We start from the raw sequence: 56,926 nt of genomic DNA on the forward strand, positions 1-56,926 counted from the left end.
GCGGACCGACTCGGTGGCCCGGCTCGGCGAGGAGGCCATGCGGCTCGGCGCGAACGCCGTGATCGGCATGCGCTTCGACAGCCGGGACTGCGGCGGCCAGCGGCAGGGTGGCGTCGCGGTTCCGTCCGGCCGGCGGCGCCCACTCGCTCCGGCGCGCGGCCCGGCTCCACTCGCGGGCGGCGGCGGCCGGCGGCATCACGTCCGGGTAGCTGCGCTCCGGCGGTGGCACCCCGGTCGCGTCGGTGCTGTCCCAGTCCGGCCCACCGGCCGCGCGGGCGGTGCCGCCGCTGTCCCGGCCCGACCCGGTGGCGGGTGCTGCGGGTGTCGTGCCCGCGACCGGCCAGCCGGGCACGTCGACGGTCGGCGCCGTGGCGGCGGCCAGCAGCCGGGCCGCGTCGTCGTGGCCGAGCCGGTGGCGCGGGTCGCGGCGCAGCAGCCCGACCAGCACCGGCGCCAGCGGGCCGGCGTGCGGCGCCGGGTCCGGCGGCTGGCTGGCCAGCGCGGCCAGCGTGGCCATGGCGGTGCTGCGGGCGTACGGGGACCGGCCCTCCACGGCCGCGTGCAGGGTGGCGCCCAACGACCAGAGGTCGGCCTCGACGCTGGACACCCCTTCGGCGGCCCGCTCCGGGGCCACGTACTGGGGGGAGCCGAGGACCAGGCCGGGGCGGGTCATCATGCCGTCGCCGCCGTCGAAGACGGCCAACCCGAAGTCGGTCAGCAGCACCCGGCCGTCCCGGGCCAGCAGCACGTTGGCGGGCTTCACGTCCCGGTGCAGCACGCCCGCCTCGTGCGCGGCGCGCAGCGCGGCCAGGACCGCCAGCCCGATCCCGGCGGCCCGGCGCGGGTCCACCGGCCCGTCCGACTCGATGATCTCCTGCAACGACCGGGACGGGACGTACTCCATCACGAGCCACGGGTCGCCGTCGACCCGGACCACGTCGTAGACCCGGACCACGTTGGGGTGGCTGAGCCGGGCGGACGCGCGCGCCTCGCGGAGCGTCCGGCCGCGCAGCTCGTCGCGTTCGTGCGGGGCGAGCCAGCCCGGTGGCACCACCTGCTTCACGGCCACCTCGCGGTGCAGCATCTCGTCCCGGGCCCGCCAGACCCGGCCCATCCCGCCGCGGCCGACCAGGTCGAGCAGGCGGTACCGGCCGGCGATCATTACCTGCTGCACCGCACTCCTCACCGCTCGTGGATGTCCACAATAGCCAACGGATCGGACAACACCTATCGCCCGTCAGGGCGTTGCGCTCAGCTCGCGGCGCCGGCCAGCAGATTCCCCTCCGGAATGGCGACGGCACTGCGGCCACCGGCCAGCAGCGCCGCCGCCCGACGGGTCTGGAACGCGCCGTGCTCCCGGCGGGCGGTGGCGTAGCTGCCGGCGGTCCGGGCGGCGATGGCGGACCAGGCGTAGCGCCGGGCGACCACGGTGCGGGCCCGGCGGGCCACCCGGCGGGCGAAGACCTCGTCGCCGAGCAGCCGGTCGACCGCGCCGGCCAGCGCGTCCGGGTCGCCGTGCGGGAAGGTCACCCCGGTCACCCCGGGTTCGACGATCTCGGCCAGGCCGCCGGTGTCCGCCACCGCGAGGGGAGCGCCCGCGGCCGCCGCCTCCAGGGCGATCATGCCGAACGGCTCGTAGAGGCTGGGCACCACCGTCGCGTCGGTGGCGGCCAGGACGGCGGGGAGCTGGGTGGCGTCCAGGAAGCCGGCGAACCGGACCGTGTCGGCGAGGTGCAGCCGGTGCGCCTGGTCGACCAGTTCGTCGCGGTACGGGCCGTCGCCGGCGATCACCACCCGCAGGCCGGGGTGCCGGTCCCGCAGGTACGGCACGGCGTGCACCAGGTGCTGCACGCCCTTCTCGTAGACCAGCCGGCCCGCGTAGCCGACCAGCGGGCCGTCGGCGGCGAACCGGGCGCGGGCGGCGGAGACCGCGCGGGGGCGGGCGTGCCAGGCCCGGTCGTCCACCCCGTTGGGGACCACGTCGATCCGCCCGGCCGGCACGTCGAACAGCCGCCCCACCTGGTCGCGCATGTAGCCGGAGCAGGCGATCACCCGGGTCGAGGCGTTGCTCAGCCAGTGTTCGACGCCGTGGATGGTGCGGTTCATCTCCTCGGGCAGCCAGCCCTGGTGCCGGCCGGCCTCGGTGGCGTGGATCGTGGTGATCAGCGGCAGGTCCAGGTGCTCGGCGAGGGTGACGGCGGTGTGCGCGACCAGCCAGTCGTGGGCGTGGATGACGTCGTACGCGCCGGACTCGGCGGCGCGCAGCGCCACCCGCGTGAGCGTGTGGTTGAACGCCATAGTCCAGGCCAGCAGCGAGTCGGTGGCGAGCGGGAACCGGACCGGGTCCTCGGCGGCCCGCAGGACGCGCACGCCCTCGGCGTACTCCTCCAGGGGGACGCCCTCGGCGTGCCGGGTGACGACGGTGACCTCGTGGCCGGCGGCGGCCAGGGCGACGGAGAGCGCGTGCACGTGGCGGCCGAGGCCACCGACGAGCACGGGTGGGTACTCCCAGGACAGGATCAGCACCCGCTGGCGCCGGGCGGGCTGGATGTCGATCACTTCGGCGTCAGCGGACATGCGGCCCCCTTGGAGTTGTGGTTCCCGCACCGCCAGACGGCACCGCGTCGGGCGCGTCGTGGGGTCGCAGCCCATCCTGCCCAGCGGTCGATAACCAGCGGCGACGCGCCGGTTGCCGGTCTGTAACGCGTTACCGCCGAAGGCGCCGGACGCGCAGCAGTTCGGCCACCGACCACGCCTGGAACGGGCAGCCGGTGGCGGCGTGCGGGGCGAGCCCGTCGGCGGTCTCGCTCACCGAGCCGAGGCCGTACTCGGTCAGGTGCCCTTCGAGGCCCACCAGCAGGTCGTCGGTGGGCAGGCCGGCCCGGCGGTACGCGTCGACGAACGGCCCGATCAGCCAGGGCCAGACGGTGCCCTGGTGGTAGCCGGAGTCCCGCTCGGCCGGGCCGCCCCGGTGCCGGCCCACGAAGCCGGGGGAGTCGGGGGCGAGGCTGCGCGGGCCGAGCGGGGTGAACAGCCCCTCGGTGACCCGGCGCAGGGTGGTCTCGTCCGGTTCGAGGGGCGCGTACGGCAGCGACCAGGCGAGCAGCTGGTTGGGGCGGAGCAGGTCGTCGTCGTGGTGCGGCGCCCCGCCGAGCGGGTACGCGGGCGCCGGCGCGTCCACCACGTCGTGCAGCCAGCCGGCCGGCGTGGGGAAGCGCTCCCGGAACGCGGCGGCGGCCCGCTGGTGCCGGCCCCAGAGCTCGGTGGCGTCCCGGCCGGCCAGCTCGGTCAGCTCGGCGAGCCCGGCCAGCCCGTTCACCCAGAGCGCGTTGACCTCGACCGGCTTGCCGGTGCGCGGGGTGACCGGCACCCCGTCGACCCGGGCGTCCATCCAGGTGAGCGCGACGTCCGGTGGCCCGCCCTGGGTGAGCAGGCCGTCGGCCGGGTCGACGCCGATGCCGTAGCGGGTGCCCGCCACGTGCGCGGCCACCACGCCCTCCAGCGCCGGCAGCAGCTCCACCCCGAGGTCGGTGTCCCCGGTGACGGTGACGTGCCGGTTCACCGCGTGCAGGAACCACAGCGTCGCGTCGACGGTGTTGTGCTCCACCCGCCCGGTGTCGGCGGTGTTGGCGAGCATCCCCTCCGACAGCGTGGCCGCGTACGCCCGCAGCAGCTCCCGGCCCTCGTCGCCCCGGCCGGTGCGGAGGAGGAGCCCCTCGTAGGAGGTCATGGTGTCCCGCGACCACGCCCCGAACCAGGGATAGCCGGCCACCACGTCCGGGCCCCGGGCGGTACGCACCACGAAGGCGTCGGCGGCCAGGGCGAGGGTCGCGTCGACGTCGTCGTCCGGCTTCGCCGCGGCCACCACCGCCCGGTGGCGCCGCCGGGCCGCCTCGACCAGCGCGGTGGCCGGCGGGGGCTCCTCGGCCAGGTCGTCCGCCCAGGCCAGCACGGACACCTCGGCGCCCGGTTCGTCGAGGGCGCCGGAGAACCGGCCCGCGTACCAGAGGTCCTCGTCGGGGTGCAGCCCACGCGCCGCCTCCTCCCGGTGGCGCACGCCGAGCCACCACTGCCCCTCCGGGGTCCAGCCCGGCCCGGCCAGCCGGAACGCGCCCTCCACCACCGCGCCGCCGGCCACCTCCTCCAGCCGGGGGGACGGGCCGTCCGCCCGCCGCTCGCCGTGCGCGTCGCGCCAGGTGCAGGCCGCGGCCAGGTCCAGCCGGACCGGGCCGCCGGAGACCAGCCGGTGCACCACCGCCACGCAGGACCGGCCGTACGCCATGGCGATCTCCCGCTCGATCACCACGTCGCCGACCCGCCAGCGCCAGCGGGGCACCCCGTCGGTGAGGTCGAAGCGCTCCAGCAGCTCGAACCCGCGCGGGTCGACCACACCCGGGGACCACTCGTGCGCGCCGAGCCGGACCTGCCGCCCGGACGGCAGGGTCACCGCCGGGTCGAGGCTGACCAGGCCCACCTTGCGGGCGGCCGGCGTCTCCCCGGCCACCACGAGCAGCCCGTGATAGCGCCGGGTACGCAGCCCGGCGACCGTGCCCATGGCGTAGCCGCCCCGCCCGTCGGTGACCAGCCACTCCCGCGTCGACGAGGCGGACAGGTCCCCGCAGACCTGCGGACCGAAGCAAATGTCGATCAACTTTCCTCCACCACCGGCGGGGTGTCACCCGCCACGACGACAATGGCCCCTGTGGAGAAGTACCCCGGCGGCGTCGAAGATGTGCAGGTGATCACTGACCGCCCGACCTCCGCGACCCCCGACCCCGAGCGGCACCGGCTCGCCCAGGCCGACGCCGGGGAGCAGGACTGGCGCGCATGGGGTCCCTATCTGTCCGAGCGGGCGTGGGGGACGGTACGGGAGGACTACAGCGAACACGGCACGGCCTGGGACTACTTCCCCCACGATCACGCGCGGTCCCGAGCCTACCGGTGGAACGAGGACGGCATGGCGGGCGTCTGCGACGACCGGCAGACGTTCTGCTTCGCCCTCGCCCTGTGGAACGGCCGGGACCCGATCCTCAAGGAGCGGATGTTCGGCCTCGGCGGCGACGGCGGCAACCACGGGGAGGACGTGAAGGACTACTGGTGGTACGAGGACTCCACGCCGACCCACTCCTGGATGCGCTGGCGCTACCACTACCCGCAGGCCGCCTTCCCCTACGACGAGCTGGTGGCCGTGAACGCGCTGCGCGGCCGGGACGACACCGAGTACGAGCTGGTCGACACGGGGATCTTCGACGACGACCGGTACTGGGCGGTCACCGTCGACTACGCCAAGGCGTCGCCGACCGACCTGTGCGTGCTGGTCACGGTGGCCAACCGGGGCGACACCGACGAGACCCTGCACGTGCTGCCCAGCCTCTGGTTCCGCAACACCTGGGCGTGGGGGCTGCCCGGCGGCGACCGGGTGCCGAAGCTGACCGGGGCCGGGTCCCGGCTGGTCGGCGAGCACTGGGTGCTCGGCCAGCTCGTGCTGGAGGGCGACGGCACGCCCACGCCGCTGCTCTGTGACAACGACACCAACGCCGAGCGGCTGTGGGGGCTGCCCGGGCGGTCGGCGTACCCGAAGGACGGGATCAACGACCACGTGGTGGCCGGCGCGGCCACCGTCAACCCGGACCGGGAGGGGACCAAGGGCGCGCTGCACTACGTGCTGGACGTGCCGGCCGGCGGTCAGCGGCAGATCCGGCTGCGGCTCACCCGCACCGCACCGCCCCCGGCGAACGACCCGCCGCCCCCGGCCGACCTGGGCGACGGGTTCGACACGGTGCTCTGGGCGCGGCGCGCCGAGGCGAACCGGTTCTTCGACAGCGTCATCCCGGCCGCCGCGAGCGCCGACGAGGCGCTGGTCGCCCGGCAGGCCATCGCCGGGCTGATGTGGGGCAAGCAGTTCTACCACTTCGACGTGAAGCGGTGGCTGGAGGGCGACCCGGGCTCCACGCCGCCGGCCGGCCGCCGGCACGGGCGCAACAGCGCCTGGTGGCACATGAACAGCTTCGACGTGATCTCCATGCCGGACCCGTGGGAATACCCCTGGTACGCGGCCTGGGACCTGGCCTTCCACTGCGTGACCATCGCCCGGGTCGACCCCGGCTTCGCCAAGGAACAGCTGCTGCTCCTGCTCCGCGAGTGGTACCTGCACCCGAACGGGCAGATCCCGGCGTACGAGTGGGCGTTCGGCGACGTGAACCCGCCGGTGCACGCCTGGGCGGCGCTCAAGGTGTTCGAGATCGACGGCTCCTCCGACCACGAGTTCCTCGCCCGGGTGATGCACAAGCTGCTGCTCAACTTCACCTGGTGGGTCAACCGGAAGGACACCGGCGGCAACAACGTCTTCGAGGGCGGCTTCCTCGGGCTGGACAACGTCGGCCCGTTCGACCGCTCGGCCGCGCTGCCGGTGGCCGGGGTGCTGGAGCAGTCCGACGGCACCGGCTGGATGGCCATGTACGCGCTCAACCTGCTCGACATGGCCGTCGTGCTGGCCGAGCACGACCGGGCGTACGTGGACACCGCGACGAAGTTCTTCGAGCACTTCGCGTACATCGCGGCGGCCGCGTACGACCAGGGGCTCTGGGACGACGAGGACGCGTTCTTCTACGACGTGCTGCGGCAGGCCGACGGCACGAAGGTGCCGCTGAAGGTCCGCTCGGTGGTCGGGCTGCTGCCGCTGGCCGCGGTCACCCGGCTCACCGCGCGCACCCTGCGCCGGCTGCCCGAGCTGGGCGCCCGGCTGCGCTGGTTCCTCACCAACCGCCCCGAGTACGCCGAGGTGGTCGGCGCCCGCCGGCTCGGCCCGGACGGCCGGCAGCAGCGGCTGCTGTCGATGGTCGGCCCCGATCAGGTGGTGCGCCTGCTCGCCCGGATGCTCGACACCGACGAGTTCCTCTCCGAGTACGGGTTGCGTACGCTCTCCCGGGCCCACCTGGACAAGCCGTTCACGGTCACCCTGGGGGGTCAGGAGTTCAGCGTCGGCTACGAGCCGGCCGAGTCGACGAGCGGCCTGTTCGGCGGCAACTCCAACTGGCGCGGTCCGATCTGGATGCCGACCAACTTCCTGCTGATCAGCGCGCTGCGCGACTACGCGGCCTTCTTCGGCGACGACCTGCAGGTGGAATATCCGACCCGGTCCGGGGTGAAGCGCACCCTCGACGAGATCGCCGACGACCTGTCGGCCCGGCTGATCTCGCTGTTCACCCGGGACGGCTGGGGGCGGCGGCCGATCTACGGCGCGGCCCAGCTCTTCCAGACCCACCCGGACTGGCGGGATCTGATCTGCTTCCCGGAGTACTTCCACGGCGACAACGGCGCCGGCCTCGGCGCCTGGCACCAGACCGGGTGGACGGCCCTGGTCGCCGACCTGATCCTCACGCTGCGCCGCTGAGGGTGGGGCGCGACGCCGAGCGCCGCGCCCCACCACCTCACGGCAGCGGGAGGAACGCCACCCGGGCGTGGTACTCGCCGGCCACCGTGACGGTGTCGCTGCCGACCCAGAGACCCCGGTCGGTGGCGTACAGCTCCTGGGTGCCGACGCCCCGGTCCTTGGTCGGGTTCCAGGGCAGGGCCTTGCCGGTGGTCGGGTGGATCGCCCCGATCCCCGGCCGGGACACCGCGCCCGGGCCGGCCGAGTCGCGCCCGAGCGGGTTGTCCAGCCAGCGCTGGTGGCCGCCCACGTAGACCGCCGCGCCGGTGATCGCCACCGAGAGCAGCGTGTCGCCGCCGGTGTAGTTCGCCCAGGTCGGCTGCTTGCCGCCGGTCTCGGTGCCGAACTCGAAGCGGGACGCCGTGTCGCACAGCGTGCCCGGGAACGCGGCGCCGGTGGTGACCGCCACGAACCAGGTGCCGTCCGCGGAGATGTCGACCCCGCGCAGGTAGGTGGGCATGGTCTTGGCGCACTGCGGCTGGTAACGGTCGGTCGACCAGCCCGAGAGGGTGGCACCGGTCGCGGTCAGGTTCGCCACGGCGAGCTGGTGGCGCGCCGCGCCGGACACCGAGCTGAAGTTGCCCACGAAGACGAGCCGCCGGCCGTCCGCGGAGACGTCCAGCGCCTCGATCTTGACCGGCGAGGTGGCCCCGGAGGTGGTCTTCCGGGCGCCCTCGACCCGCAGGTTGACCGACGCGTCGGCGGCGCCGGTGGTCGCGTTCAACGCGGCCAGGGCCCGTCGCGTCACCCCGCCCACGGTCTGGAACGCGCCGCCGAGGATCAGTCGGTTGCCGACCAGCCGCATGTCGTTGACCTGGTTGTTGAGCGCGGCCGGGGCGAAACCGGCGACCCGGGCGCCGGTGGCCGCGTCGACCCGGGCCACCCGCGGTGCGGCCACGCCGTTGACCGTCGTGAACGCGCCGCCGAGGTAGAGCGAGCGGCCGTCCGGCGCGGCGGCGAGCGCCTTGACCGTGCCGTTGACCACGGGCCGGAACGTCGTGTCGATCCGGCCGGTGGTGGCGTCGAAGGCCACCAGCCGCGGCATCGCCAGCTGGGCGGTCTGCCCGGCGTCGCGCACCTTGGTGAACGAGCCGGCCACGTACACCCGGTTGCCGATCTGGAGCATCCGGTACACGGTCCCGTCGAGGGCGTGCGGCGTCCAGTCCACCGGGTTGGTACCGACCACGGTGGAGTGTGTGGCGTTGACCGCGAGGGCGGGGGACGGGGGGAGCGCGCCGCCGGCGGCGGCGAGCGCGGCCACGACGGCGGTGGCCGCCCTCCGGCGACGCCGGCGCCGGGCCGGGGTCGCGCGGGGATGATCGCGTGAGGTCGTCATCGCCGAAGCATGCCGCCCGGGGCCGGGTCGGCGCAGTCGGGTTCCCGCCGCTGGTCGCACGGCGTTCGGCCAGTCCGGACGGTCCGTCCGTCCGGTCCGGGATGATCTTGTCGGCCGATCCCGTCCGGCGCGCCGGAAACCCGGCTGCCGGGGCGGGGCGGAGGCAGTACCGTGTCCCGGTCCGGCACACGGAAGGAGTACGCGATGCCACAGCGCCGGGAGGCCGCGGTGCTGGTCTTCGACGCCGACGACACGCTCTGGGAGAACAACGTCCTCTTCGAGCGGGTCATCGACGACTTCCTCACCTGGCTGGACCATCCGACGCTGGACCGGACGGAGATCCGGACGGTGCTCGACGACATCGAGCGGGCCAACGCGGTCGCGCACGGCTACGGCAGCAAGGTCTTCCTGCGCAGCCTGGGGGAGTGCCTGGAGAAGCTGCGCGCGCGCCCCGCGACCGACCGGGAGCGCGCCGAGATCGACGACCTGGCGGCGGCGCTGGTCGGCCACCAGGTCGAGCTGATGCCCGGCGTGGCGGAGACCCTCGACGACCTGGCCACCCGGCACGAGCTGCTGCTGCTCACCAAGGGGGAGCGCGAGGAGCAGCAGCGCAAGCTCGACGCCTGCGGCCTGCTGCACCACTTCCGTGCCGCGCACATCGTCCCCGAGAAGGACGTCGACACCTACCGCTGGCTCGCCCGGGAACACGCCTTCGACCCCGCCACGGCCTGGATGGTCGGCAACTCCCCGCGCTCGGACATCCTGCCCGCCCGGGCCGCCGGCCTGAACGCGGTCTTCATCCCCAACGAGAACACCTGGGTGCTGGAACACGACGAGCTGGACCCGGCCGACCGTGGGGTGATCCGGCTGGCCGCCTTCCCCGACCTGGTCCGGCACTTCTGATCCGGCGGGTAACGTCCCAGGCGTGCCGCTGACCTTCCCCTCGCACCTGGCGCCGGTGCTGCCGTTGAAGCTCTGGCGGCCGCACTGGTTCGACGGGGTGGCGCTGGCCACCGGCGCCGTCGCGCCGGACGTGGGCTACCTGTTCACCGGCACCGGGCTCGCCCCCGGTCTGCGCACGCACACCCTCGGCGGGCTGCTCTGGTGGTGCCTGCCGGTCGCCCTCGGGTACGCCTGGATCGTCCGCCGGGTGATCGCCGGGATCGCCGTGCACCTGCCCGGCCAGCGGCTGTTCGGCTGGCCCGACCACGCCGCGCTGGCCGGCGTCCGGCATCCCTGGCAGGTCACCGTCTGCTCGGCGCTGATCGGCGCGTTCAGCCACGTCGCCTGGGATCGCGTCACCCACACCGACCGGTGGCCGCGCCTGCTTGGCATCGCCGACTTCCACGCCCTGACCGGGCTCTACTGGTGGCAGGTGGCGGACGTGGTGGGCACCGTCGGCGGCGGGCTGCTGGTCGCCGTTCTGGCGGTGCGCGCCGCCCGGCGGGGGGAGATCGTCGCCGGCGCCCGGCCGCCGGCGCCGGCGACCCGGCCCGGAATGTTCTGGGGGGTGGCCCTGGCGGTCACCGGACTCGGGGCGCTGCTGCTGCCGGGCCTGCCGGCGGCCACCGTCGCGGCGCCGGCCGGGGTACGCCTGCTGCACCTCGCGGCGGTCGCGCTGATCGCCGGGGCGGCCGCCGCGGGGGCCCTGACCGGGCCCTCGCCCGATGCCGGGCACAGCCGTCGCCTCGAACACAAACAGCGCTGGTCCGGCTGACCCTGTTACGCCGACATGCCGTATTTCAACGTTGGCATCAATCACATTTCCCCGGGCCCGGCCAACCTTGTCCGACCTGCGAGAACCTGCTTAACCTGAGCCCGCGCCCACGCCTCTTCGGGGTGAGTCGGGGGCGCGCCGAAGTCCGGTAGTTGGGCACCGTGGAGCTGAGTGCATGCGGGCCGGCTCGCCGCGTTGAGCCCGGCGTTGGCGGCGTGCCACGCCCGCCGTGCTCGCCAACGGCGAAGACCGCTACCACGCCGGACGGCTGGGGTCAGGACCGGGGAGTTGCGGACCCGGTCCTGACCCGTCCGGCCACCTCCGCCATCCCACGAAGACCGACCGGACCGGGGACGCTGCCTGGCCCCGTCCCGTGCGAGGATCCTCCGCGTGAAGCCGACGAGTGCCGCCCGGCTGACCTCCCTGCCACCGCGTGCGCGGCAGGTCGTCATCGTCACGGGCGAGGGCTGGCGCACCACCCACGCCACCCTGGAGGCGTACGACCGCGCCGGTGACGACTGGCGGCCGGCCCTGCCCCCGCTGCCCGCCCGGATCGGCGCCGACGGGTTCAGCGACCGGCACGTCGAGGGCGTGCCCACCACCCCGACCGGCGTCTACGCCGTCGGCCCCACCATCTACGGCATCGCCGCCGACCCGGGCGTGCGCCACCCCTACCACCGGGTGGCCGTCGACGACTGGTGGAACGCCGAGCCGGACTCCCCGCACTACAACAGCTTCCAGCGCTCCGCCGCGCGGTTGGGCGGCCAGAGCGAGGCGCTGTGGCGGGAGGACCCGGCGTACACGCACTTCGCGGTGATCACCTACAACATGCCGCCGACCGTTCCGGCCCCGGTGCCCCACGCCGGCAGCGGCATCTTCCTGCACCAGTTCGGCCGCGCCGAGGGCAACCCCACAGCCGGCTGCGTGAGCCTGTCCCACGAGCACCTGGTCGCGGTGCTCACCTGGCTCGACCCTGAGGCGGCGCCGCACGTCGTGCTCAGCCCCGCCGAGTGCCTCGACCGCTACTGACCCGCCCCCACGAGCCGCCAGGACCGCCTCCGATGGACACGATCAGCACCGGCCAGCCGCCCGCCGGGAACGCCGCCAGCACCTGCTACCGACACCCGAAGCGGGAGACGCTGCTGCGCTGCAGCCGCTGCGACCGCCACATCTGCCCCGACTGCATGCGCGAGGCGCCGGTCGGCCACCGTTGCCCCGACTGCGTCCGGGCGGACAACCGGACCGTCCGGCAGGCCCGCACGGTCTTCGGCGGCCGTCCGGTCGCCCGGCCGCTGGTGACGTACGCGCTGGTCGCCCTCATCGTGCTGGCGTACCTGGTCGAGCTGGTCCACCCGGCCGTGCTCGACCGGTTCGACAGCCTGGGGACCGGGCTGGTCGACGACGGCGGCCAGCGCTACGTCGACGACGGCGTCGCCCACCCGGGGTACGAGCCGGTCGGGATCGCGCACGGCGAGTGGTACCGCCTGCTCACGTCGTCGTTCCTGCACCTGCTGCCCACCCAGGGCGTCCTCGGCTTCCTGCACATCACCTTCAACCTGTGGTGGCTGTGGGTGCTCGGCCGGGTGGTCGAGGACCGGCTCGGGCACGCCCGGTACCTGGCCGTCTACCTGCTCTCCGCGCTGGGGGGCGGGGTCCTGGGCTTCCTGGTCTCCCCGCACCAGGCGGCGGTCGGCGCCTCCGGCGCGGTCTACGGCCTGGCCGGCTGCTACGTGGTGCTCGCCCGGCGGCTGCACCACCACCCGATCGAGCCGCAGCGGGTGCTCATCCCGTTCGTGATCTGGATGGTGCTCTCCGCCGGTTGGACCTCCTGGGAGGGGCACCTGGGTGGCCTGCTGGCCGGGGGCCTCGTCGGCCTCGGGTTCGCGTACGCCCCGGCCCGGCGGCGGACCGCCGTGCAGGTGGCGGTCACCGCGGCGGTCGCCGTGCTGCTCGTCGCGCTGGTCGTCGTGAAGTCGCTCGCCCTCACCGGCTGACCGTCGCCGGGCGCCGCCGGCGGGCGGAGAAATGGCTCTGGTGGACGGGGGCGGCCCGGCGCGACACTGAACCATGACGCCTCAGCGCGTACCACTGCTCGCCGGCCTGGTCGTGCTGCTCGCGGCGGCCTGCACGGCGACCGACCACGACGGCGCCGCACCGGCGGCCGGCACCACGGCCGCCGCGACCACGCCCGCCGGGACCACGCCCGCCGCCACCACCCCCGCCGCCACTCCGGCCGTGACCACCAGCGCGGCGCCCGTCGAGGGCGCCTGGCGGGTGACCTACGGCTGGGACGTGCCCACGGCACCCGCCCGGGTGACGCACCAGGTCCGGGTGCCGGTCACCCCGGCGCCGGGGGAGCCCCTGCCGGTCCTGGTCGAGGTGAGGGTCGGCGACCACCCGGCCGAGGGGTTCAGCCGGATCACCTTCGCCTTCCGCGGCCCGACACCGTCCTACCAGGTCGGCTACGTCCCGCAGGTGTGGACGGAGGGTCGCGGCGCGCCCGTCGACCTGCCCGGCACGGCCTACCTGTCGGTGCGGTTCGACCCGGCGCAGGCGCACGACGCCCGCGGCGCCGGGACGGCCGCCCTGCCGCCGGCGCGGCTCGGCTACCCGACCCTGCGCGGCTGGGCCGCGGCCGGCGACTTCGAGGGCCACCTCAGCTTCGGCCTCGGGCTGCGGCCACCGGCGGGCGGGACGCTGCCGGTGCGGCTGGGCGAGGCCACCCGCCCCGACGGCACCCACGTCGTCGCGGTCGACGTGCGACGTGGCTGACGCGCGCGCGGACCGACCGCGCCGGCCCGGTGGCCGGCACGGTCGGGCACGTGGGTCAGCCGACCTCGCCGCGGACGATGGCCACCGCGACCCGGCAGAACTCGTCCATGTCCGGGTTGAACCCCGCGGCGATGTCCGGGTGCAGCCCGGCGCGGGTCTCGTCGAGCAGCCGACGGCAGACCTCCTCCACGGGCTCACCCGCGTAGCCGGCGCGGACCCGGTCGGCGGCCGCCTGCAGGGCCGAGGTCAGCTGATCCTCCAACGGGCCGCGCAGCTTCTGCTGCACAGGATCGAGCCCGCTCGGATCGAGCGTGACATGTGGCTCCGACATCGGCGCTCCCTTCTTCGGCGACCGCGGTACCCCACCGCGGTCGTCGGTCAAACCATCCTCGGTACGGCCGCCACCCGGACCTGGTACGAGAAGTCCTCCGCGGGCTCCTCGACGTAGGACAACCGGCGGATCTGCCGGTCGTCGGACCAGAGAGCGACGTCGACCAGCACCCCGAGGTGGGCCAGGCCGATGTTCGCCACCCGCTTCTTGTCCTGGAGCACCGCGCAGACCCCGCCCACCAGCGTGCTGGCGTCGGAGGTGCGGTGCCCGGGCGGGCAGCGCAGGGTCACGTCCACCTCGACCGGACCGGTGAGCGGCGTCCACCCCGTGCGCTGGGCCGCCGTGCAGGCGGCCTGGAGCAGGGCGCGGACCCTCGTCGCCTGCCGGTGCCCGGCGGCGAAGATGGACAGGGCCTCGGTCTTGACCGGGGGCAGGCCGCTCACCTCGAACGTCAGGGCGAGAGCGCGGGTGTCCTGCACGACGGCACCTCCTCGTGGGGATCCTGCCCAACCGGTGGGACCGCAGAAGGGAGTTCGCGCGAGAACCAACCGATCGGACGGGCTGGGGTCGGCCGGAGGCGTATCGACTTCGACGGCGACGCGCTGGCTGCGGAGCTACGGAAACGCTAGACCACCGGAAGCACGCTGGGTAGCTCGCCGTTCACTGCTTGGGACGGGCCGGGAAGGCGCAGAACTCGTTGCCCTCCGGGTCGGCCAGCACCCACCAGGAGGTCGCCGGGGTGGGCTCGCGCAGCAGGGTGGCCCCGGCCGCGATGAGCGCGGTGACGTCCGAACCGGTCAGCTCGACGTCCCAGTGGACCCGGTTCTTCACCCGCTTGCGCTCCGGCACCGGGTCGAAGACCCAGTGGTCCCAGGGGAAGCCCGCCGCGCCGACCACCGACGCGGCACCCTCGGCGGCGGTCTCCACCCGCCCGCCGGTCACCCGCGCCCACCAGGCGGCCTGTGCGGCCGGGTCGGCGCTGTCCACCACCAGCTCGAACACACCCGGCCGGGCGCCCTCGCGCGGGGCGAACGCGCAGAACTGATTGCCCTCCGGGTCGGCCAGCACCCACCAGCTGATCTCGGCGTCCGGCTCGCGGACCAGGCGCGCCCCGGCGGCCAGCAGCGCGGCCGGCTGCGCGTCGGCCAGCCGCAGGTCGAGGTGGACGCGGGTCTTCCCGGTCCGCGGCTCGGGCACCGTGTTGACCCAGATGGATTCGGCGGGCGAGGCGGCGCGGGGGTCGATCCGGGCGTCGCCGTCGCCCGTGTCGACCAGCTCCCCGCCGAGGATGCCGGCCCAGAAGCCGCCGAGCCGCCGGGCGTCGCCCGCGTCCATGCAGATGTCCTTGAAGCGCGCGATCATCCGGCCATCATGCCGGCCGGGTCGGACATCCACCGGGTGCCGGGCGGCCGGGCCGACGCCCGTGATCCGCACCACAGCGCCGGCTGTCGAATCCGTCTCGTGACCGTCAGGTTTCGCAGCGTGGCTGCCAGGGCACTGTCTGGCCCACGAAACGTCCCGGGACGCCCGCTCGACCATCGGCGCCCCGACCGTCTCGCCGTGCGCCGGGGCACGGGTGACTCCCCGGTTCTTCGCCGAAGAGAGGGGGAGGGCGATGACGGCAGACCCCGACAGGGCCGCCCGGAGGCGGCCGGCCCGGCATGCGGCGGCGGCAGCCGCCGCACTCGCGTTGGTGGCCCCGCTGGCCGCCTGCGGTTCGGGTGGCGAGGGCGGCACGCCCACCATCAACCTGTACTACCCGCCCGAGCAGAACCTGCAGAAGGTCGTCGACGACTGCAACGCCCAGGCCCAGGGGCGCTACCGGATCGCCTACCGGGTGCTGCCGCGGCAGGCCGACGACCAGCGGGTGCAGATGGTGCGGCGGCTCGCGGCGCAGGACCCCGGGATGGACGTGCTCGGCCTCGACGTCACCTGGACCCAGGAGTTCGCCAGCGCCGAGTGGATCCGGGAGTGGACCGGCAAGGACAGGGCCGAGGCCGAGCAGGGCACCCTCGCCGGCCCGCTGGACACCGCCCGCTACGAGGACAAGCTCTACGCCGCGCCCAAGAACACCAACGTGCAGCTCCTCTGGTACCGCAGCGACCTCGTGCCGGAGCCGCCGAAGAGCTGGGACGAGATGATCTCCGCCGCCCAGCGGCTCAAGCAGCAGGGCAAGCCCTACCAGGTGCTCACCATGGGCGCCCAGTACGAGGGCCTCGTCGTCCTCTACAACACCCTGGCCGAGAGCGCGGGCGGCAAGGTGCTCAGCGACGACGGCAAGAAGGCCGTGATGGACGAGGGCACGGTGCGGGCGCTCGACCAGCTGAAGAAGTTCGCCACGTCGGGCGTGACCTCGCCGTCGTTCAGCAACGCCACCGAGGACCCGGTCCGGCTGGAGTTCCAGTCCGGCTCCGGCGCCTTCCAGGTCAACTGGCCGTTCGTGTATCCGGCCATGCAGGAGGCCAACCCTGAGCTGGCGCAGAAGGTGAAGTGGGCGCGGGTGCCGGGCGTCGACGCGAACACCCCGAGCAAGGTCACCATCGGCGGGGTGAACATGGCGGTTAGCTCCTACTCGAAGCACCCGACGGAGTCCTTCGAGGTGGCGAAGTGCATCCGCAACGCCGAGCACCAGAAGTTCTCCGCGGTCAACGACGGGGTGCCGCCCACCATCGAGGCGGTCTACGCCGACCCGGAGATGGACAAGGCGTACCCGATGAAGGAGACCATCCTGGAGGAGCTGAAGGAGCCGGCGGTCCGGCCGCTGACCCCGGCGTACCAGAGCATCTCCACGGTCATGTCGGCGATCCTGTCGCCGCCGTCGGCGATCCGGCCCGAGCAGACCGCCGACGAGCTGCGCGACGCCATCGCCGACGCCCTCGAATCGAAGGGGGTCCTGCCATGAGCGTCAACGCCACGCCCGCCGGCGCGGAGGTCGCGGCGGACGCCGAGCGTTCCGCCGGCCGGCACGCCGCCGTGCCCGCCCAGCGGGCCCGCCGCGGGTCGAAGCCGCCGCTGAGCGAGAACAAGCGCGCCGAGCGGCGCCTCGGCTGGCTGCTCTGCGCGCCGGCCGCGCTGGTCATGGTGCTGGTCACCGCCTACCCGATCCTCTACTCGTTCTGGTTGTCGCTGCAGCGCTTCGACCTGCGCTTCCCCGATGAGCGCGAGTTCGTCGGGCTGGAGAACTACGTGACCGTGCTGACCAACCAGTTCTGGTGGACGGCGTTCGGGGTGACGGCCCTGATCACCGTGGTCACCGTGGCGATCGAGCTGGTGCTCGGCATGGGCCTGGCGCTGATCATGCACCGGACGCTGGTCGGCCGGGGCATCGTCCGCACCGCGGCGCTGATCCCGTACGGCATCGTCACGGTGGTCGCCGCCTTCTCCTGGCGGTACGCCTGGACACCCGGCACCGGCTACCTGGCCAACCTGTTCGACGGCAGCGCCCCGCTGACCGAGCGGGCCAGCTCGCTGGCGATCATCATGCTGGCCGAGATCTGGAAGACCACCCCGTTCATGGCGCTGCTGCTCATGGCCGGGCTGGCGCTCGTGCCGGAGGACCTGCTCAAGGCCGCCTCCACCGACGGCGCGACGGCCTGGCAGCGGTTCACCAAGGTGATGCTGCCGGTGATGAAGCCGGCCATCCTGGTCGCGCTGCTGTTCCGCACTCTCGACGCGTTCCGGGTGTTCGACAACATCTTCGTGCTCACGGCCGGCGGCAACGAGACCTCGTCGGTGTCGATGCTCGCCTACAACAACCTGATCCGGGGGTTGAACCTCGGCATCGGCTCCACGATGTCGGTGCTGATCTTCCTGACCGTGGCGATCATCGCGTTCGTGTTCGTGAAGCTGTTCGGCACCGCTGCCCCCGGCAGCGACGACGGGGAGAGGCGCTGACATGGCAGTCGAAACCACCACGCGGGCGAAGGTGCGCTGGGGCCTGCTGGACGTCATCGTCGTCGTCTTCGCGCTGGTCCCGGTGCTCTGGATCGCCTCGCTGTCGTTCAAGACCCCGGCCACCCTCACCGACGGGAAGTTCTGGCCGCGGGAGTGGACGCTGGACAACTATCGGACGATCTTCGACACCGACCAGTTCGTCCGGGCCCTGGTCAACTCGATCGGCATCGCGCTGATCGCCACCCTGATCGCGGTGGTGCTGGGCGCGATGGCCGCGTACGCGATCTCGCGGCTGGACTTCCCCGGCAAGAAGCTGCTGGTCGGGGTGTCCCTGCTGATCGCCATGTTCCCGCAGGTGTCGCTGGTGTCGCCGCTGTTCGAGATCGAGCGGCAGCTCGGCATCTTCGACACCTGGCCGGGGCTGATCCTGCCGTACATCACCTTCGCGCTGCCGCTGGCGATCTACACGCTCTCGGCGTTCTTCAAGCAGATCCCGTGGGACCTGGAGAAGGCGGCGAAGATGGACGGCGCCACCCAGGGCCAGGCCTTCCGGCGGGTGATCGCCCCGCTGGCCGCGCCGGGGCTGTTCACCACGGCCATCCTGGTGTTCATCTTCTGCTGGAACGACTTCCTGTTCGCGATCTCGCTGACGTCCACCGAGCGTTCCCGCACGGTGCCGGCCGCGCTGTCGTTCTTCACCGGCGCGTCGCAGTTCGAGGACCCCACCGGGGCGATCTGCGCCGCCGCCGTGGTGATCACCGTTCCGATCATCCTGTTCGTGCTCTTCTTCCAGCGCCGCATCGTCTCCGGTCTGACCTCCGGCGCAGTCAAGGGATAGGTGGTGTTGTCATGGCCGACATCGTGCTGGACAAGGTGAGCAAGCGGTTCCCGGACGGGACGACCGCGGTGCGGGACGTCGACCTGGAGATCGCCGACGGCGAGTTCGTGATCCTGGTGGGCCCCTCCGGCTGCGGGAAGTCCACCACCCTGAACATGATCGCCGGGCTGGAGGACATCAGCTCCGGGGAACTGCGCATCGCGGGGGAGCGGGTCAACGACAAGGCCCCCCGGGACCGGGACATCGCCATGGTCTTCCAGTCCTACGCCCTCTACCCGAACATGACCGTCCGGGAGAACATGGCCTTCCCGCTGCGGCTGGCGAAGCTGGACAAGGAGACCATCCACCAGAAGGTGGAGGAGGCCGCGAAGGTCCTGGAGCTGACCCCGCTGCTGGACCGGAAGCCGGCCAACCTCTCCGGCGGGCAGCGGCAGCGGGTGGCCATGGGACGGGCGATCGTGCGCCAGCCCAAGGCGTTCCTCATGGACGAGCCGCTGTCCAACCTGGACGCGAAGCTGCGGGTGCAGATGCGTACCGTGGTGTCCCGGCTGCAGAAGCAGCTCGGCACCACCACCGTCTACGTGACCCACGACCAGACCGAGGCCATGACCCTCGGCGACCGCGTGGTGATCATGCGGGGCGGCGCGGTGCAGCAGGTCGGCCCGCCGCAGGAGCTGTACGACCACCCCCGCAACCTCTTCGTGGCCGGGTTCATCGGCTCCCCGTCGATGAACTTCCTGCACGCCGCCGTCGAGGACGGGCACCTGCGCACGGCGCTGGGCGACGTGCCGATCGGGGACCGGGTACGCCGGCAGCTCGACGGCGCCGACGCCCCGCGCGAGCTGATCCTCGGCATCCGCCCGGAGCACTTCGAGGACGCCGCGCTGATCGACGACGAGACCCGCCGCCGGGGCCTGGAGTTCGAGGCGCCGGTCGACATCGTCGAGTCGATGGGCTCGGACAAGTACGTCTACTTCACCGTCGAGGGGGAGCGGGCCAGCGCCGCCGAGCTGGAGGAACTGGCCGCCGACGCGGGCGCCGCGGACTTCACCGGGACCGGGTCGAGCCTGGTCACCCGGCTGTCGGCCGAGTCCCCGGTGCGCGAGGGCGAACCGCGGCGGGTCTGGTGCAACCTGGAGAAGATCCACCTGTTCGACCCGGCCACCGGACGGAACCTCACCCTGCACGAGGGGCGGGCGTCGGGCGCGCTGGCCGACTGAGCGGCACCCCGGTCCGGGCCGGTGGGCGTCGCCCGCCGGCCCGGCCGCCGTTTCACCAGGTCAGCCGCAGCGGCAGCCCGAGGAACTCGGCGTAACGGGTGAGGGCCGACTCGACGCGGGCCCGCAGCGCGGCGTCGAACGGCGTCAACTGCTGCACGGTCACGGTGACCGCCCGCTTGCCCACGGACCGCTTCCAGGTGCCGACCGTCCGGCCGCCGCGCACCACCGTCGCCTGGAAGATCCCGTTGTTGCCGGGGACGACGGCGTTCGCGTGCGCCGGATCGAGCATCAGCGACCGGTCCTTGTAGCCCAGCAGGTATTCGTCGAAGCCGGGCAGGGTGTGCACGTCGTCGACCGGCGCCCGGGGCGCGTCGAGCAGGGCGGCGTCGACCACGGCCGGCACACCGTCGACTTCGACCGGGGCGAGCGCGTCGCCGGCCGCCGCGATGCCCCGGGTGGCGTCGGTGACCGTGAGGCCGCTCCACCGGGCCAGCTCGTGCCGGGTCACCGGCCCGTGGCCGCGCACGTAGCGGTGCGCGAGCAGGCCCAGCGCCTCGTCCCGCTCGGGGCGGTGCGGATCGGGCGCCCACTCATCCAGCAGCGCGAACGTCTGCTCGGTGCCGACGTGCGGGGCGATGCAGGTGACGCCGCGCTGGGCGGCGTACCAGAGCATGTGGTAGCCGCGCTGGCCGGTGGTGTCCAGGCCGGCGGCCCGCAGCGTGGCCAGGCACTCGGCCCGACTGAGCCGGCCCCCGCCCGCGAGGGCCGCACCCAGCACCTCGGCGGCGCGGTCCGCGTCGGTCTCGGCCAGGCCGAGCTGGGCCCACCTGCCGGCCACGCCGGACAGCGCCCGGACCCCGGTCACCGCCAGCATCCAGCGCGCGTCGCGGGGCGGCACCAGGTGCACCGTGCCCCGCATGGGCCAGGTGCGCAGCGCCTCGCGCCGCTCCAGCGCCGCGCGCACGTCGTCCTGGGTGCGGCCGGGCAGGCGTACGCCGAGGGACCAGAGGCCGCTCGCCGCGTCCTGGGCCTGCATGGCGCCGAACCACTCGACCACCCCGGCCACACTCTCCGGCCGCGCGGTCGGGTGCGGGCGCAGCAGCAGGCTGGTCATCCGCAGCGCCAGCGCCTCGGCCCCGGTGAGACGTACGGTCACGCTGCCTCCCGTCGACGTGGACGGTCAGCATAGGGCGGCCCTACGACGTTCCCGGCGGACGCACGACCGGTTGCCGGTAACGACCCGGCCTGCGAGGCATGAGCGCGGGCGGAGTGGGGATGCCCGCCGGGAACCGATGCGAGGAATGCGAGGTGAAGTGATGACAGCGTCCAGTGAACCGGCCCGGGGCGCCGGGCGGGCCACCACCGCCCGGCCGGCAGGCCCGTCCGGCGGGGCGAAGACCAGCGCAGCGGCCACCTTCTCGCTGGTCTTCGGCGTGGCGGGCCTGCTCAGCGTGCTCACCGCGATCCTGGCGTCGGTGGGGCTGGTGCTCGGGATCATCGGCATCATCCTGGGCATCTTCGGTCTGAAGATGAGCCGGCGACCCGGCGTCACGGGGCGGGGGGTGGCCATCGGGGGTCTGGTGCTCAGCGCCCTGGCGGTGCTGCTCGGGCTGGCCCTCGCCGCCGGCATCAGCACGTTCGTCAACAACGAGCAGGCGGTGAACCGGCTGGAGAAGCGGGTGACGGACCTGCGGGACAAGCTCAACGACTGAGCCACGGTGTGCCCCTGATCGCGCTACGCCAGCCTCGTCGCCGGCGGAGCGCGATCCCCCGTTCAGGTTCCCGGTGCGGGGGCGGCGGTGGTACGCCGGCACCGGTGGCACCAGGATCCCCGGGCGCCCTCACCCGGGGAAGCGGTTTCCATCGGAACTTGCGCAAATCTTGAGCCACGGCAAGGTATCGACTCAGCTCAGTCGGCGGTACATCACGAGGAGGTCCACGTACCCCTGGTCGGGGTGCCGGAAGCCCTCCGGCACGCGGCCGACGACCTCGAAGCCCAGCGACCGCCAGAGCTCGACGGCCCGGGTGTTGGTCGCCACCACGGCGTTGAACTGCATGGCCCGGTAGCCCTCGGCGCGGGCCAGCGCCAGCACGTGCCCGGCCAGCGCCCGGCCCACGCCCCGACCGGCGGCCGCCGGGGCGACCATGAAGCTGGCGTTCGCCACGTGGTCGCCCGGGCCGGCCTGGTTGGGCAGCAGCTTGGCCGAGCCGAGCACGGTGCCGTCGGAGTCCACCGCGACCAGCGTCCGGCCCGGCGGGGCCACCAGCCACAGCTCGCGGGCCCGCGCCTCGGTGACGTCGCGGGGCCAGGTGTACGTCTCACCGGCCGCCACGATCTCGCGCAGGAACGGCCAGATCCGAGGCCAGTCGGCCGCGGTCGCCTCGCGGATCTCCACCTGCCGAGCATGCCACGCGGTGTCCCCGCCCGGCGTTTGGCGTCGCAAGCGACGGGTAGTCGCCGGAGCTGACCCGAAACGAGGAGGAATCGTCTGATGGATGGCCAGGTCAAGGCCGCGGTGATCTATTACAGCGCGACCGGAATCACCTACCAGATGGCGCAGGCGGCGGTCGAGGCCGCCGGGGAGGCCGGGGCCGAGGTACGCCTGCGCAAGGTACGTGAGCTGGCGCCGGACGAGGCGATCCGCTCCAACTCGGGCTGGCAGGCGCACCGCCTGGAGACCCAGGACGTGATGGAGGCGCAGCCGGACGACCTCTCCTGGGCCGACGTCGTCATCATGGGCGCGCCCACCCGTTACGGCATGGTCGCCGCCCAGCTCAAGCAGTTCATCGACACCACCGGCCCGCTGTGGGCCCAGGGCGCGCTGGCGAACAAGGTCTACACCGGCTTCACCTCGACCGCCACGTCCCACGGCGGGCAGGAGGCGACGCTGCTGTCGCTGTACACGGTCTTCTACCACTGGGGCGGCATCGTGGTGACGCCCGGCTACACCGACCCCAGCCAGTTCGTCGCCGGCAACCCGTACGGGGCCTCGCACACCAGCAACAACGGCGAGGTCCCGCCGGACCACGTGGCCCTCGGGGCCACCGCGCTGACCGCCAAGCGCGCCGTGCAGATCGGTATGGCGCTGAAGAAGGGCATGGCGGGCTGACTCCCGACCCCGGGTGACCGGTGGTGCGGACGAGGGCTCTCGGCTCGTCCGCACCACCGGTCATCCCTCGCCCTACCCGCGTTCGGCCGGTCCATGCCCGGTCAGCGCCGGATGGGCCAGCAGGTGCCCGAGCAGGTCCGCCAGGACCGCCATGCCGTCCCGGCTGAGCACCGACTCCGGGTGGAACTGCACCCCGGCGAAACCCGGCCCGCGCAGCGCGTGCACCGCGCCGTCCGCCGGGTCCCGGGACAGCTCCGCCGGCCCGTACGCGGTGGCGACCCGGTCGGCGGCGGCGCGGGCGGTGAAGCTGGAGTAGAAGCCGACGCGGCGGGTCGACCCGAACACCGGCACGTCCCGTGGCAGCCCCTGGTAGGGGGCGTCCCGGCGGTGCAGCGGAAGCCCGAGCAGCCCGGCGAGCAACTGGTGACCGAGGCAGACCGCCAGGGTCGGCCGGCCCGCCGCGAGCAGCTCCGCCAGCAGCGCCCGCATGCTCGCCATCTTCGGCTCGGCGAGGTCGTTCGGGTCGCCGGGGCCGGGACCGACCACCACGAGGTCGTAGCCGTCGACCGGGCCGGCGTCGTGCCAGTCCCGGCGGGTCACGGCCAGGCCGAGGGCGCCGAGCTGGTGGGCGAGCATCCCCGTGAAGGTGTCCTCACCGTCCACGATCAACGCGCGGTGGCCGGCCAGGCCCGGCAGGGCGGTCGCCCCGGGCACGCGCTGGTCCAGCCAGAACCGGGCCAGCGGGGTGTTCCGGGCGGCCAGCGCGGCGCGCACCTGCGGGTCGTCGGCGTAGCGCAGCGCGGGCTCGGCGCCGCGAGCGGGGGCGTCCGGGCCGAGGCCGAGCGCGGCCAGCACCCCGGCCGCCTTGGCGTGCGTCTCGGCCACCTCGCCCTCGGCCGTGGAGTGCCTTACCAGGGTGGCCCCGACCGGCACCCGCAGCTCGCCGTCCGGGGAGAGCTCGGCGGTGCGGATCAGGATCGGCGCGTCGAGGGTCTGCCGGCCCTGCTCGTCGCGGCCGAGCAGGGCGAGCACCCCGGCGTAGTAGCGGCGGCCCGTCCGCTCGTGGCGGGCGATCACCCGGCAGGCGTTCTCCATCGGGCTGCCGGTGACCGTGGGCGCGAACATGGTCTCCCGCAGCACCTCCCGGACGTCCCGCGAACCCCGACCGGCCAGCAGGTACTCGGTGTGGGCGAGGTGGGCCATCTCCTTCAGGTACGGCCCGACCACCTGGCCGCCGTGCTCGGCGACGGTGGCCATCATCTTCAGCTCCTCGTCGAGCACCATGTACAGCTCCTCGACCTCCTTGGGGTCGTCGAGGAAGCGCAGCAGGGCCGCCCGGTCCGCCGCGGCGCCGGTGTGCCGGAAGGTGCCGCTGATCGGGTTCATCATGACCAGGCCGTCGTCCACGCTGACGTGCCGCTCCGGGCTGGCGCCGACCAGGGTGCGGCTGCCGGTGTGCACCACGAACGTCCAGTACGCGCCCCGCTCGCGCAGCAGCAGCCGGCGCAGCGCCGCCAGGGCGGCCACCACCGACGCGCCCTCGACGGTGGCCCGCAGGGTGCGGTGGATGACGAAGTTGGCGCCCTCGCCCCGGCCGATCTCGTCGCTCAGCACCCGGCCCACCGTGTCCGCGTACTCGGCGTCGGAGATGTCGAAGGCGGCGTCGCGGGTCACCACCGGCGCGTCCGGCAGGGCCGCCAGCACCTCGTCGAGCGGGAGCCGCCGGTGCTCGGTGACCAGCAGGTACTCCAGCGGCAGGCCGTCGTCCACGCAGGCGAAGCCGCGCTCGGCGATCTGCCGGTAGGGGACCAGGGCCAGGGTGCGCGGCCCGGTGCCGCCGTCGGGCAGCGGGAGGTCGGCGAGCCGGTCGGCCGTGCGTACCGGACCGGCGAACAGGTCGACGTGGTCGGCGCCCTCGCGGCGGACGAGCGCGAACGGGCCGGGGTCGAGGCCGGCCGCGACGGCGGCGAGCGGGTCGTGCGGGCGGGTCATCGGGTCTCCTCGGTGGGCCGGAGGCCGCCGGCGGGGCGACCCGGGATGCCGGGGAGAGACCGGCGGCCGCCTCGTCGGGCGGCCGCGTGGGGAAGCTACGCGCGGGGGTGGGCCGCCGGGTCGGCGGGCCACCAGCAGGTCAGGTGCGCGGGCATGGCGATCACTGTACGCGAGCGGGGGTGCCCGGGGAACCCGATCGCCCTGCCCGGCACGGCCGATCTTGGCTTTACGGCCGCTCCCGGCGGGTAGGTTGACCCGCGATGGACATTCTCGCTCTGGACCTGGGCACCTCCTCGGTGCGCGGGCTCGTGCTGGACGCGGACGCCGTCCCGCGCCCCGGCGCGCTGGCCCGCCGGAAGGTGCACCTGGTCACCGGGGACGACGGCTCCGGCGTCCTGGACGGCCCCCGCTACCTGGCCTGCCTCGCGGAGTGTCTGGACGAGCTGGCCGCCGGCGGGTGCCTGCGCGACGTCGAGCTGGTGGCCATTTCGGCGCAGTGGCACTCGGTGCTGCCGCTGGGCGCCGACGGCGCGCCGCTGGGCCCGGTGCTCACCTGGATGGACACCCGGCCGGAGGCCCCCGCCGGCGGCGCCGGCCCGGTCGACCCGGACGCCTTCCACCACCGCACCGGCGCCTGGTGGCACCGCTGCTACTGGACCGTGCGACTGCCCTGGCTGCGGGAGCGCTGCGGCAGCCCGATCGCCCGCTTCAGCGGGCTGGTCGAGTACGCGCTCGGCGAGCTGCTCGACGAGGCGCCGATGTCCGTGTCGATGGCCTCCGGCACCGGGTTGCTCGACCTGCGCCGGCTGGAATGGGACGCCGAGGCGTGCGACCTGGCCGGCGTACGGCCCGAGGACCTTCCGGCGCTGGCCCCGCAGCGGTGGCGCGGCCGGCTCCGGACCGAGCACGCCCAGCGCTGGCCGCAGCTCGCCGACGCCCGCTGGGCCGCCCCGGTCGGCGACGGCGCGGCGTCCAACGTGGGCTCCGGCTGCGTCGACACCTCCCGCGCCGCGGTCACCGTCGGCACCTCCGCCGCGGTACGCCTGCTCGAGGCCGTGCCGGCCGGTACGGAGCTGCCGCCCCTGCCCGAGCAGCTCTGGCGCTACCGGGTCGACCACGAGCACGTGGTGACCGGGGCGGCGTACTCCAGCGGCGGGAACCTGTTCGCCTGGGCGGCCCGCGAGCTGCGGCTGCCGCAGGGCGCCGAGCTGGAGGCCGCGCTGGATCGGGCCGGCGCGAACCTGACCCTGCACGCCAACCCGCGGCTCGGCGGGGACCGGCCCCCCGGCGTCACCCCGGCCGGCGCCGGGGAGCTGCGGGGCCTGAGTTTCGGCACCACGGCGGTCGACATCGTCGCCGTGCTGATGACCGAGCTGTGCCGGCTGGTGGCCGCCGACCTGGACCTGCTGGAGGACGGCGTGGGCAATCCGACCGAGGTGGTGCTCGGCGGCGGCGCGATGGCCGCCTCGGCCTGGTGGCGGGGCGCGTTCGCCGACGCGCTGGCCCCGCGTACGGTGCGCTACCAGAGCAACCCGGAGATCGGGGCGACCGGTGCCGCGCTCGTGGCGCTCGACCGGATCGCCCAGGCGGCGCACGTGGGCGGCATCGGCGGACGGACGAGCGGGATGCGCCGGACACCGTAGCCGCCCGCCCGCCGCCGGCTTTCCTGCTCGTGCGGTTGGCCGCACCGTTTGACACCGCCCGCCGGCCTGGTTGGATGGACTTCCGCTCCCCGTCCCGGTGGAGCCGAGGGGGACCGAGGAGGAACCTGTGGGCGCAGGTCCCGACCCGGCTCGCGGCGCCGCGCCGCAGCCGCGCCGGAGCCCGTCCGACGACCGGGTGGCGCCGCACCGGCGGCGGCGCTCGCGCTTCCGGTTGCGGGACTGGCGGATGGGCACGAAGCTCGCCACCGTGCTGGTGCTGCCCTCGGTGGCGTTCCTGGTGCTCGCCGGGGTGCAGACCCGGGGGCTGGTCGGGCAGACCACCGCGCTGAGCGACTTCGCCCAGCAGGTCGGCATCGGCCGGCAGATCAGCACCGCGGTGGACCGGCTCCAGCAGGAGCGGGACCGTTCCGCCGGGGAACTCGCCGCGCTGCGCAAGGCCGGTGGCGGCGCCGAGCGGGACGCGGCGGTCGCCGCGCTCAAGCCGCTCCAGGACGCCTCCGACCGGGCGATGACCGACCTGCGCGCCGCGGCCGAGCCCCTCGCCGACGCCGACGCCGCCTGGCGGGTGGCCTACTCCGAGGTGCTGGAGGCGTACGACCAGGTCGTCTACATCCGCGCCGCCGTGCCGCCGGCGGTGCTGTCCAGCGACACCGTGCTGAGCAACTACCACCGGGCCATCGCGGCCCTGCTCAACCTGCTGGCCGAGCCGTCACCCGGCGACGACCAGCGGGCGCTGACCAACGCCGTGCTGCGGTACGTGCAGCTCTCCCGGGTCAAGGAGCTGTCCTCGCGGATCCGGGCCGAGCTGTACGCCGCCGCCCGGGCCGGCCGCTACGAGGCGGACGACCAGGTCTCGCTGACCGACCTGCGCGCCCAGCAGCTCACCGCGCTGGGCGCGTTCCGGGTCGCCGCGACCACCGACCAGATCCGCCGTTACGACGAGACGTCGGTGGACCCGGCGTTCGTCTCGGCCGCCCGGCTGGAGGAGAAGACCCTGCCCAGCGGGGCCGCCGAGCCCGCGCTGCTGCCGGCGACGCAGTGGTGGGCCGCCAGCGAGCAGCGGCAGGAGCTGCTGCACCAGCTGGAGGCCGGTGTCCTCGACGACGCCGTACGCCAGGCCGACGACGCCAGCGCCCGGCAGCTGCGGGACACCCTGCTGGTGGTCGGCGGGATCGTCGGCGTGCTCCTGGTGGCCGTGCTGATCTCGTTGCTGGTCGGCCGGTCGGTGGCGCGCTCGATCCGGCAGCTGCGCGGCCAGGCGCTGCGGATCGCGCAGGTGGAGCTGCCGCACGCCCTGGACCGGTTGCGGGCCGTGGACCGCCCGGTGGTCGCGATCGACGTGCCGCCTTCGGTGATCGACTCGCAGGACGAGATCGGCGAGCTGGCCGAGGCGTTCGTGGCGGTGCACCGCAGCGCCGTCGACGTCGCGGTCGAGCAGGCGATGATGCGGCGCAACGTCAACGCGATGTTCGTCAACCTGGCCCGGCGCAGTCAGGTGCTGGTCGAGCGGCAGCTCGAACTCCTCGACGAGCTGGAACGCGAGGAGAGCGACCCGGACCAGCTGGAGAACCTGTTCAAGCTCGACCACCTCGCCGCCCGGATGCGCCGCAACGACGAGAGCCTGCTGGTGCTCGCGGGCACCGAGTCCAGCCGGCGGTGGAACCGGCCGGTGGGCCTCGGCGCGGTGCTGCTGGCGGCCAGCGCCGAGATCGAGCAGTACCAGCGGGTGCGCCACGACTCCCGGTCCGATCTGCACGTCGTCGGGCACGCGGTGGGCGACCTGGTGCACCTCTTCGCCGAGCTGCTGGAGAACGCCACCGCCTTCTCCCGGCCGGACACCGTGGTGCGCGTCGTCGCCGGTGCGGACGGCAGGGGCGCGTTCGTGGAGATCGTCGACCAGGGGCTCGGGATGAGCCCGGCCGCGCTGGCCGAGGCGAACGCGGTGCTGGCCGAGCCGCCGGCGGCCGACGTGGCCGCCTCCGAACGGATGGGCCTGTTCGTGGTGAGCCACCTGGGTGCCCGGCACGGCGTCCAGGTGCGGCTGCGGGGCGGCCAGGAGGGCCTGGTCGCCCGGGTCCGGATCCCGGCCGAGCTGCTGGCCCCGGCGCCCGCGCCCGGGCTGGACCAGCCGGCCGCGCCACGGATGCTGACCAGCCAGGTGGCCGCCGCCTCCCGCCTGTCGTCCGGCGCCGCCCGGCTCGGCACGCCGACCGCCGAGCTGCCGGTGGCCGGACGCCGCCCGCCGGCGCCCCCGGCGGAGCTGCCGGTGTCGCCGTTGACGGGACTTCCGCTCGGCGCGGCGTCGCCCGGCACGGAGGCGGCGCTGCCGCGTCCGGCCGGCGCGCCCGTGCCCAGGCCGCGCCCCGTGCCGGGCCGGGCCGAGGACGTGCTCGCCCCGTCGGCCGGGTCGCCGGCCGGCGGCGGCTGGTTCAGCCGCCAGGGCCCGTCGGCCGCGGTGCTCGGTGTGACGCCGCCGCCCGCCGCGACGCCGGTCACCGGAGGCACCAACGAGCGGGGCCTGCCGGTACGCGTACCGATGGCCCAGCTCACCTCGGTCACCCGGCCCACGGCCCCGGACCGCTCCGGGCGCGACGAGCCGGACCCGGAGGCGGTCGGCGGCATGCTCTCGCGCTACTACAGCGGGGTGCGGCGGGCGGAGGCCGAGGAGACCACCGAGATGTACCTGCCGCGCGATGAAGGGGGAGTACGACAGTGACGACATTGAGCCAGGAGGCACGGGACCTGAGCTGGCTGGTGAACGCGTTCGCGGAGCGGGTGCCGGGGGTGGCGCACGCGGTGGTGGTCTCCACCGACGGCCTGCTCGTGGCGATCTCCGCGCACCTGCCCCGCGACCACGCGGACAAGCTCGCGGCGGTGACCTCGGGCCTGATGAGCATCACCGCCGGCGCGGCCCAGATGTTCGACGGCGACATCGTCAAGCAGACCGTGGTCGAGATGGGCCGGGGTTACTTCCTGGTCATGCAGATCCGGGACGGCTCGATCCTGGCCACGCTGGCCGGGGCCGACGCCGACATCGGCGTGGTCGGTTACGAGATGGCGCGGCTGGCCAAGCAGGCCGGCGAGATGCTCACCCCGGCGCTGCGGGCCGAACTCCAGCAGGCGCTGCCCCGCTGAGCGGGAGGCGGGCCCGGCCGGTGTCGCGCCGGCCGGGCCGCCCCGCCTACAGCCCGTTGCGGCGGATCACGTCGCGGTACCAGTGGGCGCTGCGCTTGAGCACCCGGCGCTGGGTCGGGTAGTCGACGTAGACCAGGCCCCAGCGCTGCTCGTACCCCTCGTTCCACTCGAAGTTGTCCAGCAGCGACCAGACGTGGTAGCTCTCCAGCGGCACCCCGTCCCGGATGGCCCGGTGGGCGGCCGCGAAGTGGTCGCGGAGGAAGTTGATCCGGGCGGTGTCGTCGACGGTGCCGTCCGCGGCGAGGGTGTCCGGGCAGGGCAGGCCGTTCTCGGTGATGGTGATCGGCACCCGGCCGTAGTCCCGGGTGACCCGGGTGAGGATGTCGTACATCCCCTCGGGGTAGATCTGCTGCCACTCCGCCTCCGACGTCGGCCACCGGCGGACCGTGTCGCCCTGGCCGGTGACGTAGATCGGCGTGTAGTACTGCACCGCCAGCAGGTCGACCGGGCTGGAGATGATCTCCAGGTCGCCGTCGCGCACGCCGCGCACCATCCGGCTCTCCGGGCCGAGGTCGGCCAGCACGTCCTCCGGGTACGCGCCCTTGAAGATCGAGTCGAGGTAGAGCCGGTTCTCGTAGCCGTCGTACAGCCGGGTCGCGGCGGCCGCCTCGGCGGTCTCGTCGGCGGGATAGCAGGGGTGCAGGTTGAGCGCCGGGCCGATCCGCCCCTCGACGCCGGTGGCGCGCAGCGCGCGGACGGCGAGGCCGTGGGCGAGCTGGAGGTGGTGGGCGACCAGGTACGCCGCCGCCGGGTCCTGCCGGCCGGGCGCGTGATGCCCCCCGAGGTAGCCGTTCTGCACCACGGTCTTCGGCTCGTTGACGGTCAGCCAGACGGGCACCCGGTCGCCGAGGGCCCGGAAGACCAGGTCGGCGTAGTCGGCGAAGCGCTCGGCGGTGTCCCGGTTCTCCCAGCCGCCGGTGTCCTGGAGGGCCTGGGGGAGATCCCAGTGGAACAGGGTGGCCATCGGCGCGATGCCGCGCTCGTGCAGCCCGTCCACCAGCCGGCGGTAGAAGTCCAGGCCGCGCTGGTTGGGCCGCCCGGACCCGTCGGCCTGGATCCGGGGCCAGGAGATGGAGAACCGGTAGCTGCGCAGCCCGAGGTCGCGCATGAGGTCGAGGTCCTGGGCGTACCGGTGGTAGTGGTCGGCCGCGACGTCGCCGGTGTCGCCGTTGCGCGTGCGGCCCGGGGTGTGGCTGAAGGTGTCCCAGACGGACTCGCCCCGCCCGTCTTCCTTGGCCGCACCCTCGATCTGGTACGCCGAGGTGGCCGCGCCCCAGCCGAAGCCGGGCGGGAAGCGCAGCGCCCCGTCGGGGTCCGCCTCGCCGTCGGGATCGGGCGTGCCGTCGCAGCCGGCGACGGTGGTCGCGGACGCGACGGTGCCCGCGGCGGCGGCGCCGGCCAGCCCGTTGCGGGCCGCTCCGGCGGCGGTCGCGGAGAGGGCGGCACGGCGGAGCAGGCGCCGTCTGGTGAGTAGCGACATGGGCGTTCTCCTCGGAGTGACTGGCCGCCCCGAGAGGCCGGGAGCGCTCCCAGCATAGGCCAGGCGCGACCGGCCGCGTCCCCGAGGGCGGACCGCGGCAGAGGGGCGGCCCGGCCGGCGGGCGGCCGGAGGTGTGCGTGGGCGGGTGTCGCTCGGGCGGCGGGGGCGAGCGGCGATGGGGCGGTGCGGATAGCGAAGAAGGCCGTCCGGGCGGCGCGTCGCGCCTGTCCCGTCGGCCTCTTCTCCCGTCGACAACGGGGGTTTAGTGTGGGGACGGGGGAGGGCAACCCCCGTCCCCACCTGTGATGCACACACGCACGAGTGGAATTGGCGTCCGGTCGTGCGTGTCGCGCGGGAGCCGGGCCACGCGAGTGGCTCTGGTTCCACCTCCCTCCATGTCGGTGGGTGGCTGACGACGGCGTCCGGGCTGGCCCGCCGTCAGCCCCTGGGGCTGGGTGCCGGGCACGTCAGGTCCCCGGCGATCTCTTACTTGCATCTCCGTCGATGGAAGCGCTCCCATCGGCGATGCTTGCGACTGTAACGCCCGTCACGGCTTTGTGAAAGCCCCAAAACGAGATCGAAACATCGACGTGGGTGTCTGCGCTGGCCGTTGTGGTGGGAGCGCTTCCATGGCACACTCTCCACCACCACGCGGAGCCAGCTCGCGCGAGTGCGGGCCGCCGAGGGCACCCGGTCACACCGGTGCGGCGCCCGAATCCCCGGCACGGCCGGGTCGACCACCTTTCCGGGCGCCTCCGTCCCCCCGCGTACGCCGCGTCGACGCGAGGAGGCGCCCCGCCGGGGCCCCGCGTCCCGGCCCGGTCCGAGGAGACACCGCGCACATGAGACTCATGGCCAGACGTCGCCGAACGGCGATGCTCGCCGCCACCGCCCTCGCCATCGGCGGGGTGGCCCTGCCGGCGGGCGCCGCGCAGGCCGCCCCGGCCTGCGACGTGACCTATGTGACCAGTGACTGGAACAACGGCTTCACCGCCAACGTCACCATCAAGAACCTGGGCGACGCGCTCAACGGCTGGACGCTGAAGTTCGCCTTCCCCAACAGCGGCCAGAAGCTCACCCAGGGCTGGTCGGCCCGATGGAGCCAGTCCGGCAGCGAGGTGACCGCGACGAACGAGTCGTGGAACGGCAGCCTGCCCACCGGCGCGTCCACCACCATCGGCTTCAACGGCGCACACACCGGCAGCAACCCGAAGCCCACCGCCTTCACCCTCAACGGGGTCGCCTGCAACGGCGCGCCCACCAACCAGTCGCCCACCGTCTCGCTCGGCCTGCCGAACGGGCCGTTCGAGGCGCCGGCCGACGTCCCGCTGACCGCCACCGCGGCCGACCCGGACGGCACGATCGCCAAGGTCGAGTTCTACCGCAACGGCCTGCTGGTCAACACCGACACCACGGCACCGTACGGATACACCCTGGAGGACCTGCCCGCCGGCAGCTACACCGTGCAGGCCAAGGCGTACGACAACGCCAACGCCACCGCGGTCGCCGAGAAGTCCTTCACGGTCAGCCCCGCCACCGGCCCGGTGCTGGTGGCGACCCCGTCGGCCGTGAGCGTCAGCGAGGGCGGCACCTCCCCGGTGAAATTCACCCTGAGCGCCGCCCCGACCGCCAACGTCCCGGTGACCCTCGCCGTCACCGGCGACAGCGACGTGACCGTGTCGCCCACGACGCTGACCCTGACCCCGAGCAACTGGAACACCGGGGTCACGGCCACGGTCGCGGCCGCGGAGGACGCCGACACCCTCGGCGGCACCGCGACGATCACCGCCTCGGCCACCGGCTTCGCGCCCGTCGCGGTCACCGCCACCGAGGTCGACAACGACACCCCGGGCGGGGACAACGCGTACATCAAGAAGTTCCTCGACCAGTACGGCAAGATCAAGAACTCGGGCTACTTCAGCCCCGAGGGCGTGCCGTACCACTCCGTCGAGACGCTCATCGTCGAGGCGCCCGACCACGGCCACGAGACCACCTCGGAGGCGTTCAGCTTCTGGCTCTGGCTGGAGGCGCAGTACGGCCGGGTCACCCAGAACTGGGCCCCGTTCAACAACGCCTGGACGGTGATGGAGAAGTACATCATCCCGTCGCACGCCGACCAGCCCACCGCCGGCGCCCCGGGCACCCCCCAGTACGCCGCCGAGCACAACCTGCCCAGCCAGTACCCGTCGGCGCTGGAGCCCAACGTCCCGGTCGGCCAGGACCCGCTCCGCTCGGAACTCCAGTCCACCTACGGCACCGGCGACATCTACGGCATGCACTGGCTGCTGGACGTCGACAACACCTACGGCTACGGCCGCTGCGGCGACGGCACCAGCCGCCCGGCCTACATCAACACCTTCCAGCGCGGCACCCAGGAATCGGTCTGGGAGACCGTGCCGCAGCCGTCCTGCGACACGTTCAAGCACGGCGGCCAGTACGGCTACCTCGACCTGTTCGTCAAGGAGTCCAGCGCCCCGGCGAAGCAGTGGAAGTACACCAACGCCCCGGACGCCGACGCGCGCGCCGTGCAGGCCGCCTACTGGGCGCTCACCTGGGCCAAGGCACAGGGCCGGGAGGCCGACGTCGCGGCCACCGTGGCGAAGGCCGCCAAGATGGGTGACTACCTGCGCTACGCGATGTTCGACAAGTACTTCAAGAAGATCGGCAACTGCGTGGGCGCGTCCACCTGCCCGGCCGGGAGCGGCCGCGACTCGGCGCACTACCTGCTCTCCTGGTACTACGCCTGGGGCGGCGCGTACGACACCGCGCAGAACTGGTCGTGGCGGATCGGCTCCAGCCACAACCACTTCGGCTACCAGAACCCGTTCGCGGCCTGGGCGCTGACCAACGTGCCGGAGCTCAAGCCCAAGTCGGCGACCGCAACCGCGGACTGGCAGAAGAGCTTCGACCGGCAGTTGGAGTTCTACACCTGGCTCCAGTCCGCCGAGGGCGGCATCGCGGGTGGCGCCACCAACAGCTGGGACGGCAGCTACGCCCAGCCGCCGGCCGGCACCGCCACCTTCTACGGCATGTTCTACGACGTCGACCCGGTCTACAACGACCCGCCGTCGAACCAGTGGTTCGGCATGCAGGCCTGGTCGATGCAGCGGATCGCCGAGCTGTACCTGCAGACCGGCAACGCCAAGGCCAAGGCCCTGCTGGACAAGTGGGTGCCGTGGGCCATCGCCAACACCACGGTGGGCGCCAACTGGTCGATCCCGTCGGACATGAAGTGGACCGGCCAGCCCGCCAACTGGAACCCGACCAGCCCGCAGCCGAACACCAACCTGCACGTCGAGGTGACGGTGAAGGGCCAGGACGTCGGCGTCGCCGCCGCCTACGCCCGGACCCTCATCGCCTACGCGGCCAAGTCCGGCAACGCCGCGGCGAAGACCACCGCCAAGGGCCTGCTGGACGCGCTGTCGGCCGCCGCCGACACCAGGGGCGTCTCGATGCCGGAGAAGCGCGGCGACTACAAGCGCTTCGACGACGTCTACAACGCCGCGGACGGCCAGGGCCTCTACATCCCCTCCGGCTGGACCGGGAAGATGCCCAACGGCGACGCCATCGCCGCCGGCAAGAGCTTCCTGGACATCCGCTCGTTCTACAAGAACGACCCGGACTGGCCGAAGGTGCAGGCGTACCTCAACGGGGGCGCCGAGCCGGTCTTCAACTACCACCGGTTCTGGGCCCAGGCGGACGTCGCCATGGCGTACGCCGACTACGGCACCTACTTCCCGGCGGGGTGAGTTGACCACTCCTGCGCGGGGCGGGCCCGCCCGCCCCGCGCAGGAGGCCGACCGGGCCGAAGGGGGAACGGAGCGGCCCGGTCGGCGGGCGGCCCGATTCCCACGGTCGGGCCGGGTGGGCCGGCCGTCCGGCCGACGCAGCGGACGGACCGGCCCACCCATCCGCCCGGAGACGAACTTGCCGCAAAAAAGACCGGGAAAATCGGCGCTCCACGGGATCACACCACCGCCGTGGACGGAGTACCGTATTTCACGGAGAGGCCGCTCCCCCCGTGGCGGCCTCTCTTTTACTTCACCGGAGCGGCGTCCGCATCGGACGGCGTGACCGGATGCCGCAGCCCCGGGTGGTCCGCCGGAAGCGACCGCCGGATCACCAGCCAGCTCACCGCCAGCGCCGCCGCGACGAGCGGCCAGGTCAGCGCCACCCGTGCCACCACCAGGGCGACCACCTGCCCGCCGAGCCACAGCGGCACGAACACCGCCACCCGCAGCAGATAGGTGGCGGCCCAGACCCAGCTGCCCCGACCGTAGGCCCGCAGCAGCGCCGGATCGCGCCGCCAGCGGCCGCGCTGACCCAGCGCCACGCCGACCAGCACACCGAGCAGCGGCCAGCGCACCACGATGCTGACCATCCAGGCCAGCGCGCTCGCCGCGTTGGAGACCAGCTGGAGCAGGAAGAAGTCGGTGGCGCGCCCGGTCCGCAGCGCGATCAGCGCGGCCACGCAGACGGCGAGCAACCCGATCAGCACCGACCGCGGCCGGTCCCCGCGCCGCCACCGCCAACCCGCCACCGCCGCCCCGGCCAGCACCGCGGCGACCACCCCGCCCCACAGCCCGGCGGCCAGCCAGCCGACGGCGAACGCCACCGGCGGCACCGTCGCGTCCACGGCCCCGCGCCGGCCGCCCAGCAGATCGGCCAGCGACTCCGGCCGCTCCCCGGACGGCCGCCCCCGCTCCGGCGTGCTGGTCACGCGCCACCTCCTCCCGTCGCGCCCTCAACCTACGCGGCAGCCGCGGGGCTCCGACGAGCGCCGGACCCGGCGGGCCGTTAAGTTGTGCGGGTGCGTGAGACGGCAAGGGGTTGGACGGCGGTCTGGTTGGTCGTACTGGCCCTGGCCCAGACAGCGGCGTTCCTGATGGTGTGGCGCTTCGCCGTGCACACCGAGCTGGGCCAGTGGCTCGACACCGTCGCCCTGACCGGCAACCGCATCGGCCAGGACCGCATCGACGGCCCGGTCAACCGCATCCTCAACGCCATGTCGGTGGTGTCGCTGCTGGCCGCCACCGCCATGATCGGCTTCATCGCGCTGATCCGCGGTCGCAAGGCACTCGCCGTCACCGCCACCCTGCTCATCGCCGGCGCCAACATCAGCACCCAACTGCTCAAGCGCTACCTGGACCGTCCCGACTTCGGCATCGACCCGGAGCGGGCCGCGGCCGGCAACAGCCTGCCCAGCGGCCACACCGCCGTGGCCGCGTCCGTGGCGGTCGCGCTGATCCTCGTGCTGCCGCCGAAGCTGCGGGTGGCCGGCGCGTTCCTCGGCGCCGGCTACGCGGCCGCCGCCGGGGTGGCGACCCTCTCCGCCGGCTGGCACCGGCCCAGCGACGCCGTCGCCGCGTTCCTGGTGGTCGGCGCCTGGGCCGCGGTCGCCGGCCTGGTGCTCCTGTTCTTCCAGCGGGAGCAGGCCCAGGTCTCGCCGGCCGACTCCCACCGGGTCGCGGCCGCCGTGCTCGGCCTCGGCGGCGCCCTCGCCCTGGTCGTCTCGGCGCTCGCCCTGTCCTGGCTGGTCGACCGTTCCACCACCCCCGTCGAGGCGCTCACCCGCCGTCCGCTCTTCATCGGGTACGCGGGCAGCGCGGCCGGCATCGCCGGCACGATCGCCGTGGTGGCCGCGCTGGTGCTCGCGGTGGTGCACCGCCTCGTGCCCCGCTGGAAGGGCTGACCGGCCGGGATCCCCGGCCGGTCCCCGGAGCGGGTCAGCGGTAGTAGGTGCCGATCGTGGTGCCGCTGGCGATCTCCCGGCCCTTGAGCGCGCGGTGCACCTCGGTGGCCTGCGGCGCGCCGGACAGGTCCAGCGGCCGGTTCAGCGCGTAGAGGCGGAAGAAGTAGCGGTGCGCCTCCTCACCCCGCGGCGGCAGCGGACCGCTCCAGCCGGTCTCGCCGAAGCTGTTCGGCCACTCCCGGCCGCCCGGCGGTATCCCGCCCTCGGGCACCTCGGCGGTCTGCGGCGAGATCCCGGTGACCAGCCAGTGCAGGAACGGCTCCTTGCCCGCGTCCGGGTCCTCGACGAGCAGGACCAGCTCCTCGGTGGAGTCCGGCACGTCCGACCACTGCAACGGCGGTGAGACGTTGTCGCCGTCCTTGGCGAACCGCCCGGGCAGCAGGTCGTGGTCGGTGAACGCGGTGCTGCGCAGCATGATGCCGGCCATTCGGCGCCCCCTTTCTCGTCGACCGGCGCGTACCCGGCGGGTCGGCGACGAAACGACGGTGGGAGGAGGTGCGCAGGCCGAAGCGGGAACCGGTCTTCGGGATCGGTTACCGGAACTGGAGGACGAACGGCGTTGCCAGGCGATCTCGACGCGTTCGTCCTCGGCTATGAGCCGAGGTAGCGCAGGATCGCGAGGATCCGGCGGCTGTAGCCGGTGACGTGGGTCAGGTCGAGCTTGTCGAAGATGGTGTTGACGTGCTTCTCGATCGCGCTCTGGGAGACGTGCAGCCGCTCGGCGATGGCGGCGTTGGTGTGCCCCTGAGCCATGTGGTGCAGCACGTCGCGTTCCCGTGGGGTGAGGCGGCCGAGCGGGTCGGTGTGGCTGGTCGAGGACATGAGCTGCCGGACGACCTCGGGGTCGAGCGCGGTGGAGCCGGCGGCGACGCGGTCGAGCGCGTCGAGGAAGTCCTCGACCTGGGCGACGCGGTCCTTCAGGACGTAGCCGACGCCTTCGGACCGGTCGGCGAGGAGCTTCGCAGCGTAGCGCCGCTCGACGTACTGGGAGAGGACCAGCACGGCGGTGTCCGGCCAGCGGCGCCGGATCTCCAGCGCCGCCCGGAGCCCGTCGTCGGTGTTGGTGGGCGGCATGCGGACGTCGGTGACGACGACGTCCGGTCGGTGCTGCTCAACGGCGGCGACGAGCTGCTCGGCGTCGGCGGTGGCGGCGACCACCTGGTGCCCCTCGTCGGCGAGGAGGCGGGCCAGCCCCTCGCGGAGCAGCGTGGAGTCCTCGGCGAGCACTACGCGCATGGCACCTGAACCCGGATCGTCGTCGGGCCGCCGGGTGGGCTGTGCAGGTCGAACTGTCCGTCCAGTGCGGTGACCCGGCGGGCGAGCCCCTGAAGGCCGCTGCCGTGCGGGTCGGCGCCCCCGATGCCGTCGTCGCGCACCCGCATCTCGATTCCCGCGTCCCGCGTCTCGATCTCGATGGTGATCAGGGTAGCTCCCGCGTGTTTGGTGCTGTTGGTGATCGCTTCGCAGGCGACGAAGTAGAGCACGGTCTCGATCGGTCGGGCCGGCCGGACGGGCACGTCGTAGCTGATCCGGACGGGGATCGATGACCGTTGCGCCACCATGCCCAGCACCTCGTCCAGGGTGGTGTGCTCGAGTGCCGAGGGATAGACCCGCCAGGCCACGTCCCGCAGCTCGTCGATGGCGCGTTGGGTGTCCTCGTGAGCCTGCACGAGGAGCTCGCGCGCCCGGTCGGGGTCGCGGCTGCGGCGCGCGCGCCCGAGCAGCATGCCGAGTGCGACGAGGTGCTGCTGCAGCCCGTCGTGGAGGTCGCGTTCGATGCGCTGGCGTTCGGCGTCGACCGCGGCCAGCACGCCGGCCCGGCTGACGGTCAGTTCGCTGATCCGCAGTTGCAGCGCCTCGCGGCTGCTGGATTCGAGCAGCCCGCGCGCCAACCACCGGTCCAGCGTCGCCACGCTCGCCGTCGCCTGGAGGTTCAGCAGCAGCAGGGCGGACCCGATGAACGCCTGGAGGAGGAGGTCGGCCACGGTCATGGCGCCCGCGACGAAGGAGCGCACCACGATGGCGGCGAGTACGGCACCGACCACGAGCAGGCCGCCGGTGAGCAGGCCGAGCGCCGCCGGCAGGAGACGGGCGGCGAGAAAGCCGACTACGTGCGGTCCGCCCGCCCGGAGCGGTGGCGGGGGTGGTTCCAAGGCGACGACCGCGAGGCGGCACCGCTCCCAGTCGGCCATTCGCCGGGCGTACCGGAGGGTGGCGGCGCCCACGCGGCGCCGGGCCGCCGGGACCGGTGCGACCGTGACCACGGCGAGCCCGGCGAGGAGGAGGAACAGCACCTCGGCCGCGGCGGTCGGGACGCCGAGCGCCACGCCCGCCAGTGGCCGGCCCCAGCGGGCCACCGCGCCGACCCACGTCCGACCGTGCCGCACGCGCTCTGCCACCACGCCGTCCCTCCCCAGCTCGTGCCGTCCCGGACCCCGGCCGCCCACCGACCCTCTCGCCACCGGTCAGCGGAGGCCGTGACGACCCGCCTCAGACCGGCGGGGGGTGCCGTACAGGGTGCCGCGCACGGCGGGGGCCGCACGATCCGGCCCGCGGTCCCCGTGTGATCCGACACGCGGGCCCGGTGCCTGCTCGCCGTCGACGGCCGAACGCCTCCGTCGCTGCCCGATCAGGCGCGACACCACGAAGAACCCCACGGCGAGCGCGCAGACCGCGATGACCACGTTCTGGAACGTCCCCACGTACGGCTCGACGGCACGCCAGTTCTCCCCGAGCACATAACCGGCCATCACGAACACGGTGTTCCAGACCAGGCTGCCCAGCGTGGTGTAGAGCAGAAACGTGCCGAACGGCATCCGCTCCACACCGGCCGGGATCGAGATCAGGCTCCGGAAGATCGGGATCATCCGCCCGAAGAAGACGGTCTTCACCCCGTGCCGGGCGAACCACGCCTCCGTCCTGTCGAGGTCACTCAACTTGATCAGCGGCAGCCGCGCCGCGATCGCGCGAACCCGGTCCCGTCCGAGGGCCACGCCGACGGCGTACAGCGCCACCGCGCCCACCACCGAGCCGATCGTGGTCCAGGCGATCGCGGCGAACAGGTTCATCCGGCCCTGACCGGCGGCGAAGCCCGCCAGCGGCAGGATGACCTCACTGGGGATCGGTGGGAACAGGTTCTCCAACGCGACCGCCAGGCCGGCTCCGGGCGCGCCGAGTCGCTCCACCAGGCCGGTCACCAACCCGATCAGGCCGCCCGACGGCGGATCAGCATTCTGGGCCCACGAGCCGGCGTGGGTCACCGCGTTCCACAAAAAGATCATGCCCACACGCTAGGAACTCACGGCGGCCCGGACCATGAGGTCGACCGCCGACTCCGGAGGGTCGACCCCAGCTCGCCGGGGTGTGGAAAACCGCACCGGGCGGGGAGCGAATAGTCTGACCCGCTGCACCAGGAGCGGGAAGGCAGGTCTGGCGGATGGACACGGTACGGGCGGGGTTCCGCGACGAGTGCGCGCGGCTGGAAGGGGTGCTGCACGGTCTCGACGCGGCGGACCTGGACCGGCCCACGCCCTGCCCGCCCTGGGCGGTCCGGGACCTGCTGGCGCACGTGCGCACCGGCGCCGGGCGGCTGGTCGGCATGCTCGCCGCGCCGGCCCCCGAGCGCGCCGAGGTGGATGCCGCCGGCTACTTCGGGGCGGCCAAGTTCGCGCCCGAGGTCGACCGGGACCGGATCGACGGCGCCCGGCGGGAGGCCCGGGAGCTGCCCGGCGTACCCGAGGTGGCGGAGGGCTTCGCGCGGGCCTGGCGGGCCGCCGACGCGGCGGTGGCCGCCGAGCCGCCGGGGCGGCTGGTCCGCACCAGGCACGGCGACGCGATGGCGCTGACGGAGTTCCTGCGTACCCGGGTGGTGGAGGTCGCGGTGCACGGCCTGGACCTGGCCGACGCGCTGGACCGGCGGCCGTGGCTGACCCCGACCGCGGCGGCCGTGGTGGCCGACCTGCTGGCCCATGGCCGGCCCGCCCCCGACGGGCTCGGCTGGGACGCGCTCACCCTGGTGCGCAAGGCCACCGGCCGGGAGCCGCTGACCGGCGCGGAGCGGGCGGTGCTGGACGGGACCGGGTGGCGCTGGCTCTCCTTCGGCGGCTGACCGGCCCGGCTCGGCCATCGGCCCGGCCTCACGGCCTGCGGCGGCCGAACCGGCGTGCCGCGTAGATCAGCGCGCTGACGGCGAAGAGCACGCCGCTGACCACCAGCCACCGGCCGAGCATGACCCGGGGCGCCAGGCCGGTCGCCGAGGCGTAGGTGCCGTCGCCGAGTCCGAGGATCCCGGGCAGGTAGACCAGGAACAGGAGGCCGGCGCCGAGCGCCGGGACCCGGACGTGGTTCAGCGGCGACGGGCTGCCGCCCCGGTCCAGGGCGCGGCGCGCCACCCGGTCGAGTGACGCGTACACCGGGAAGAGGACCAGGTCGTGGGCGATCACCGCGCCGAGGAACCACAGCAGCATCCGGCCGGCCGACGCCTCACCGGCCAGCCGCAGCGCGATCCACCCGGTGACCGCGAAGCAGCCGGCCACGAGCAGCGGGTGCCAGGGCGCGGCGCCGTAGGCGCGCCGGAATTCAGCCATCGAACACGATCTCCGCCACCCATTTGGTGCAGTGCACCCCGGGCAACGCGGGCACGATGATCCGCGCCGGGAAGCCGTGGTCGGGGCTGAGGTCGACGCCGTTGACCCGCAGGGCGAGCAGCGCGTCCGGGTCGGTCACCTGGCCGCCGTGCAGGACGGCCTCGCGGAACAGGCCGGCCGGTTCCAGCGACCGCACCCGCGCGGTCGCCGGATCGGCCGCCCCGACCAGCCCGGCGAGGTCACGCAGCCGGACGCCGGTCCAGGTCTGCGAGGTCGACCAGCCCTCCACGCAGGCGATCGGCAGGGTCGCCGTGTGCTGCGCCATGCCGAGCAGCCGGGGCCGGTCCAGCGCAGCCGTGCGGTTCCCCGCGCGCAGCGTGAGCCGCCACCGTGGCCCGGTCTGCTCGGGGGTCACGCCGGCCGCGACCACGCTGCGGTTGACCGGGAAGCCGGTCGGCCCGCCGTCGAATTTGCGGCCGCGTGGCAGGAGCAGCGCGGTACGCCGCAGCGCGTCGACGCTCTGCCCGACGGTCAGCGCCGCCAGCAGCAGCGACCCGCCGCCCACCAGGGCGAGCACACCGCGCCGGCTCATGGTCGCCGGCCCGGGCCGCCGGGCCACGAGGCCGTCCGGATCCGCCGGCTCCGGCCGGGTCCGCCCCAGCGGGGTACGGGCGAACCCCGGTCCCCGCAGCGCGGTGACCATCCGGGGCAGCTTGATCGCCACGTGGGTGACCAACGCGGCCGTGAAGATCCAGGCGCCGTACCAGTGCGCCGTGTAGAAGTCGAAGCCGAACAGGTACGCGTACTGGATGTTCAGCAGGCCGGTGACCATCTGGAAGAGGATGCCGCCGACCAGCAGCAGCAGCGACAGCCGCTCCAGCACCTGGGCGGCCGAGCGGGCCGGCGGCCAGTCGAAGAGTTTCGGCACCACCGACCAGAGCTTGCCCAGCACCACCGGCACCAGCACGATCCCGAGGGTCACGTGCAGCCCCTGGGTGACGCGGAACAGCCAGGCGGGCCGGGTGGGCCAGTCGAACACCGGCGGGTGCAGCCAGCCCACGTCGCGGGGGAACGCCTGGTCGAGGCGGGGCCCGTAGGCGATCCAGTCGAGCAGCCCGGTGACGATCACCAGGGGCAGGGCGGCCAGCAGCACGGCGCCGAGCACCGAGGTGAGCCAGGGCCCGCGGACCGGGCTGCGCCAGGCCCGATCGAGGGCGTCGACCCCGGGCGGCCGGTGCCGGGCCAGCCCGCGCCACAGTCCCGCCGGGACGGCGGACGGCGGGTCGTGCGGACCTGGACCAGCGGACACGTCTCCTCCTCTCCGGCGGGGCTTCCGTTCCCAGCCAGACGCTAGACGCGGCACCCGCCGGCCGGTCCGGTTTGCCGCATTACCGAACGCTTACGCTCATCCCTTACGGACCGCTGACGTCCACCCGGAACCGGCCAGGCCCGACCCCGCGGTGCCCTAGCCTGGCCGCATGCGGGTACTGGTCACCGGCGCGGCCGGCTTCATCGGATCGCAGATCGCCGACCTGCTGGCCGCCGAGGGCCACCAGCCGGTCTGCCTGGACGCGCTGCTGCCCCAGGCGCACGGCGGCGCGCCGCCGGAGTGGTCCCGGCCGCACGACCTGGTCGTCGGCGACGTCGGTGACGCCGCACTGCTGGACCGGCTGCTGTCCGGGGTGGACGCGGTCTGTCACCAGGCGGCCATGGTGGGGCACGGGGTCGACCCGTCCGACGCCCCCGACTACGCCGCACACAACGATCACGGCACGGCGGTGCTGCTCGCCGCCATGCACCGGGCCGGGGTGTCCCGGCTGGTGCTGGCCAGCTCGATGGTGGTCTACGGCGAGGGGCGTTACACCTGCGCACGGCACGGCGTGGTCCGGCCCGCCCCGCGCCGGCCCGCCGACCTCGCCGCCGGCCGGTACGACCCGACCTGCCCGGCCTGCGGGGCCGGCCTCGACCCGGCCCTGGTGCCCGAGGACGCCCCGCTGGAGCCGCGCAGCACGTACGCGGCCAGCAAGCTCGCGCAGGAGCACTACGCGGCGGCCTGGGCCCGGCAGACCGGGGGAGGGGTGTGGGCGCTGCGCTACCACAACGTCTACGGCCCCCGGATGCCCCGCGACACCCCCTACGCGGGGGTCGCGTCGCTGTTCCGCTCGGCGCTGGCCGCCGGCCGGCCGCCCAGAGTGTACGAGGACGGCCGGCAGCGGCGCGACTTCGTGCACGTCACCGACGTGGCCCGGGCCAACCTGCTGGCGCTCACCGCGCCCACGCCCGACGGCCTGGTCCCGGTGAACGTCTGCTCCGGCGAGCCACACACCGTCGGCGACCTGGCGACCGCGCTGGCCCGGGCCATGGGCGGGCCCGAGCCCGAGGTGCTCGGCGGCGCGCGGGCCGCCGACGTCCGGCACGTCGTGGCCGACCCGACCCGGGCCCGCGACCTGCTCGCCTACACCGCCCGGGTCAGCTTCGTCGACGGCGTGACCGCCTTCGCCACCGACCCGCTGCGCGAACCCGCCGCCCTGGTCGGCTGACCCATCGAGCAGGGGTCGGCGGCGCGATCCGTCCGGTTCAGCATGATCACCCGGTCGGGCGTCGACCACGGCTCGCCACCGGCGTGCGCCTAGGAGACCGTGAAGAGCAGGTGGTTGACGGCGAGGGCGGTGAGCGCCTGGGCGGCCAACCACCAGCGGCGGGCCGGCGCGGGCAGGTGTGCCACGGCGACCAGCAACCAGACCGCGAACGGCAGCCAGATCCGCTCCACCTCGGCCTTGCTCATCCCGGACAGGTCGGCGGCGGCAACCGCGAGTGCGGCGGCGGCCGGTAGCAGGACGGTCGGCCCGAGCGCGATCACCCGCGCGACCGGCCCCCCGCCGCCACCCGGGGCTCCCGCCCCGCTCAGGTGCACGCGGGCCGCCAGCACCGCGCGGCGCAGCGCCGGCCCGAGTGCCGGCCCTGCGGAGAGCAGCAGAGCTGCCAGGTTCGCCCAGACCCAGTAGGCGTACGGGCGGTCGGTCGCCCAGCCCTGGTAGTAGCGCTCGACCACCCGGTCGTACCCCTCCCACCAGCGGAAACCGGCCAGCACGAACAGCGCCGTGACGGCCGCGACGCCGGCCGTCGCGGCGAGCAGCGCGGCCCGGCGGCGGTCGCGGCGCAGCGCCAGCACGGCCAGCGCCAGCGCTCCCACCAGCACGAACCCGTAGGACAGGTGCAGCGCGAAGCCGAGCAGGAGCCCGCCGGCCAGCGCCGCGAGTGGCCCGCGCGCCGCCAGCAGCGCCAGTCCGGCGGCGACCACGCCGGTGAAGACGGCGTCGCCGGAGGCGCCCAGCCAGACCGCGCCGGGCAGCAGCACCAGGAACGGCAGCACCGCGCGGGCCGCCTCGGCGGCGCCCAGCGCGCGCAGGGTGACCGGCACCGAGACCGCGACGGTGGCGCCGACCAGCACGCAGCAGAGCGCGGCCGCGGCGCCGCCGCCCAGGCCGATCCGGTCCAGCCAGACGAAGACCAGCAGCGCGCCCGGCGGGTGCCCCGCCGTGTGGGTGGACCAGGAGTCGGGCTGGAAGTCCAGGATCCGGTCGGTGAAGCCGGCCAGCATCCGGGGGATGTCGGCGACGCCGGGCACCTCGTGCAGGTACTCGGCCTGCGCGGTGAGCCGCCGGGCCAGCCCGGCCGACCAGCCGTCGATCAGCGCCAGCGACAGCGTCCAGGCCACCGCGGCCAGCCAGCCGGCCGCCAGCAGCGGACCCCACCGGGCGGTCCGCGCCCAGCGCAGGCCCGGCCCGAGCACGACCACGGCGACCAGCACCGCCAGCGGCGTGCCCCACCCGAGGTGGGGCCGCCAGGTCGCGTAGAGCGGTGCGGCGTCCGCGTGCAGCCTCACGCCGCGCCGGTTGAGCACGAGCCCCACCGCGACGGCGGCGCCGAGCAGCACGGCCTCGACGGCCAGCACGAGCAGGTCGCCCCGGTCCCTCGGGATGGCCCGGGCCGTGACGGGGGGCCGGCGGACGGCGGCTTCGGGTCTCATGACGACCGGACGATACTGCCTGCCCGGGAGCCGTCACGGTCGAACCGCCAGCCGTCACCGGACGGTAAGAATTGCCTGCTCGGTAAGGGTTCCATAAGCACGATCGGGGCCATCGGAGGTGCCTGCGGGCCTAGCGTCGGTGGCATGCGGACACAGATCGACGTGGTGCTGCCGTGCCTGGACGAGGCCGCCGCCCTGCCCGGCGTGCTGACCGCCCTGCCGCCCGGCTACCGGGCCATCGTGGTGGACAACGGGTCCCGGGACGGCTCGCCCGAGGTGGCCGCCCGGCACGGCGCCCGGGTGGTCCGCGAAGCCCGCCGCGGCTACGGCGCGGCCGTGCACACCGGCCTGGAACACGCCGAGAGCGATCTGGTCTGCGTCCTCGACGCCGACGGCTCGTTCGACCCGGGCGAGCTTCCCGCCCTGGTCGCCCCGGTGGCGGCCGGCACCGCCGACCTCGCGGTGGGCCGGCGCCGGCCGGTGTCCGCCGGGGTCTGGCCGTGGCACGCCCGCGCCGGCACAGCGCTGGTCGCCGCGCTCCTGCGACAGCGCGGGGTGCCGCTGCGGGACCTCAGCCCCATCCGGGTGGCCCGGCGGGAGGCCCTGCTCGCCCTCGGGGTCGCCGACCGTGGCTTCGGCTACCCACTGGAGCTGATGATCCGGGCCGCCGCCGCCGGCTGGCGCATCCACGAGCGCGACGTCCGCTACGCGCCGCGCGCCGCCGGCACCCGCTCCAAGGTCTCCGGCTCGGTCCGCGGCACCGTCCGCGCCACCCGCGACTTCCTGACGGTGCTGCGCAGCGTGGACGGCCGGCGGTGACCGTCCTGCTGGTGGTGGCCAAGGCGCCTGTGCCCGGGGCGGTCAAGACGCGGCTCTGCCCGCCCGCCGAGCCCGCGCAGGCGGCCCGGATCGCCGCCGCCGCGCTGCGCGACACCCTCGACGCCGTCGCCGCCACCCCGGGCGTCGTCCCGGTGCTGGCGCTGGCCGGCCGGTTCGCCGACGCCGAGGACGGGCCGGACCTCGCCGCCGCGGTTGCCGGCTGGCCGGTGCTGCCCCAGCGGGGCGACGACCTCGCCCACCGGCTCGCCCACGCGTACGCCGACGTGGCCGCCGCGTACCCGGGGCGGCCGGTGCTCCAGATCGGCATGGACACCCCGCAGCTCACCGCGGCACGGCTGGCCGCCGCCGTACGCCGGCTGGTGGCGCCCCGGACCGACGCGGTGCTCGGCCCTGCCGCGGACGGCGGCTGGTGGGCGCTGGGCCTGCGCGACCCCCGGCAGGCGGCGGCGCTGCGCGAGGTGCCGATGTCCACCCCCGACACCGGGCGGCTCACCCGGGCCGTGCTGGCCGGCCGCGGCCTGCGGGTCGGGACGCTGCCGGTGCTGCGCGACGTGGACGACTGGACCGACGCGCTCGCGGTTGCCGACCTGGTCCCGGCGGGCCGTTTCGCCCGGGAGATCGCCGCGCTCCGGCGCACCCCGGTTGCCGGGGGCCGGCAGTGACCGATCTCGCCGCGCGGCCGGCCGGCGGCCCGCTCGACCCGGACAGCAACGGCTTCGGCGCCGTGCTGCGCCACCGTGACGTCGACGCGCACTGGCTGGTGCACGCCGACGGGACCCGCCGGCGGCTGCCGGTGGAGCGGTGGCACGGGCCGGCCGAGCCGGCGGCGGCCGCGGTGGTGGCCCGCTGCGCCGGCCCGACGCTGGACCTGGGCTGCGGCCCGGGCCGGGTCGCCCTGGCGCTCACCCGCGCCGGAGTGACCACGATCGGCGTCGACGTCTCGGCCCGGGCGGTCGCGCTGACCCGAGCCCGCGGCGCCGTCGCCGTCCGGGCCGACCTGTTCGCGCCGTTGCCGGCCGAAGGCAGGTGGCAGCACGTGGTGCTGCTGGACGGCAACATCGGCATCGGCGGGAATCCCGGGAAGCTGCTGCGCCGGTGCCGGCGGCTGCTGCGCCCGGCCGGCACGGTGCTGGTCGAGGTCGAGCCGCCCGGGGCCGGGACCTGGCAGGGGCAGGTGCACGTGGTGTCCGGCCGCTACCGGGGACCAAGCTTCCGCTGGGCGCGGCTGGACGCGCTGGCGGTGCACGCTCCCGCCGCCGCGGCCGGGCTCGCCGTCCGCGAGGTGTTTCCTGCCGGCCACCGCTGGTTCGCCGAGCTCACCACCTCGTAGGGTCCCGCCGCGTCCGCCCCGGCGGCGAGCAGCTCAGGCCGCGACGGGCAGCCGGACGACGAACCGGCAACCGCCGGTCACGTTGTGAACCTCCACGCGGCCGCCGTGCGCCTTGACGAGGCCGTGCACGATCGCCAGCCCCAACCCGCCCGAGCTCTCCGCGCCGCCGTCGCCCGACCGGGTACGGGCCGGCTCGCCGCGAAAGGCCACGTCGAACAGACGTGGCAGGTCCGCCTCCGGGATCCCGCCGCAGGTGTCGGCGACGGCCAACCAGGCGTCGGCGCCGCTGCGCCCGGCGTCCACCCGGACGGTGCCATCCTCGGGGTTGTAACGAATCGCGTTGAGCAGCAGGTTGCGAACCACCCGAGCCAGCTCAGGCTCGCTCGCGGTGACCACCGGCCAGCCCGAGTCGGCGGCGACCAGCCGGATCCGGCGGGCTTCCGCCAGCGGCGCGGCCCCGGCCAGGGCGTCGGAGACCACCTCGCCCAGAGGCACCGCCGACAGCGACAGCCGCAGTGCCCCGGCGTCGATCCGCGACAGCTCGAACAGGTCGTCGACCAGCCGGGTCATCCGGTCGGCCTCCACCCGTATCCGGCGGTGGTACTCACCGACCGTGGTCCCGTCGGCGACCACCCGGTCCTCCAGCGCCTCGGCCATCGCCCGCAGCCCGGCCAACGGCGTGCGCAGGTCGTGCGACACCCAGGCGATCAGATCCCGGCGTCCCTTCTCGATCCGCCGTTCCCGGTCGCGGGCCTGGTCGGCCCAGACCGCCGCGGCGGCGAGCCGCCGTCCGAACAGCCAGCCGACCGCGAGGGAGACCGCCGCGGCCGCGCAGACCGTGATGAGAACGACCTCCAGGTCGTGCGGAGAGAGGAACATCGCCTCGGCGACCACCGACACGCCCGCCGCGACCGCGGCGACGGTCATCGCCAGCAGAACCGCGATGTGGGACGTGATCGACCGGACGCGCAGCAGCCGTAGCGCGCCGGCGCCCACCAGCGCGACGCCACCGGCCGCACCGAGCGCCACGCCGAAGATCAGGGCGACGTCACCCATCGACCGGCTCGTACCGGTAGCCGACGCCCCAGACCGTGACGATCCGCCGTGGATCGGCGGGGTCTGCTTCGATCTTCTCCCTCAGCCGGCGCACATGGACGGTGACGGTGGACTGGTCGCCGAAATGCCAGCCCCACACCTGCTCCAGCAGCTCCGCCCGCCCCAGCGCCCGTGCCGGGTGGCGCATGAGGTGCGCCAGCAGGTCGAACTCGCGCAGCGTGAGCGCCAACTGCCGGCCGTGCAGCCGGGCCACCCGGGGACCGGTCTGCACGACCAGACCGCCGTCGGCGAGCACCTCGGCCGCCGAGGCCGGAGCTCCACCGCCGGCCCGGCGCAGCACCGAGGCCACCCGCAGCACCAGCTCACGCGGCGAGAAGGGCTTACTCACATAGTCGTCCGCGCCCAGTTGCAGGCCCAGGATCCGATCGGCCTCGTCACCGCGGGCGGTGAGCATCACGATCGGCACGGGATCGGGCCGCTGCCGCAGCCGCCGGCACACCTCGAGGCCGCTCAGCACCGGCAGCATCACGTCGAGCACCACCAGGTGCGGCGGCGCGGCGGCGACCGCGGCGAGGGCGGCGGCCCCGTCCCCGACGTGGTCCACCTGGTAGCCGGCGTGCTCGAGGTAGCGGCACACCACGTCGCTGATCGTCCGGTCGTCGTCAACGACCAGCACCCGATGCGGCACCGGCACGCCTCCCCTCCGCGTGTGTCAGGGTAACCGCGCACCGGACGGGCGACGACGGGCGAGACCTTGCGAAGCCCTTACGGTTCGCTGCCCGCCACGACTGCGCGCAGCACCGGCCGGCGCTGGTTCTCCCGGCGGCGGTCAGGCCTCGGTGGCCGGCGCGGTGATGCGGCGCAGGTGGTCCAGGACGACGGGGTCGATCCGGCCCGGGACGATGCGTTCCTCCAGGTTCTCGACACCCGCCCAGGCGTCGAGCGCCTCCTCCACCCCGGCCGGGCCGACCGGGTGGCCGGCGGCGGCCAGCAGCGCCGTCACCTCGTCGGCGACCGGCCCGGTGAGGTCGAGCAGGGTGGCCGGGTCGGGCTTGCCGAAGAGCAGCGTGTGGATGGCGAGCAGCCGCCCCAGCTCGCCGACCGGGTCGCGGTGGTCGTCGACCCGCAGGTCGACCAGCTCGTCGCCGGTGCCGGCGTAGCCGCCGTGCCGCTGCACCACGAACAGGGCGGCGCTCTGCCGGCCCCGCCGGTCGCCGCCGGCCCGGTCACCGGCGGCGAGGGCGGCCAGCAGCCGCTGCGGAAACGGCAGGTCGGCCCCGCCGAGCCAGGTGTCCCGGAGCGCGTCGATGACCTCCGGGCCGGCCAGGATGTTGCCCTGCGCCGCCCAGCCGTCGCCGGACTGGCCGCCCGCCCAGGGGTGGCAGCCCGGCCCGGTCCACGTGGCGCCGTCGCCCTTCGCTCCCACCACACCGAGCTGCCGGTCGTCGCGGCCCGGGTCGGCGGCGATCAGGCCGGCCACGACGTCGGCCGCGGGCACGCCGGTGCGCAGCATGGTGAGCCCCTGCGCGCGGTACGCCAGGTTCGCGTGGGCCTGGCTGGCGATCGCGCCGACCTCGGCCTCGGCGGCCGGCACCAGCGCCCCGGCGGCGAGGAACTTGCTGGCCACGGCGATGCCGTGCAGGAGCCCGTCGGCGGAGCGCGCCACGATCGAGAAGGTCACCCGCGGATGGTATCGCCGGGGCGAGGCCGCCAGCGGCCCACGACGGCGTCGTGGTCAGAACGGCGGGGCGGCCTCCTCCGGTGGGCGGCCCCAGGCGCGGCGGGCGTCGGCGATCGCCACCCCGAGCAGCACCAGCGGCGCGGCGAACGCCGCGACCAGCGGCGTGGCGATCGCCGCGGTCAGCGGCAGGGCGGGCTTGAGCACCGGCATGAGCAGCACCAGCACGAGGACGGCCACCCAGCGCGACGGGGACACCCGGCCGAACACCTCGTACTCGAAGCGCGCCCGCCCGAGCAGGAAGACCGCCGGACCGCCGAGGATCATGGCGAGCCAGCCGACCTCGTTGTGGCCGGTCGGGTGCTCGTTGACCAGCTCGTAGCCGATCGCGGTGGACACCACGCCGATCACCATCACCAGGTGGGTGTCGGCCGCCGAGCGACCGATGGTGGCCGGGTGCGCGGCCCGGGTCACGGCCTCGCCCAGGATCCGCCCGGCCCGCTGCACGTAGATCCGCCAGAGCAGCACCGAGGTGAGCAGCGCCGCGGCGAACGCGGCAGTGCCGGTGGCGCTGTCCGGTGCCCGGCTGTACGCCAGCCCGGCGATCAGGATCGTCTCGCCGAGCGCGACCAGGAAGAACTGCTGGTAACGCTCGGCCAGGTGCTCCCCGTGGATGTCCCAACGGGAGACGGTCGACCGGCCGAGCCCGGGCACCGGCCAGCCGAACCGGGACGCCAGGTACTCCAGCAGGAGCGCGAGCGTCCAGAGCGTCACCCGTGTGTCGACGGGCAGCAGCGCGCCGGCCAGCCAGAGCACCCCGGTCACGCTGAACGTGATCAGCATGCGCTTCTTCAGCTGGCGGTGCTGGATCCGACCGAGGGTCAGCAGCAGAATCCCCGGCCGGGTCACCTGCACCACCACGTACGCGATGGCGAGGGCCAGGCCGGTGCTGCTGAAGGCACGGGGGATCGCGACCGCCATCACCATGCTGCCCACCAGCGCGATGACCACGATGACCTGGAGCCAGATGTTGTACGGGTCGTAGCGGCTGGTGGTCCAGGCGGTGCCCTGCCAGACAGCCCAGAGCGCGAGGAACAACAGCAGCGTCTTGCCGCCCCCGGTCAGGGCCGTCCAGCCGGTCTTGCCCCCTTCCAGCGCCAGGTCCTCGAAGGCGCGGGCGGAGATCCGGGTCAGCGCGAAGACGAACACCAGGTCGAAGAACAGCTCCAGGAACGTCGCCCGGTTCGGGCCGCCGTCCGGCCGGAGCAGGGCGGCCGGCTCCGGAATCCTCACCGCCGCCTCCCGACCCCGGTCCACCCCATCTGGCAGTCGTAGCACTCTTTCCGGGTGGCAGCGCCGCCTATCGGCCGGATCACCCCTGCGACTCCGCGCGTCGCCCCGCGGCCGGGAACCGCCGGTCGGGATCTTGCCCCGGACGGCGGCCACCGGGCACGATCGACCGGTGACGAATCGATGGGGCATGACCGTGCCGCTGGCCGGCGTCACGCTCGCCGACCACGCCACGGTCTACGCGGCGCTCGACCGGGCCGGCTTCACCGACGTCTGGTCGTCGGAGGTCGCCGGCACCGACGCGTTCACCCCCCTCGCGCTCGCCGCCGCCTGGCAACCGCGGCTGCGCCTGGGCACCGCGATCGCCCCGGTGTTCACCCGGGGGCCCGGCCTGCTCGCGATGAGCGCCGCCGCCCTCGCCGAGGCCGCGCCGGGCCGCTTCGCGCTGGGCATCGGCGCCTCCTCGCCGGTGCTCGTCCGGGACTGGAACGCGGTGCGCTTCGACGAGCCGTTCGCACGGACCCGGGACGTGCTGCGCTTCCTGCGCGCCGCGCTGCGCGGGGAGACCGTCGACGAGGTGTACGACACCTTCACCGTCCGGCGGTTCACCCTGGAACGCCCGCCGTCGGTGCCGCCGCCCGTGCTGCTGGCCGCCCTGCGGCCGGGCATGCTGCGGCTCGCCGCAGCCGAGGCCGACGGGGTGATCCTCAACTGGCTGGCCGCCGACGACGTGCCCACCGCCCTGGCCGAGCTGGGCGAGCGCCGCCCGGGCTTCGAGGTCGCCGCCCGGATCTTCGTCTGCCCCACCGAGGACGCCACATACGCCCGGGCGCTGGGCCGCCGGCTGATCACCGGCTACCTCACCGTGCCGGCGTACGCGGCCTTCCACCGGTGGCTGGGGCGCCAGGACAGCCTCGGCCCGATGTGGGAGGCGTGGGCCGCCGGGGACCGGCGGGGCGCCTCGGCGGCGGTGCCGGACGAGGTGGTCGACGCGTTGATCCTGCACGGCTCGCCCGAGGAGTGCGTCGCCCAGGCCCGCCGGTACGCCGACCACGGCGTGGACGTGCCCGTGCTGGCGCTGCTGCCCACCCCGGAGCTGACCGCCGGCGGCGCGGCGGCCTGGGCCGGTCTGCTTCCGCGGCTCGGCGTGACCAGCGGGGAGGCGGGCTGAGATGAACCTGACCGACCGGGTGGCCGTGATCACCGGCGGGGCGGGCGGCATCGGGGCGGCGCTCGGCCGCCGGTTCGCCGCCGAGGGCGCCGCCGCCGTCGTCCTGGCCGACCTCGACGCCGGGGCCGCGCGCGCCGTCGCCGAGGGCATCGGGCCGGTGGCGCACGGCGTCGGCCTCGACGTCACCGACGAGGCGCAGGTGCGGGCGCTGGTCGACGAGACCGAGCGCCGCTACGGCCGGATCGACCTGTTCTGCGCCAACGCCGGGGTGTCCACCGGCGGGGGAGTGGACGCGCCCGACGCCGACTGGGAACGCGCCTGGCGGGTCAACGTGCTGGGGCACGTGCACAGCGCCCGGGCGGCGCTGCCGTCGATGCTCCGGCGCGGCCAGGGCTACCTCCTCTTCACCTGCTCGGCGGCGGGCGTGCTGACCGCGGTGGGCGACGCCCCGTACACGGCGACGAAGCACGCGGCCGTCGGCCTCGCCGAATGGCTCGCCATCACCTACCGGGACGCCGGCGTCCGGGTCAGCGCGCTCTGCCCGCAGGGCGTGGACACCCCCATGCTCGCCGGTGGCCTGGCCGAGGGCCACCTGGGCGCCCGCGTGATCGCCGCCTCCGGCGCGATCCTCACCCCCGACCAGGTCGCCGACGCCACCATCGCCGGGCTGGCCGAGGAGCGGTTCCTCATCCTGCCGCACCCGGAGGTCGCCGGCTACGCCCGCCGCCGCGCCGAGGACCCCGACGGCTGGCAGGCCGGCCTGCGCAAACTCGTCCGCAAGCTGCGCGCCGCGGAACGGTAGGAGGTGCTGTCGTGGTGATCGGGGGCGCGTGGTTCCAGGCGGGCCTCAAGGTCGAGACCGCCGGGGCGGCCCGGTGAATCCCCACGAGACGGCCCCTCGGGTCGTGACGGAAGAGGACTTCGCCGGCTTCACGGCCGGTCAGCTTCTGGACGTGATGAAAGCCCTCACGATGATCCTGACTCTGCCCCAGTCAGCCGCCGACCACGTCGAGGCGCTCGTCGTCGCCACCGGTCAGGGCGAAGATTCGCGTCTCACCCACGCGATCCGCTGCTGGGAGGCGAACCCGGGGTTCCGCCACCTGCTGGTCGCGAACGGGAATCCGACCGAAGTAACCTACGCCGAGATCACCTTCGACCACCTGCGGAGTCTCGGCCTTCGGCGCCTCAGTGGGGTCTGTCTCCAAGCCGAGCCGGCTCCCAACACCGGCCTGCAGGCCGCATGGATCGCCGACGAGGTCCGCGCACGCGGGATCACCAGCCTCGCGCTCGCCGTCTCTCCCTACCACCTGACCCGCGCCTACCTCACGGTCCTCAAGGCACTCGCCGGGAGTGGAACGCGCCTTCCGATCATTCCGTTGCCCGTGGCCATTCCCCCGGACACACCCGTTCCGGAAACGGGAGCGACCGCCTACGAGCTCGTGCCCGGTGAGGTCAAGCGCATCCTCACCTACGTGGGCAACGGTTGGCTCGCCACAGCGGCGGAACTGCAGGAGTACCTGCGGTGGCTCTGGAGCCATCACACGGCACTCCTCGTACCGAGCCCGGCCGACAGCGGCAGCTGAATGGCCCGGCAGGGCGAACAGGGCGAGGGTCAGCGCGGAGAGTCGCCACGGTCGGGCGCTGGTCAGCGGCGCCAGCGCAGCGGGCCGGGGTGGACGGTCCACAGGAGGCGGCGCCAGCGCGAGCGGGTGCTGCGGAGGGCGGTGACGTAGCCGGTGGCGAGGGCCGCCGCCCGGTCGGCCTGCGCCGGGGTGGCCGTGCCGGGAGCGAAGGCCACCTGATTGAGCAGGCCGGCCAGCTCGTCCACCTCGCCACCCACCGGAACCTGCCCGGCCTGCGCCTCGGCGAGGGTGCGGCGGGCCCGGTCGGCCACCTCCGCCGCCGCGAGGTCCGCGCCGGCCGGGTGGCCGGCCAGCCGCAGCGCGTCGGTCAGCTCCCGCCAGGCGCCCGCGATCCGGCGGCCCGGGTCGCCGTCGGCCAGCCGGCCACGGCTCAGTCTGCGGCGCAGTGCGGCCAGGGTCAGCAGCAACGCCCCGAGCAGCAGCACCAGGCCGCCGGCGCCGCCGCCGACAAGCACCGGCGTACCCGGTCCGGCCTGGCCGCCGCGCCGGTCCGGGGCGGCCGCCGCCGGTGGCGTGGCCGTGGGTTCCACGGTCGGCGCGGGCACCTCGGACGGCGGCGGGTCCTCCGGCTTCGGCCGGAAGTCCTCCTCCACCGGGCGCGGCTCCTCGTCCGGGCGCGGCATGGGGTCGAACGGCACCCATCCGACGCCCTCGAACAGCACCTCCGGCCAGGCGTACGCGTCCGCCGCCCGGACCGGGCCGTCGGCCTTGGGCTCGAAGCCCACCACCACCCGGGTGGGCAGGCCGGCCAGCCGACCCAGCACCGCGAACGCCGCCGCGAACTGCTCGGACGTGCCGCGCTGCCCGCCGCCGTTGCGCGGTCCGAACAGGAAGAACGCCAGGTTCGGGTACGCGTGCCCGCTCGGGGCGTCCGCGGTCACCCGGTAGTGCTCGGCGAGGAAGTCCGCGATCGCGGCACCCCGGGCGTACGGGGCGCCGTTCTCCTCGGCGAGCTGGGTGGCCAGCCGGCGCATCTGCTCCGGGGCACCGTCGGCGACCCGCAGGACCCGGGCCACCGCGTCGCCGGCCGGCACGTTCGCGGTGCTGAGCAGGTTCACGTCCGGCTGCTCCCGGACCGAGGCGACCGTGTACCGCAGCCCCGGCGCCAGCCCTTCCGGCCGGATCAGCGTCCCGGTCGCCGGGTCGTACGCCACCCGCGCGCCGCTCACCTCACGCGGGGTCGGCACGGCGGGCAGCAGCCGCCCCGTCAGGTCGGCCACCGTGATCTCCTGGCGTACCGGGTCGGTGGCGGTGCCGCCCGCCGGCTCGGTGGCCGGCAGGATCCGCCCCGCGTTCCGGTAGGTGGCGCCCACCCGCCAGGTCACCCCGTCGTAGTCGCTGAGCACCGCCAGCCGGATCCGCGGCGGCCCGGCCTGCGTGGCGCCCGCCTCGGTGCGCACGTCGAGCAGCTTCTGGTCGGGGTTCAGCGCCCACCCGGAGATCCGGATGAGCGGGTTCTCGTCCAGCGACTCCACCTGCGGCGGCTCGACGTAGCGGCGCGGGTCGACCGGCCGGTCGTCCACCTGGCCGGCCACCACCGGGGCGAGCAGCGCGGCGAGGGCCACCACCACCGCCACCCCGGCCGCGCCGGCCGCGAACAGCCGCAGCCGCACCGCCGCGCGCACCGCCGGGGCGAGACCGGCCACCGGATCCGCGCCGGCCGGGTCGGCCCGCCCGCCGGGCGCCGCCAGGCCGATGGCGGCGACCGCCGCGAACAGCACCGTCGGCCCGACCGCCGGGCCCGCGTTCGGCCCGACCACGTAGAGCGCGCCGGCGTAGAGCAGCACCGGCGGAAGGTAGCCGAGCAGGACCCGGCCGGCCCGCAGCGCCACCTCGGCGGCGGCCAGCCCGGCCAGCCAGGCGGCGACCACCGGGACGAGCACGGTGTCCGGGGCCGGCTCCACCGGGATCATCGCGGTGAGCAGCCGGGGGATGGCGTTGCGGGCGGCGTCCGCCGCCACCTCGCCCAAGCCGCCGGGCAGCGCCGCGTGGGCGGCGGCCAGCCGCAGCGACAGCAGCGCCCAGCCGGCCAGCGCGGCCACCGACAGCGGCGCCACCAGCCAGGACGGCAGCCGCCGGGTCGCGACGCTCACCAGCACCGAGCCGACCGCCGCGCCGGCTGTCAGGCGGGTCAGCAGCGGGTCCGCGTAGACCCGGCCCAGCACCACACCGGCCAGCGCGATCATGACGATCAGCGCCAGCGGCACCGGCACGGCCCGCAGCACCCGCGCCACGGGACCCGGCCCGCCGCCGGCCGGCCCGGCCGGCGCGTCGACCGCCGGGCGCGGCGGCGTCACGGTCACCACCGGCGGATCCCGTCCCACTCGGCGGCGAACCCGGCGCCGTCCGCCGCGTCCACCACCACCAGGTCCGCCGCGCCGGCCGCCGTCGGCTCGGCCGCCCCGAACATTCCGACCACCACCGACGGGTACGCGCGGCGCAGCGCCCCGACGTGCCCCAGGTCGCCACGTGCCCCCGGCCCGGTGAGGAAGACGAGGGTGTCGCCGAGCCGTTCCTGCCGCAGCCGGCCCAGCGCGGTACGCAGCACGTCCTCCCCGCCGTCGGCCAG

49 protein-coding genes and 2 pseudogenes (1 of these 51 cut by a window edge) are annotated in these 56,926 nt (G+C 74.6%); 26 read left to right on the forward strand and 25 right to left on the reverse strand.

The window, feature by feature from the left end; translation table 11 throughout:
• Positions 1-94 (forward strand): annotated as a pseudogene (locus ABZ452_RS26385) (heavy metal-binding domain-containing protein); the annotation flags it as partial.
• A 285-nt stretch (positions 95-379) separates the two neighbouring features.
• On the opposite strand, the pseudogene ABZ452_RS26390 reads toward ABZ452_RS26385, so the two are convergent.
• From ABZ452_RS26390 to ABZ452_RS26400, 3 genes and pseudogenes are all read right to left on the reverse strand, one after another.
• A pseudogene (locus ABZ452_RS26390) lies at positions 380-1,162 on the reverse strand (serine/threonine-protein kinase); the annotation flags it as partial.
• Positions 1,163-1,251: 89 nt separating this feature from the next.
• Entirely contained in the window at positions 1,252-2,577 is a 1,326-nt protein-coding gene (locus ABZ452_RS26395) for a glycosyltransferase family 4 protein (RefSeq protein WP_357948173.1), read from the reverse strand.
• Positions 2,578-2,707: 130 nt separating this feature from the next.
• Entirely contained in the window at positions 2,708-4,651 is a 1,944-nt protein-coding gene (locus tag ABZ452_RS26400) for an amylo-alpha-1,6-glucosidase (protein WP_357948175.1), read from the reverse strand.
• A 42-nt stretch (positions 4,652-4,693) separates the two neighbouring features.
• Here ABZ452_RS26400 and ABZ452_RS26405 point away from each other — a divergent pair, with 42 nt between their 5' ends.
• Positions 4,694-7,393: a glucosidase gene (locus ABZ452_RS26405; RefSeq protein ID WP_357948178.1), complete on the forward strand. Its 2,700-nt coding sequence runs from the start codon at positions 4,694-4,696 to the stop codon at positions 7,391-7,393.
• Between the two features lie 37 nt (positions 7,394-7,430).
• On the opposite strand, the gene ABZ452_RS26410 is transcribed toward ABZ452_RS26405, so the two are convergent.
• A complete protein-coding gene (locus ABZ452_RS26410; protein WP_357948181.1) occupies positions 7,431-8,768 on the reverse strand; it encodes a hypothetical protein in 1,338 nt (445 codons plus the stop codon).
• A gap of 204 nt (positions 8,769-8,972) precedes the next feature.
• Between ABZ452_RS26410 and ABZ452_RS26415 the strand changes: the two genes are divergently transcribed.
• The 5 genes from ABZ452_RS26415 to ABZ452_RS26435 all read left to right on the forward strand — a co-directional run bounded on the left by ABZ452_RS26415 (position 8,973) and on the right by ABZ452_RS26435 (position 13,257).
• Positions 8,973-9,671 carry an HAD family hydrolase gene (locus tag ABZ452_RS26415; RefSeq protein ID WP_357948184.1) on the forward strand — a complete coding sequence of 233 codons (699 nt, stop codon included), beginning with the start codon at positions 8,973-8,975 and terminating at the stop codon, positions 9,669-9,671.
• Positions 9,672-9,693: 22 nt separating this feature from the next.
• Positions 9,694-10,485 carry a DUF4184 family protein gene (locus ABZ452_RS26420; protein WP_357948187.1) on the forward strand — a complete coding sequence of 264 codons (792 nt, stop codon included), beginning with the start codon at positions 9,694-9,696 and terminating at the stop codon, positions 10,483-10,485.
• A gap of 390 nt (positions 10,486-10,875) precedes the next feature.
• Complete coding sequence (locus tag ABZ452_RS26425) at positions 10,876-11,514, forward strand: L,D-transpeptidase family protein (RefSeq protein WP_357948190.1); 639 nt, start codon at positions 10,876-10,878, stop codon at positions 11,512-11,514.
• A gap of 32 nt (positions 11,515-11,546) precedes the next feature.
• Entirely contained in the window at positions 11,547-12,479 is a 933-nt protein-coding gene (locus tag ABZ452_RS26430; RefSeq protein WP_357948193.1) for a rhomboid family intramembrane serine protease, read from the forward strand.
• Between the two features lie 73 nt (positions 12,480-12,552).
• Complete coding sequence (locus tag ABZ452_RS26435) at positions 12,553-13,257, forward strand: hypothetical protein (protein WP_357948196.1); 705 nt, start codon at positions 12,553-12,555, stop codon at positions 13,255-13,257.
• Between the two features lie 55 nt (positions 13,258-13,312).
• Here the strand turns inward: ABZ452_RS26435 and ABZ452_RS26440 are convergent, their stop codons facing one another.
• The 3 genes from ABZ452_RS26440 to ABZ452_RS26450 form a co-directional block, all read right to left on the reverse strand.
• A complete protein-coding gene (locus tag ABZ452_RS26440; RefSeq protein ID WP_357948198.1) occupies positions 13,313-13,588 on the reverse strand; it encodes a hypothetical protein in 276 nt (91 codons plus the stop codon).
• A gap of 47 nt (positions 13,589-13,635) precedes the next feature.
• Entirely contained in the window at positions 13,636-14,067 is a 432-nt protein-coding gene (locus ABZ452_RS26445) for a hypothetical protein (RefSeq protein WP_357948201.1), read from the reverse strand.
• 181 nt (positions 14,068-14,248) lie between these two features.
• Positions 14,249-14,950 carry a VOC family protein gene (locus ABZ452_RS26450; protein WP_357948203.1) on the reverse strand — a complete coding sequence of 234 codons (702 nt, stop codon included), beginning with the start codon at positions 14,948-14,950 and terminating at the stop codon, positions 14,249-14,251.
• 253 nt (positions 14,951-15,203) lie between these two features.
• Between ABZ452_RS26450 and ABZ452_RS26455 the strand changes: the two genes are divergently transcribed.
• Genes ABZ452_RS26455 through ugpC form a run of 4 tightly spaced genes read left to right on the forward strand, consistent with a single transcriptional unit; the run spans position 15,204 to position 19,540 of the window.
• Complete coding sequence (locus ABZ452_RS26455) at positions 15,204-16,490, forward strand: ABC transporter substrate-binding protein (RefSeq protein ID WP_357948205.1); 1,287 nt, start codon at positions 15,204-15,206, stop codon at positions 16,488-16,490.
• Positions 16,487-17,482: a sugar ABC transporter permease gene (locus ABZ452_RS26460; RefSeq protein WP_357948208.1), complete on the forward strand. Its 996-nt coding sequence runs from the start codon at positions 16,487-16,489 to the stop codon at positions 17,480-17,482. Before ABZ452_RS26455 ends, ABZ452_RS26460 begins: the two co-directional genes overlap by 4 nt.
• A gap of 1 nt (position 17,483) precedes the next feature.
• Positions 17,484-18,320 carry a carbohydrate ABC transporter permease gene (locus ABZ452_RS26465; RefSeq protein ID WP_357948211.1) on the forward strand — a complete coding sequence of 279 codons (837 nt, stop codon included), beginning with the start codon at positions 17,484-17,486 and terminating at the stop codon, positions 18,318-18,320.
• Between the two features lie 11 nt (positions 18,321-18,331).
• A complete protein-coding gene (gene ugpC / locus ABZ452_RS26470; protein ID WP_357948213.1) occupies positions 18,332-19,540 on the forward strand; it encodes a sn-glycerol-3-phosphate ABC transporter ATP-binding protein UgpC in 1,209 nt (402 codons plus the stop codon).
• A 52-nt stretch (positions 19,541-19,592) separates the two neighbouring features.
• Here ugpC and ABZ452_RS26475 read toward each other — a convergent pair whose 3' ends face one another.
• Positions 19,593-20,696 carry a winged helix DNA-binding domain-containing protein gene (locus ABZ452_RS26475; protein ID WP_357948216.1) on the reverse strand — a complete coding sequence of 368 codons (1,104 nt, stop codon included), beginning with the start codon at positions 20,694-20,696 and terminating at the stop codon, positions 19,593-19,595.
• Between the two features lie 160 nt (positions 20,697-20,856).
• On the opposite strand from ABZ452_RS26475, the gene ABZ452_RS26480 reads away from it, so the two are divergent.
• Complete coding sequence (locus tag ABZ452_RS26480; protein ID WP_357948219.1) at positions 20,857-21,252, forward strand: hypothetical protein; 396 nt, start codon at positions 20,857-20,859, stop codon at positions 21,250-21,252.
• Between the two features lie 192 nt (positions 21,253-21,444).
• On the opposite strand, the gene ABZ452_RS26485 is transcribed toward ABZ452_RS26480, so the two are convergent.
• Complete coding sequence (locus ABZ452_RS26485) at positions 21,445-21,936, reverse strand: GNAT family N-acetyltransferase (RefSeq protein WP_357948222.1); 492 nt, start codon at positions 21,934-21,936, stop codon at positions 21,445-21,447.
• 96 nt (positions 21,937-22,032) lie between these two features.
• Here ABZ452_RS26485 and wrbA point away from each other — a divergent pair, with 96 nt between their 5' ends.
• Complete coding sequence (gene wrbA / locus ABZ452_RS26490; protein WP_357948225.1) at positions 22,033-22,650, forward strand: NAD(P)H:quinone oxidoreductase; 618 nt, start codon at positions 22,033-22,035, stop codon at positions 22,648-22,650.
• A 72-nt stretch (positions 22,651-22,722) separates the two neighbouring features.
• On the opposite strand, the gene ABZ452_RS26495 is transcribed toward wrbA, so the two are convergent.
• Positions 22,723-24,642: a chorismate-binding protein gene (locus ABZ452_RS26495; RefSeq protein WP_357948227.1), complete on the reverse strand. Its 1,920-nt coding sequence runs from the start codon at positions 24,640-24,642 to the stop codon at positions 22,723-22,725.
• A gap of 260 nt (positions 24,643-24,902) precedes the next feature.
• On the opposite strand from ABZ452_RS26495, the gene ABZ452_RS26500 reads away from it, so the two are divergent.
• From ABZ452_RS26500 to ABZ452_RS26510, 3 genes are all read left to right on the forward strand, one after another.
• A complete protein-coding gene (locus ABZ452_RS26500) occupies positions 24,903-26,285 on the forward strand; it encodes an FGGY family carbohydrate kinase (protein WP_357948230.1) in 1,383 nt (460 codons plus the stop codon).
• A 127-nt stretch (positions 26,286-26,412) separates the two neighbouring features.
• A complete protein-coding gene (locus ABZ452_RS26505; RefSeq protein WP_357948233.1) occupies positions 26,413-29,022 on the forward strand; it encodes a nitrate- and nitrite sensing domain-containing protein in 2,610 nt (869 codons plus the stop codon).
• Between the two features lie 5 nt (positions 29,023-29,027).
• Entirely contained in the window at positions 29,028-29,441 is a 414-nt protein-coding gene (locus tag ABZ452_RS26510; protein ID WP_357948235.1) for a roadblock/LC7 domain-containing protein, read from the forward strand.
• Positions 29,442-29,487: 46 nt separating this feature from the next.
• On the opposite strand, the gene ABZ452_RS26515 is transcribed toward ABZ452_RS26510, so the two are convergent.
• Positions 29,488-30,981: a GH1 family beta-glucosidase gene (locus tag ABZ452_RS26515; protein ID WP_357948239.1), complete on the reverse strand. Its 1,494-nt coding sequence runs from the start codon at positions 30,979-30,981 to the stop codon at positions 29,488-29,490.
• 851 nt (positions 30,982-31,832) lie between these two features.
• Between ABZ452_RS26515 and ABZ452_RS26520 the strand changes: the two genes are divergently transcribed.
• On the forward strand, positions 31,833-34,730 hold the full coding sequence (locus tag ABZ452_RS26520; RefSeq protein WP_357948241.1) for a glycoside hydrolase family 48 protein: 2,898 nt from the start codon (positions 31,833-31,835) through the stop codon (positions 34,728-34,730).
• A 287-nt stretch (positions 34,731-35,017) separates the two neighbouring features.
• Here ABZ452_RS26520 and ABZ452_RS26525 read toward each other — a convergent pair whose 3' ends face one another.
• Positions 35,018-35,701, reverse strand: coding sequence for a DUF3159 domain-containing protein (locus ABZ452_RS26525; protein WP_357948244.1), 684 nt, complete (start codon positions 35,699-35,701; stop codon positions 35,018-35,020).
• Positions 35,702-35,785: 84 nt separating this feature from the next.
• Here ABZ452_RS26525 and ABZ452_RS26530 point away from each other — a divergent pair, with 84 nt between their 5' ends.
• Complete coding sequence (locus ABZ452_RS26530) at positions 35,786-36,673, forward strand: phosphatase PAP2 family protein (RefSeq protein ID WP_357948247.1); 888 nt, start codon at positions 35,786-35,788, stop codon at positions 36,671-36,673.
• A 34-nt stretch (positions 36,674-36,707) separates the two neighbouring features.
• Here ABZ452_RS26530 and ABZ452_RS26535 read toward each other — a convergent pair whose 3' ends face one another.
• The 4 genes from ABZ452_RS26535 to ABZ452_RS26550 form a co-directional block, all read right to left on the reverse strand.
• Complete coding sequence (locus ABZ452_RS26535) at positions 36,708-37,160, reverse strand: YbhB/YbcL family Raf kinase inhibitor-like protein (RefSeq protein WP_357948250.1); 453 nt, start codon at positions 37,158-37,160, stop codon at positions 36,708-36,710.
• 164 nt (positions 37,161-37,324) lie between these two features.
• Positions 37,325-37,969 carry a response regulator transcription factor gene (locus tag ABZ452_RS26540; RefSeq protein ID WP_355058893.1) on the reverse strand — a complete coding sequence of 215 codons (645 nt, stop codon included), beginning with the start codon at positions 37,967-37,969 and terminating at the stop codon, positions 37,325-37,327.
• Positions 37,960-39,132, reverse strand: a complete 1,173-nt coding sequence (locus tag ABZ452_RS26545) for a histidine kinase (protein WP_357948253.1) — start codon at positions 39,130-39,132, stop codon at positions 37,960-37,962. The genes ABZ452_RS26540 and ABZ452_RS26545 overlap by 10 nt, the downstream gene beginning before the upstream one ends.
• A gap of 66 nt (positions 39,133-39,198) precedes the next feature.
• The gene (locus tag ABZ452_RS26550) at positions 39,199-40,014 is read right to left on the reverse strand and encodes a DedA family protein (RefSeq protein ID WP_357948256.1); all 816 of its coding nucleotides are present in this window, start codon (positions 40,012-40,014) and stop codon (positions 39,199-39,201) included.
• A gap of 155 nt (positions 40,015-40,169) precedes the next feature.
• Between ABZ452_RS26550 and ABZ452_RS26555 the strand changes: the two genes are divergently transcribed.
• Positions 40,170-40,841, forward strand: coding sequence for a maleylpyruvate isomerase N-terminal domain-containing protein (locus ABZ452_RS26555; protein WP_357948258.1), 672 nt, complete (start codon positions 40,170-40,172; stop codon positions 40,839-40,841).
• 28 nt (positions 40,842-40,869) lie between these two features.
• Here the strand turns inward: ABZ452_RS26555 and ABZ452_RS26560 are convergent, their stop codons facing one another.
• Entirely contained in the window at positions 40,870-41,319 is a 450-nt protein-coding gene (locus ABZ452_RS26560) for a hypothetical protein (protein WP_357948261.1), read from the reverse strand.
• On the reverse strand, positions 41,312-42,628 hold the full coding sequence (locus ABZ452_RS26565) for a molybdopterin-dependent oxidoreductase (protein ID WP_357948263.1): 1,317 nt from the start codon (positions 42,626-42,628) through the stop codon (positions 41,312-41,314). Before ABZ452_RS26565 ends, ABZ452_RS26560 begins: the two co-directional genes overlap by 8 nt.
• Before the next feature lie 169 nt (positions 42,629-42,797).
• Between ABZ452_RS26565 and ABZ452_RS26570 the strand changes: the two genes are divergently transcribed.
• The gene (locus ABZ452_RS26570; protein ID WP_357948265.1) at positions 42,798-43,859 is read left to right on the forward strand and encodes an NAD-dependent epimerase/dehydratase family protein; all 1,062 of its coding nucleotides are present in this window, start codon (positions 42,798-42,800) and stop codon (positions 43,857-43,859) included.
• 89 nt (positions 43,860-43,948) lie between these two features.
• On the opposite strand, the gene ABZ452_RS26575 is transcribed toward ABZ452_RS26570, so the two are convergent.
• Complete coding sequence (locus ABZ452_RS26575) at positions 43,949-45,349, reverse strand: hypothetical protein (protein ID WP_357948268.1); 1,401 nt, start codon at positions 45,347-45,349, stop codon at positions 43,949-43,951.
• A 144-nt stretch (positions 45,350-45,493) separates the two neighbouring features.
• On the opposite strand from ABZ452_RS26575, the gene ABZ452_RS26580 reads away from it, so the two are divergent.
• From ABZ452_RS26580 to ABZ452_RS26590, 3 genes are all read left to right on the forward strand, one after another.
• Positions 45,494-46,168 carry a glycosyltransferase family 2 protein gene (locus tag ABZ452_RS26580; protein WP_357948271.1) on the forward strand — a complete coding sequence of 225 codons (675 nt, stop codon included), beginning with the start codon at positions 45,494-45,496 and terminating at the stop codon, positions 46,166-46,168.
• Complete coding sequence (locus ABZ452_RS26585; protein WP_357948274.1) at positions 46,165-46,851, forward strand: DUF2064 domain-containing protein; 687 nt, start codon at positions 46,165-46,167, stop codon at positions 46,849-46,851. The genes ABZ452_RS26580 and ABZ452_RS26585 overlap by 4 nt, the downstream gene beginning before the upstream one ends.
• Before the next feature lie 62 nt (positions 46,852-46,913).
• Positions 46,914-47,519, forward strand: a complete 606-nt coding sequence (locus ABZ452_RS26590) for a class I SAM-dependent methyltransferase (protein ID WP_357948524.1) — start codon at positions 46,914-46,916, stop codon at positions 47,517-47,519.
• A 33-nt stretch (positions 47,520-47,552) separates the two neighbouring features.
• Here the strand turns inward: ABZ452_RS26590 and ABZ452_RS26595 are convergent, their stop codons facing one another.
• From ABZ452_RS26595 to ABZ452_RS26610, 4 genes are all read right to left on the reverse strand, one after another.
• A complete protein-coding gene (locus tag ABZ452_RS26595) occupies positions 47,553-48,575 on the reverse strand; it encodes an ATP-binding protein (protein WP_357948276.1) in 1,023 nt (340 codons plus the stop codon).
• Positions 48,568-49,263, reverse strand: coding sequence for a response regulator transcription factor (locus ABZ452_RS26600; RefSeq protein ID WP_357948527.1), 696 nt, complete (start codon positions 49,261-49,263; stop codon positions 48,568-48,570). Before ABZ452_RS26600 ends, ABZ452_RS26595 begins: the two co-directional genes overlap by 8 nt.
• Before the next feature lie 141 nt (positions 49,264-49,404).
• On the reverse strand, positions 49,405-50,256 hold the full coding sequence (locus ABZ452_RS26605; protein WP_357948279.1) for a DUF1028 domain-containing protein: 852 nt from the start codon (positions 50,254-50,256) through the stop codon (positions 49,405-49,407).
• Positions 50,257-50,310: 54 nt separating this feature from the next.
• Positions 50,311-51,546, reverse strand: coding sequence for a low temperature requirement protein A (locus ABZ452_RS26610; protein ID WP_357948281.1), 1,236 nt, complete (start codon positions 51,544-51,546; stop codon positions 50,311-50,313).
• Positions 51,547-51,733: 187 nt separating this feature from the next.
• Between ABZ452_RS26610 and ABZ452_RS26615 the strand changes: the two genes are divergently transcribed.
• The 3 genes from ABZ452_RS26615 to ABZ452_RS26625 all read left to right on the forward strand — a co-directional run bounded on the left by ABZ452_RS26615 (position 51,734) and on the right by ABZ452_RS26625 (position 54,297).
• On the forward strand, positions 51,734-52,714 hold the full coding sequence (locus ABZ452_RS26615) for an LLM class F420-dependent oxidoreductase (protein ID WP_357948530.1): 981 nt from the start codon (positions 51,734-51,736) through the stop codon (positions 52,712-52,714).
• A 1-nt stretch (position 52,715) separates the two neighbouring features.
• Positions 52,716-53,516: an SDR family oxidoreductase gene (locus ABZ452_RS26620; RefSeq protein WP_357948284.1), complete on the forward strand. Its 801-nt coding sequence runs from the start codon at positions 52,716-52,718 to the stop codon at positions 53,514-53,516.
• Between the two features lie 154 nt (positions 53,517-53,670).
• Positions 53,671-54,297 (forward strand): ElyC/SanA/YdcF family protein, encoded by a 627-nt coding sequence (locus ABZ452_RS26625; protein WP_357948533.1) that lies wholly within the window; start codon positions 53,671-53,673, stop codon positions 54,295-54,297.
• A gap of 62 nt (positions 54,298-54,359) precedes the next feature.
• Here ABZ452_RS26625 and ABZ452_RS26630 read toward each other — a convergent pair whose 3' ends face one another.
• Positions 54,360-56,591 (reverse strand): transglutaminaseTgpA domain-containing protein, encoded by a 2,232-nt coding sequence (locus ABZ452_RS26630; RefSeq protein WP_357948536.1) that lies wholly within the window; start codon positions 56,589-56,591, stop codon positions 54,360-54,362.
• Between the two features lie 65 nt (positions 56,592-56,656).
• Positions 56,657-56,926, reverse strand: the 3' end of a protein-coding gene (locus ABZ452_RS26635) for a DUF58 domain-containing protein (RefSeq protein WP_357948287.1). The gene runs 939 nt beyond the window's last position; 270 of the gene's 1,209 nt are visible here — the last part of the coding sequence; the start codon falls outside the window, past its right edge — the gene reads right to left on this strand; it ends in the stop codon at positions 56,657-56,659.

The sequence above is a fragment of the Micromonospora sp. NPDC005707 genome, from assembly GCF_040631005.1.
Taxonomy (GTDB): domain Bacteria; phylum Actinomycetota; class Actinomycetes; order Mycobacteriales; family Micromonosporaceae; genus Micromonospora.

Excerpts from the sequence above, each read along its gene's own strand:
- wrbA (WP_357948225.1), top strand. The coding sequence starts at position 22,033 with ATGGATGGCCAGGTCAAGGCCGCGGTGATCTATTACAGCGCGACCGGA.
- ABZ452_RS26580 (WP_357948271.1), top strand. The coding sequence starts at position 45,494 with ATGCGGACACAGATCGACGTGGTGCTGCCGTGCCTGGACGAGGCCGCC.
- ABZ452_RS26455 (WP_357948205.1), top strand. The coding sequence starts at position 15,204 with ATGACGGCAGACCCCGACAGGGCCGCCCGGAGGCGGCCGGCCCGGCAT.
- ABZ452_RS26555 (WP_357948258.1), top strand. The coding sequence starts at position 40,170 with ATGGACACGGTACGGGCGGGGTTCCGCGACGAGTGCGCGCGGCTGGAA.
- ABZ452_RS26450 (WP_357948203.1), bottom strand. The coding sequence starts at position 14,950 with ATGATCGCGCGCTTCAAGGACATCTGCATGGACGCGGGCGACGCCCGG.
- ABZ452_RS26465 (WP_357948211.1), top strand. The coding sequence starts at position 17,484 with ATGGCAGTCGAAACCACCACGCGGGCGAAGGTGCGCTGGGGCCTGCTG.
- ABZ452_RS26560 (WP_357948261.1), bottom strand. The coding sequence starts at position 41,319 with ATGGCTGAATTCCGGCGCGCCTACGGCGCCGCGCCCTGGCACCCGCTG.
- ABZ452_RS26415 (WP_357948184.1), top strand. The coding sequence starts at position 8,973 with ATGCCACAGCGCCGGGAGGCCGCGGTGCTGGTCTTCGACGCCGACGAC.
- ABZ452_RS26515 (WP_357948239.1), bottom strand. The coding sequence starts at position 30,981 with ATGTCGCTACTCACCAGACGGCGCCTGCTCCGCCGTGCCGCCCTCTCC.
- ugpC (WP_357948213.1), top strand. The coding sequence starts at position 18,332 with ATGGCCGACATCGTGCTGGACAAGGTGAGCAAGCGGTTCCCGGACGGG.
- ABZ452_RS26520 (WP_357948241.1), top strand. The coding sequence starts at position 31,833 with ATGGCCAGACGTCGCCGAACGGCGATGCTCGCCGCCACCGCCCTCGCC.
- ABZ452_RS26540 (WP_355058893.1), bottom strand. The coding sequence starts at position 37,969 with ATGCGCGTAGTGCTCGCCGAGGACTCCACGCTGCTCCGCGAGGGGCTG.
- ABZ452_RS26575 (WP_357948268.1), bottom strand. The coding sequence starts at position 45,349 with ATGAGACCCGAAGCCGCCGTCCGCCGGCCCCCCGTCACGGCCCGGGCC.
- ABZ452_RS26595 (WP_357948276.1), bottom strand. The coding sequence starts at position 48,575 with ATGGGTGACGTCGCCCTGATCTTCGGCGTGGCGCTCGGTGCGGCCGGT.
- ABZ452_RS26620 (WP_357948284.1), top strand. The coding sequence starts at position 52,716 with ATGAACCTGACCGACCGGGTGGCCGTGATCACCGGCGGGGCGGGCGGC.
- ABZ452_RS26405 (WP_357948178.1), top strand. The coding sequence starts at position 4,694 with ATGGCCCCTGTGGAGAAGTACCCCGGCGGCGTCGAAGATGTGCAGGTG.
- ABZ452_RS26460 (WP_357948208.1), top strand. The coding sequence starts at position 16,487 with ATGAGCGTCAACGCCACGCCCGCCGGCGCGGAGGTCGCGGCGGACGCC.
- ABZ452_RS26550 (WP_357948256.1), bottom strand. The coding sequence starts at position 40,014 with ATGATCTTTTTGTGGAACGCGGTGACCCACGCCGGCTCGTGGGCCCAG.
- ABZ452_RS26625 (WP_357948533.1), top strand. The coding sequence starts at position 53,671 with ATGAAAGCCCTCACGATGATCCTGACTCTGCCCCAGTCAGCCGCCGAC.
- ABZ452_RS26395 (WP_357948173.1), bottom strand. The coding sequence starts at position 2,577 with ATGTCCGCTGACGCCGAAGTGATCGACATCCAGCCCGCCCGGCGCCAG.
- ABZ452_RS26570 (WP_357948265.1), top strand. The coding sequence starts at position 42,798 with ATGCGGGTACTGGTCACCGGCGCGGCCGGCTTCATCGGATCGCAGATC.
- ABZ452_RS26430 (WP_357948193.1), top strand. The coding sequence starts at position 11,547 with ATGGACACGATCAGCACCGGCCAGCCGCCCGCCGGGAACGCCGCCAGC.
- ABZ452_RS26535 (WP_357948250.1), bottom strand. The coding sequence starts at position 37,160 with ATGGCCGGCATCATGCTGCGCAGCACCGCGTTCACCGACCACGACCTG.
- ABZ452_RS26495 (WP_357948227.1), bottom strand. The coding sequence starts at position 24,642 with ATGACCCGCCCGCACGACCCGCTCGCCGCCGTCGCGGCCGGCCTCGAC.
- ABZ452_RS26480 (WP_357948219.1), top strand. The coding sequence starts at position 20,857 with ATGACAGCGTCCAGTGAACCGGCCCGGGGCGCCGGGCGGGCCACCACC.
- ABZ452_RS26440 (WP_357948198.1), bottom strand. The coding sequence starts at position 13,588 with ATGTCGGAGCCACATGTCACGCTCGATCCGAGCGGGCTCGATCCTGTG.
- ABZ452_RS26500 (WP_357948230.1), top strand. The coding sequence starts at position 24,903 with ATGGACATTCTCGCTCTGGACCTGGGCACCTCCTCGGTGCGCGGGCTC.
- ABZ452_RS26410 (WP_357948181.1), bottom strand. The coding sequence starts at position 8,768 with ATGACGACCTCACGCGATCATCCCCGCGCGACCCCGGCCCGGCGCCGG.
- ABZ452_RS26435 (WP_357948196.1), top strand. The coding sequence starts at position 12,553 with ATGACGCCTCAGCGCGTACCACTGCTCGCCGGCCTGGTCGTGCTGCTC.
- ABZ452_RS26615 (WP_357948530.1), top strand. The coding sequence starts at position 51,734 with ATGACCGTGCCGCTGGCCGGCGTCACGCTCGCCGACCACGCCACGGTC.